Below are 56,578 nucleotides of genomic sequence, written 5' to 3' on the forward strand. Positions count from 1 at the left end.
GACCGCGCCAACACCACCTTCTCGAACTCACCGGACCGCATCCGCGCCACCGCCCGCGCCACCGCCGACAGATGTGCCTCCGGCTCCGGCACCGGTCGAACGTCGAAGTCCAACGCCGGAGCGCGATCGTCCACAATGGACATGTTGACGGAGATCGGTTCGGTGCGGCGGAAACGGTGTGGCACCACGAGATGAGCCGGCTGGCCGTGGTCGAACGGCACGGCGCCGATGACGACCGGGCTTTCGTGGCCGGCCTCCGCCGCCGCGCGCAGCGCGGCGACGACGCGAACCGGGAGGTCGGCCAGCTCGTCCGCGCCGCTGGCCGGCGCAACCGTGGTCACCGCGCCCTCCGCGAGGAGGGTGTGACGCGGCGAGGCGAAGAACGCTGTTCCCGTCCGGTACTCGGCGAGAAGGTCTCGCTCGGTCGGGATGGCGGCGACATCAAGGGACACGACGTTGCTGCTCCGTTCTGCGGGACATCCGCACCGGTGGTGACCACGGCGGGGAAGCGCCAGGAAGCACCACGAACACCTGCTGGTCCTCGTCGCGTGCGAGCGCACGCGAGTCCTGTGATCGGTCCTCGTGTCCGCGCGGTGCGACGTCGTGCGCACGGCGGACCGCTCCTCGGTCGCGTGTCGTCGTACGGCGGAGGAGAAGCGCCTGGTCGGCGTCGTTCGGGTGTCGGGGTGGACCGGGACGGGCCCCGGCCCACCCCGGTCGGGTCAGACCCGCGCGGGCACGAGGTCCGCGCTGTGCCTCCTGGCGCGTGCGGCCTCGGCCAACGTGCGGAGCACGTCGACGGACACGTCCCAGCCCATGCAGGCGTCGGTGACGCTCTGGCCGAACGTCAGCGCGCGGCCGGGCGCGATGTCCTGGCGGCCCGGCTCCAGGAAGCTCTCCAGCGCCACGCCCCGGATCGCGAGCTGGCCCTCCGCGATCTGCTCGGCGAGTTCCTCGGCCACCACGCGCTGCCGTTCGTGGCACTTCCCGCTGTTGCCGTGGCTGGCGTCCACCACCAGCCGTTCCGGCAGGCCCGCCGCGCGGAGGCGGCGCACCACGTCGTGCACGTGCTCCGCGCCGTAGTTCGGACCGTCCGCGCCGCCCCGCAGCACGACGTGGCAGTGCTCGTTGCCGCTGGTGCGCAGCACCGCGACCGCGCCGCCGTCCTCGACGCCCAGGTAGGCGTGCGATGCGGCGGCGGACCGCACGGCGTCCACGGCCACCTGGACCGAGCCGCTCGTGCCGTTCTTCATGCCCACCGGCATCGGCAGGCCGCTGGCGAGCTGCCGGTGCACCTGGCTCTCCACGGTGCGCGCGCCGATCGCCGCCCAGGACACCAGGTCCCCCAGGTAGCCGGGGCTGATCGGGCTGAGCCACTCGCACGCCGTGGGCAGGCCGAGCTCGGAGATCTCCACCAGCAGCGCCCGCGCCCGGCGCAGGCCGTCCTCGACGGCGTACCCGCCGTCCAGACCGGGGTCGACGAGCAGCCCCGGCCAGCCGAGCACGGTCCTCGGCTTCTCGAAGTAGGTCCGCATGACCACGACGAGGTCGTCGGCGAGCTCGTCGGCGGCGCCGCGCAACACCTTCGCGTAGGCCAGGGCGGAGTCGACGTCGTGGACCGAGCACGGCCCCACGAAGACGAGCAGCCGCTCGTCGACGCCGTCCAGCACCTGGCGCACGGCCTCCCGCCCGGCGAGGACCGTCGCCGCCGCGGTGTCGGTCACCGGCAGCAGCTCGGCCAGCGACGTCGGGGCGGGCAACCGCTCCGCCACCGTCGTGCCGCCCGCGCCGACCGCCGGTGGTCCCTGATCCACGTCCTCGGAACGTAAGTTGACCATGTCTTTGCCCCCTCCAGTTCCCGCCGGGGATCAGTCCCCCGGCAGGGGTTCGGCGCTGGGCGGTGCGAACCGGCCCCGGATCACCGCTCCACGCCGTTGTCGTCGGACTCCTCGGCGAGCAGCGCCGCCAGTTCCTCGGGGGACAGCCGCTCGATTTCCTGGTGGTACCGCGCGATCTCCTCAAGGCCGCCCCGCTCGGACTCGGCCTCGGTCATGGCCGCCGCCATCCCGGCGACCGTCGGCGAGCCGAACACCATGCGCAGCGAGATCTCCGCGTCCTCGAAGATCTCCCGGAGCGCCTTGACGATCCCGGTCGCGGCGATCGAGTCGCCGCCGATGGCGAAGAACTCCTCGTGCACGCCGACGTGGTCCAGGCCGAGCCGCTCGGCCCAGACCGAGGCGACGACCTCCTCCAGCGCCGAGCGGGGTTCGCCGTCTCCGTCCACAGTGGACTGATCACCCCAGGTGGACGTGCCCACCCCCGGGTCGGGCAGCGCCGACCGGTCCACCTTTCCGTTGGGGGTCAACGGCATCCGGTCGAGCACGGTCACCGACGCCGGCACCATGTGCTCCGGCAGCAGCGCCCGCACGTGCTCGCGCAGCTCGGTCGCGTCGGGCGCGTCGTGGCCGGCGGCCGCCGTCACGTACGCGACCAGCGCCTGGTAGCCCTTCCGGTCCCCGTGCTCGACGGCCCGCGCGACCGCGATGCCCACCGCGGGGTGGCTGCCCAACGCGGTCTCGACCTCGCCCAGCTCGATCCGCTGGCCGCGGATCTTGACCTGGAAGTCCGCGCGGCCGACGAACTCGATCGTCCCGTCGGGCCGGTACCGGCCGAGGTCGCCGGTGCGGTACAGCCGCTCCCCGGTCCCCGGGTGCGTCAGGAACGCCGCCGCCGTCCGCTCCTCGTCCCCCCAGTAGCCCCTCGCCACACCGGGACCGGCGCAGTACATCGTCCCGGTGACCCAGTCCGGACACGCCTCCAGCCGCTCGTTGAGGACGTAATAGCTGGTGTTGGCGATCGGCTTGCCGTAGGGCACGCTGCGCCACTCCGGGTCGATCTCCCCGATCCGGTGCCAGATGTTCCACAACGTGGTCTCGGTCGGCCCGCCGACGCTGACCACCTCGATCCCGGTCCCGAGCCGGGTCAACGTCCTCGGCACGGCCAGCGGGATCCAGTCGCCGCCCAGCAGCGCCAGGCGCAGCGAGGAGATCAGCTCCGCCCGGTCGCCCAGGTCGGTGAGCAGCATCTCCATCATGGCCGGCACCGAGTTCCACACGGTCACGCCGTGCCGGTGGATCAGCTCCGCCCAGTGCGTGGCGTCGCGCGTGCCGTCGGCGTCCGGCACGACCACGGTTCCCCCGGCGCCGAGCACGCCGAACAGGTCGAACAACGACATGTCGTGGTGCAGCGCGGTGAGCGCGACGCACCGGTCCTCCGGTCCGATCCCGAACTCGCGGATCGTCTCCACCAGGCAGTTCACCAGGCCGCGGTGCTCGATCATCACGCCCTTGGGGCGGCCGGTGGAGCCGGAGGTGAACAACACGTAGGCCAGGTCGCCCGGCTCGGCGGTGGCCGGCAGCGGCTCGGCGGGCAGCTCCGCCGGCAGCGGCTGGTCCACGTCGAGGAAGGTCAGCCCGTCCGGCCAGTCCAGCCGCTCGCGAACCCGGGTCTGGGTCAGCACCAGGTCGACCCGGCCCTGCTCCAGGATGTCGCGGACCCGGGCCGACGGCGCGGCCGCGTCGATCGGCAGGTAGGCGGCGCCGGCGAACAGCACGCCGTAGGCCGCGACGGCCTGCTCCCAGCCCTTCTCCATGACGATCGCGACCAGCCGGTCGCGGCCGGCGCCGTGCCCATGTCCGTGCCCGTGCCCGTGCCCGTGCCCGTGCAGCCAGTGGCCCACGCGCATCGCCGTGTCGTGAAGCTCCCGGAAGGTGAGCGTGCGGTCGGCGGCGATGACGGCCGGGTGGTCCGGCCGCCGCTCGACCTGCTCCTGGAACAGGCTCTGCACGAGCACGTCGGGGATCTCCCGCCGCACCCCGTTGTCCCCGGCCCACCGCCGCGCCTGCTCGGGCGGCAGCAGTTCCAGGTCCGACGCCGCCCACGCGGCCTCGTCGGTGGCCAGCCGGGACAGCAGACCGCGGAACGCCGCGAACATGTCGTCGACGACGCCGTCGGGGAACAGCTCCGCGACGACGTCCCAGTTGAGGTGCAGTTCGCCCTGCCGCTCGTCGACCTGGACGTCGAAGTACACCTGCGGGGTCTGCGAGACACCGAAGACCTGCGGGAGCTGCCGGTCCAGGAAGGTGGGCTCGCCCCCGGCGAAGGCCAGCGTGCTGGTGAGCACGACGGGCATCCGCGCGCCCTCGGTCGCGCCGTGTAGCCGGCTCAGCTCGCGCAGCAGCCGCACCCCGCTGACCTGCTGGTGCTGGAGGTCCCGCCAGAGCTGGCGCTGGACGCGCCGCGCGCGGTCCTCGAACGAGCCCGGCTCCCGGTTGTCGACCTCGACCAGGGTGAACGACGCGAACTCGCCGACCACCTCGTCCACCTGCGGGTGCACCGGGAACCGGTTCATCCGCGGGACGTTGATCGTGAAGTGCGCCCCGCGGCTCCACCGGGTCAGGACCTCGGCGAACGCGGCGATCAGCAGACCGGTCGGGGTGAGCCGGGCCTGCGCCGCCCTGGCTTTCAGCGCCGACCATCGATCCTTGTCCACAGTGGTGTCCCACCGGACGAACCTCGGGTGCGTCACCGAACCCGGGTCCTTCGCCAGCGGCAGCCGCGGCGCGTCCGGCAGCTCGGGCAGCCGGGCCGCCCAGTACTCCTCGGCCCTGCGGTGCGCGGCGGAGTCGCGGGCGGCCTCCTCCGCGAGCACGTAGTCGCGGAAGGTCAGCTCCAGCGGCGGGAGCTCGACGTCCGGGTCCTCGTAGTACCGGGACAGGTCGGTCATCATCAGCCGGAAGCTCGCGGCGTCGGTGACCAGCGCGTCGAAGCTCAGGTACACCCGGCAGCGCCGGTCGTCGAGGCGGGCGGCCACCACCGAGAACAGCGGCCACCGGTCCACCGGCCGAACCTCGTGCGACAGCCGCTCGCGCAGCGCGTCCAGGCCGGCCCGCACCTCCTCGGGCGGCCGTCCGCGCAGGTCGACCACCTCCACCGAGAACGGTGGCACGTCCGCCAGCACCCGCTGTTGGTGGGTGTCGGGCAGCACGACGGCGCGCAGCATGTCGTGCCGGTCGATCACTCGCCGCCACGCGGCGTCGAACCGGGCGAGATCCAGCTCGCCCTCCAGCTCCACGTACTCGTGCGTGGAGACGTTGCCCAGCTCGAAGACGTCCGTCCGCCCCAGGACGTACGCCTGCTGGGTGTCGGTCAGCGGGAACGGCGCGAACCGCTCACCACCGACACCGGTCCCAGTCGGTCCGGCATGGACCATGAATCGTCACTCTCCCCAGAAATCGACGATCCGCGAACACGCGCACGGGCCGCGTCGACCCGAGCGGGGTCGCGCCACGCGGGCGACGCGCACCGATTCACGGTGCCGGGACCCGGTGTGGCGACCGCGCGAAGAGATGAATTGGCGAAGTCCCACGGCGCGCGACGGCGACGGAAAACCACCCCACGACGTCGTGGAAACAAATTGCTGCGTGAAGCACGCGGAGCGGCGCCCCAAGAAATAACCGCCCGCGACGGCGTCGTCCCCACACCGCCGTCATTCAGTCATGCGCTCGTCAGTGCCGTTCACTGGTGCCGTTCATTAGGCCGTCAGTCGGCGTCGGGCGTGCGGCGGCCGCGCGAAACCAACGCGCGAAACCGGCGGCGCATCACCCGGCTGAATCCCCGGTGCCGCGGACCGTTCCCGCCCCAGGAACCGGTCCGGGTCCCATCCCGGTGGTCGTTCTCCGGACGGCCCTCAGCCGTCCGCGCGCGGCGCCCCTTCGACGAGCCGCCACCACTCGGCGAGCGTCGGCCGCTCGGCGAGCTCCACGAACTGCAGTTCGACCCCGTGTTGTTGGAGCCCGTTCACCAGAACCATCATCCGGACCGAGTCCAGTCCGAGTTCGAAGAGGTTGTCGTCGTCGGCGATCTCCTCCCGAGCCACTCCCAGAAGTTCCGCGACCGCGGAACGGAGCCCTTCCGACGTGAGCCCCTCGGCCAGCCCCTCAAGCACGTCCATGCCATCTGTATACCACCGGCGAGCGAGCCGGAGCCAGATTCCGAAATCACTCTTCCAGGGGTTCGCCCAAACGGGCGACAGCGACCATCGTTCGCTTGTCGGCAATAGGTTCCACCGCCCTGACGGGCCGCGGACGAAAGCATGAAAAAGCAACTACGACGACACCGGACGGCCGCCCGACGAATAGGCGCGCGGGAAAGTGATCAGGCACACCGGTAAATAATCCTGTCAAAAAACTTTCGTATTTGTGCGAAGTTTTTCCTCACCCCGCTTCCGGTTCGTCGGTCGCTTTCGCCTCGACCCGGAGGCGGCAGCCGTCCACGGCGAGCTCCAGCTTGCGGAGGAACCACTCCCTCGGCCCGGCGAGGGCGTGGCGCACCGGCTCCCGCAGCCGGGGGTCCAACCGGTCCACCCAGGACTCCGGGTCGGCGCCGGCGGCCCGGCGCCGCGCGCTGACCGCCATCTCCGTGGCCAGGTCCCAGACCAGGTCGACGGCGAGCACCGCCTCGTGCGGGTCGAACCCCATGCCGAGCAGGTCCACCGCCATCCGGTCGAACCGCCGGACGGTGGCGGTCAGCGGGACCCGCGCGGTCATGACCTCCTCGGCGAGGCCGGGGTGCGCGGCGAACAGCCGCCACAACGCGTCGCCCGCCGCGAGCAGGTAGGCCCGCCAGTCGTCGCCGGCCACCGGCCAGCACGCCTTCTCCACGACCCGGTCGACCGCGGCGGCCACCAGCTCGTCCCTCGTCGCCACGTGCCGGTACAGCGTGGACTGCCGCACGCCCAGCCGCTCCGCCACCGCCACCGAGGTGATGCGGTCGAACCCGACGGCGATCGCGGCGTCGATGATCGCGTCCCGGTCGACGAGCGGAGGACGCCCGGCCCGGGGCGTGGGGGCGGCACGCCCCGGGCGGGCAGGACGCCGCCTGGGGGACGGCGTGGACGGAGGGACTGCCTCGCGCTCGCTCATGACGCGATCCTCCGACGTCGACTACGCGACCGGTGTCACCGACCCGCCGCCGACGGGGCTGGGGCTCCGGTCGCCGCGCAACCGCCAGGTGCCGGCCCGGGAGCGCTCGCGCCAGAACGCCGCGTACTGCCCGTCCCTGGCCAGCAGCTCGTCGTGGGTGCCCACCTCGGCGACCCGCCCCCGGCTGTCGAGCACGACGATCTGGTCGGCGGCGACCACCGTCTGCAACCGGTGCGCGATCACCAGCATCGTGCGGTCAGCCATCCGGCCCAACGCCTGCTGCACCGCCGCCTCGTTCTGCGGGTCCAGCGCGGCGGTGGCCTCGTCGAGCAGGACGATCGGGGCGTCCTTGAGGATCGCCCTGGCCAGCGACACCCGCTGCCGCTCGCCGCCGGACAGCGCCGCGCCGCCCTCGCCGACCCGGGTGTCCCAGCCCTGGGGCAGCCGATGCACGATCTCGTCCACGCCGGCCAGCCGCGCGGCCTCGCGCACCTCGTCGTCGGTCGCGGCGGGCCGGCCGACCCGGATGTTCTCCGCGATCGTGGCGTCGAACAGGTAGACGTCCTGGAACACCATCGCGAGCTGGGCCACCAGGCTCTCCGAGCCCAGCTCGCGGACGTCCACCCCGCCGACCCGCACGCTGCCGGAGTCGACGTCCCAGAACCGGGCGATCAGCCGGGTGACCGTGGTCTTGCCGGAGCCGGACGGGCCGACCAGCGCGGTCATCGTGCCGGCCGGGACGCGGAAGCTGACCCCGTCCAGCACCGGCCGGCCGGCCGCGCCCTCGTAGGAGAACCGCACGTCGGCCAGCTCGATGTCCGAGCCCTTCGGCTGGAGCGGCTGGGCGGGCTCGGGCAACGGCGGCGTGGACAGCACCTCGTCCATCCGCTCCAGGCTGGCGCGGGTCGACCGCAGCACGCTACCCAGCTCACCGACCTCCACGATCGGCTCGGCGAACCGCACGACCAGCACCAGCAGCGCGATCAGCTCGGCGACGTCGACCGCGCCGCCCAGGGCGAGGTCCGCGCCGAACACGACGGCCACCGCGACCGCGAGCTGCACGGCCACGGTGAAGACCGCCTTGCCGGGCGCCATGCGCCGGGCGTACCGCCGGGCGACGCGGTCCTGCGTCCGCATCGCCTCCTCCAGCGCGGCGTGGTCGGCGCCCACCCGGCCGAACGCCCGCAGGGTCGGCTGGAACCGGGCGAACTCCACGATGCGGTCGTTGGCCTCGGCGACGGCCTCGTCCATCGCCTGGTCCGCCCGCGCCACCATGCCGACGGACCAGCGGTGCACCAGGTACAGCACCGGGGCCGCGACGAGCATCGCCGTCGCCAGCCGCCAGTCGAACAGGAACATCGCGAGCACCACGGTCAGCGGGGTGACGATCCCGCTGAGCAGGGGCTGGAGCTGGTGGGCGAACAGACCGGTGATCTCCCGGACGCCACTGCTGGCCAGCTTGGCCATCCGCCCGACCCGGCCGCCGGAGAACCAGCCCAGCGGCAGCGTGGCCAGGTGGTCGCCGATGCGGTGGTAGAGCTGGTTCGCGGCCTCCAGGCCGACCCGGAACCCCTGGAGGGACTGCACGTAGTACGCGACCACGGTGGCCGCCGTCGCGACGGCGAGCGCGCCGAGCCAGGGCCACGCCCCGGCGACGTCACCGCGCAGCAACGGACGCAGCACCGGCACGAGCAGGACGAAGGTCACGCCCTGCAAGACCGCGTAGCAGACCACGGAGGTGAGGAAACGGTGGATCGGCGCGCGGTAGTCGTCGCCCACCACCCGCAGGAGCTGACGGATCATCACTGCACCTCTCCGTGGCCGTGCGGCACGAGCACGCGCGCCGAGGTCTCGTCCGTCCCGCCGGGGACCGCGCTCTGGTACGCCCGCCACATCTGGTGGTAGCGGCCCTCCGCCGCGATCAGCTCCTCGTGGCGACCGCGCTCCACCACCCGGCCGCCGTCGAGCACCACGATCTGGTCGGCGTCGACGATCGTGGACAGCCGGTGCGCGATCACCAGCACCGTGCGGCCGGCCACCAGCTCCGACAACGCGTCCTGGATCGCCGCCTCCGACTCGGGGTCGGCGTACGCGGTGGCCTCGTCGAGCACGAGGACCGGGGTGTCGGCGAGCAGCGCCCGCGCGATGGACACCCGCTGCGCCTCGCCGCCGGACAGGTGCGCGTCCTCGCCGACCACCGAGTCGTAACCCCTCGGCAGGGCCGTCAGCCGGGCGTCGATCTGGGCGGCGCGGGCGACCGCGCGCACCTCGTCGAGCGTGGCCCCGGGCCGGCCGAGCCGGATGTTGTCGAGCAGGCTGGCCCGCAGGAGCTGCACGTCCTGGAGGACGAAGCCGACCTGCCGGTAGAGCTGGTCGGCGGGCACCTCGCGCACGTCCACGCCGCCGATGCGGACGCTTCCCCCGGTGACGTCGTAGAACCGGGGCAGCAGTTTGGCCAGTGTGGACTTCCCGGAGCCGGACGGGCCGACGACGGCCGTGACCGTGCCCGGCTCCAGGGTCGCGGTCACGCCGTCGAGCACCTGGTTCTCGCCGTCGTAGCTGAAGGCGACGTCGACGAACTCGACGCGGTGCCCGTCCGGCAGGCCGGGCTTCTCCGGCGCGGCCAGCGGCGGGGTGTCCAGCACCTCGTGGATGCTCTTCGCCGCCGCCACCGCGGACATGAAGTTCTGCACGAAGTAGGCCAGGTGCCCGAGCGGCGCGGTCAGACCGAGGCCCAGCAACAGGAACGGCAGCACGTCCACCGGCTGGACCCAGCCCAGCCCGGCGAACACGGCGCCCTCGACGGCGACGACGAGCAGCATGACCGCCGGCGCGACGATCGCGGAGCTGACCGCCTCCAGCCGCAGGATCGGCCGCACCACCCGGCCGAAGGTGTTCATGTAGTCGTCGGCGGCCTGGGCGAAGGTGTCGTGCGCCCGGCGGGCCTGACCGAAGGTCTTCACCACCGCGATGCCCTGGACGAACTCCACGACGGCGGAGTTGATCCGGCCCATCGCCCCGCCCAGCTCGCCCATGTGCTCGCCGGCCGTGCGTTCCTTGGCGCGGTGGAACATCGCGTAGACCGGCAGCGTGATGAGGGTCAGCAGGGCCAGCCGCCAGTCGACCGTGACGAGGTAGACCAACGCGGCGATCGGGGCGGCGATCGCCCCGGCGAGGTCGAGCACGGCGTGCGCGACGGCGTAGTGCAGGGCCTCCACGTCGTCCTGGAGCGCCTTCTTCACCTGGCCGCTGTTGTTGTCGGTGAACCAGCCCAACGGGACCGCGCCCAGGTGCTCGGTCATCCGCCGCCGAAGGCGGAGCTGGATGTCCATGTCCACGGCGTGCGTGACGTTCGCGGCGAGGTCCTGGAAGAGGAAGCGGACCAGCACGGCGCCCACGGCCACACCCGCGACCGTCCACACGCGACTGTTGTCCGGAGCCCCACCGACAAGTTCCCTGGCCAGCTCGTAAATCGCCACGAACGGGACGAGGGACGCGACCGAGGCGACGACCCGCAACGCCACCGCCAGCAGGAGCCGGGGCCGTTCCGGCGCGAGGATCGCGGCCAACGGCCCCATGCCACCACCGGCCGTCGCGGCCTGCTCCGAGGGTCCGGCCATCTCTTCTCCTCCCGCCGGGCCGTGGACCCGACGTCGTCTCGGAGCGACCGCCAGCCACCGCCCCGTTTTGCGATACCCTATCGCGAACTAGCAAGGCGAGCCTAACTTCTGTCATCTTCCCACGGTTTTCCCAGCTCACCGCGCCCGTCGACGCGAGGACGCCCAGGAGTCGACACCGGGTTCGCCACAGGGAGACGAGAAGAGGTTGCCCCGCAAGGGATCGCGGCAGGGGCGGAGAAGGCCCAAGAAGTTGCCGCAGGCGGGATCGAGATCAGTCAGTCTGCCGACTGATGCGGAGTGGCGTCCTGCTCGCCCTCACCGTGCCCGCCGGGCAGGCCAGCAGCAGAGCGAGCAGGGCACGCAACCGCAGGTGGACCGAAGACGCGGCTAGATGTCGAGTGCGCCGGACTTCACGCGCGCGATAAACGAGACGAACACGGAGCGGTCGACCATCAGAACAGCCCGAGCCGCACCAAGGTGCGCCTGCTTGGTGTCACGCACCCCGACGCACTCCGCCGCTCCGACCTCGACACACTCGCCTCCATTGGCGCTGTAGCTCGACTTCCGCCAGGTTCCGACCTCGACGCAGTCACCGCCGTTGCCACTGTGGCTGGACTTCCGCCAAGCCCCGACCTCGACACACTGGCCACCGTTGCCGCTGTAGCTCGACTTCCGCCAAAGAGCAGCCTGGTTGAAGCTCATGGTGACGCGACCTCCTCTCGAAGCCGCTTGATGATCTCACGGCTGCCCTCTGGTGGAGCCGCCAACGTCCGCAACTGGTTCATGATCTCCGTGTACCAGCGGATCACTTCCGGGTCGTCGTAGCAACGACCCGCCACCTGGTTCTCGACGTAGGCAACCCTCGGCGCGCTCAGCTCCGCGAACCCGAGAATCGTGAAGGGACCATGCAGAGCTGGGTGCGCACCTGCTGATGGCGGCAGCACCTGAATCTCGACGTGCGGCTCCTCCGCCATCTTGAGCAGGTGCCCCAGTTGGTTGGCCATCACCGCAGGGCCACCAACCATCCTGCGGAGCGCACTCTCATCGAGGATCGACCAGAGCCGGGGTGGCTCAGCCTCGGCGAGGAACTCCTGCCGTGCCATCCGCAATTCGATCTCCCGGAAGAGGTCGCCATCGACCAACTTCGGGACCGAGGATTTCAGGACCTCGGTGGCATACGCGCGTGTCTGAAGCAAGCCAGGGACCGTGGACACGGTGAAGGTCTCGATGGTGCTCGCGCCCTGTTCCAGGCCCACGAACAGCTCGAAGTCCTGCACCAAGCTCTTCGCGTCGGCCCACGGGTTCGGTTTCTTGGCCTGTGCGAGGAGATCGCGGAACTGCTCGACCAGGTCCTCGCGCTGGTACAGGCGCAGCATCGTCTCCACGACCGGCCAGCGCGGCAGCGAGTGCATGGTCTCGTAGTGGCCGACCCGGGACTCGACGCAGTCCAGGTGCTTGGCGACATCCCGCTGCGTGTAGCCGGCCTCCTCACGCAGCTTCTTCAGTCGGTAGGCGACATACCGGCGATGCACGGCGCTGTTCCCGCGTGGAGTCATGGCCCGGAAGCCTGCCGCCCGGCTGCCGGCAGATCAGCCGACATCACCACGGACCACCCGATCGGGTCACTAGTGAGCTAGCCCGTAGCTCCCTATGGTCTACAAGCACGAAGAGTGACGAGTGCCCAGCGGGCACGTCCACTTCGTCGCAATGTCTGTCAGGGAGCCGAAAGCCCTGGAAAAGGGAGGAACCACCGTGCGCTACAGGCAATCTTCGGTCGACATCGGGGCCTGGGTGTCCGTGGAGAGCGGGACCGAGGTCCGCTGCAACCCCTGCAACGACGGTGAGTCGGTCATCGTGTCGTTCAACAGCTCCGAGTTCGAACTGGTCCTCGACCACGACGTGCTCAAGAAGTGCGTCACCACGTTCACCGAGGCGCTGAACAAGATGGCCAAGGCCAAGGAGACCGAGGAAACCACCCAGGCCTGAGCCGGCCTCGTGCACCTCGGACCGGGCACATCTCGTCGGGGACGTGCCCGGTCCCGGCTGCACGAACCCCTTGTGGCCAACAGGTCCCGTGCACCTCGATCCCGGGCGGCGCGCAACCCCAACACATCAACACCGCGCGCCGCCCGTCCCAGGTGGTGGGGTGGCGGAGGGTCCTACCCCCTCCGCCACCCCACCACCCTCTCCTGTACCTCTGGCGCGACATCGCCAACGTTCTCGTCGCCTACTCGCGTGTGAGGCCAAGCTGTGCGTCGACTCGTCCTTGTCCCGTTAGCCTTCGCCGTCTCGTTGGCCGTGCCCTCCTGCGTGAAGACCGTCTCCGGCACGCCACTTCCCGCCGTCATCACCTCAGACACGTCCGCACGGCTCTCCCCTCCCCTGACCCAGCCTCCCCTCGACACCGCACGCTTCGAAGCCGACCCCTGCCAGGCCCTCCGACCAGAGCAGCTTGCTCAATTCGGCAAACACGAACCGCCGAAGAACCTAGAACCGATCGCTGGACCCAACTGCTCATGGGCAGGCACCGACGCGCTGATCGACACCACAGTGGCGATCACTATCAACACCAAGTCCGGCGGCCTGGAAGGCATCTACCTCCGCCGCGACAAATTCGGCCACTTCCAACCCACCACCGTCGCCAGCTACCCCGCCGTCCAAGCCGTCGACTACCGCGACGCACCCAAACAAGGCAACTGCGTCACACTGGTCGGGGTGAACGAGGACCGCCTCGTCGTTGCTTACACCACGATTCGAGACCGCAAACACCCGGACTACAGCTCAGCCTGCAAGGTCAGCGACCAGGCTGCAGCCCTGGTGATCGAGAACCTCAAGGCGGCGAAGTAGAGACGGTGCCCCAGGGCCACCTACCCCCGTGGCCCATGCCCCTCACCACGATCTTCGACACAACATCATCAACTTGCCCTCACTCTCCGCGCACACCCGCTAACATCCCGCGTTGTTGGGGTACTTGCACGTTGGTGTGCGCGCCATCGTGCCCACGGCGCTGCCGTGGGCACGATGCTGCGCTCGATGCAGGGGGTGTTGAGGCGATGTCGGCCGACAGCGGCGTCCCGAAGCTGGTCGTGGCACCAGCGAACGTCGAAGGCATGATCAAGGACCTGACCGAGGTCCTGAAGGAATTGGAAGAGGTCGACCAGGAAGCTCAGGAGTTGAAAGAAATGGAGGCTCCGGGTTCGGGAGACCCCCATACCGCCTTCGCTGTAAGAGAGATCAGCCGGCTCGCCTCGGATGAGGATGGCTGCCACGGCCAAGCCAACAGGGCGTACCGTCAGGCGATTCAGAGTGTGATCGACAACCTGCAAGCGTCCCTGGCCACTTACCGGCAGGCCGAGCAAGCCAACACGATGCGGACGTGAGGACAGGCTGTGCGACGACTCATCCTTGTCCCCGTGGCCTGCGCCATGGTGCTTTTCACCGCCTCGTGTGGCGGAAGCACAGCCGGCACACCCCGGGCTACCGGTAGCAGCGCTTCTACTGCGGCCACGACCTCGCGTCTTGCTCCACTGCTTGCCCAGCCTCCCCTGGACACCTCACGCTTCGAGGCCGATCCCTGCCAGGCCCTCCGACCCGAGCAGCTTGCTCAATTCGGCAAACACGACCCGTCGAAGAAACGTGACCCAGTGACCGGACCCAATTGCGCGTGGTCAGGCGCAGACGCGCTGACGGACACCACGGTGGCGATCATCATCAACACGAAATCTGGTGGCCTGGAAGGCATCTACCAGCGCCGCGAGGGCTATGGCCACTTCCAACCCACCACCATCGCAGGCTACCCCGCCGTCCAGGCCATTGACTCCCGAGACGCACCCAAACAAGGCGACTGTCGCACCTTGGTTGGGGTTGCAGAGGAACGTCTCATCATTGCTCACACCAACATTCGGGACCGTAAGAATCCCGACTACACCTCAGCCTGCAAGGTCAGCGACCAGGTGGCAGCGCTGGTGGTCGAGAACCTCAAGGGGGCCAAGTAGAGACGGTGCCCCAGGGCCCCTGCCCCCGTGGCCCACGCCCCTCACCACGATCTTCGACACAACATCATCAACTTGCCCTCACTCTCCGCGCACACCCGCTAACATCCCGCGTTGTTGGGGTACTTGCACGTTGGTGTACGCGCCATCGTGCCCACGGCGCTGCCGTGGGCACGATGCTGCGCCCGATGCAGGGGGTGTTGAGGCGATGACGGCCGACAGCGGCGTCCCGAAGCTGGTCGTGGCACCAGAGAACGTCGAAGGCATGATTCGGGACCTGACCGAGATTCTCGCCAGGCTGATGGAGGTCAACCTCGAAGCCCAGCGGTTGACAAACGTTGAAGCACCCGGTTCTGGTGATCCCCACACCGCGTTCGCGATCCGGGAGATCAGCCGACTGGCCTCCGACGAGGACGGCTGCCACGGCCAAGCCAACAAGGCGTACCGGCAGGCGATCCAGAACGTAATCGATAACCTTCAGGCGTCGCTGGACACCTACCGGCAGGCCGAGCAAGCCAACACGATGCGGGCGTGAGGACAGACTGTGCGTCGTTTCATCCTCGTCCCGGTGGCTTGCACCATGCTGCTTGCAGCGGTCTCATGCAGTGGAAGCACGGCGGGTACGCCACACCCCACCGTCAGCTCCTCCGCCGCGACTGCGTCTTCCCGTCTTGCCCCGCCACTAGGTCAACCTCCCCTGGACACCTCACGGTTCGAGGCCGACCCCTGCCAGGCACTCCGACCTGAACAACTCGCCCAGTTCGGCAACCACCGCCAGCCGAAGAAGCAGGACCCAATCGCCGGACCGAACTGCGCGTGGGTGGCCGCAAACCCCATGGTTGACACCACGGTGGGGATTGATATCAACACCAAATCAGGCGGCCTGGAGGGCATCTACCAGCGTCGGGACAAATTCGGGCACTTCCAGCCCACCACTATCGCCGGCTATCCCGCCGTCCAAGCCATCGACTACCGGGACGCCCCCAAGCAGGGCGACTGCGTGACTCTGGTTGGGGTCGCCGAGGAACGCCTCATCACCGCCTCCATCGCAATCGGCGACCGCAAACACCCGGACTACAGCTCAGCCTGCAAGATCAGCGACCAAGCCGCAGCGCTGGTGATCGAGAACCTCAAGGGGGCGAAGTAGCGATGGCCGAGAAGATCGCGGGGACGCCGAGACCTGCGGGGTGGGACGCGGCCACGATCTACCGCTGGTTCCACGAGGGCAAGGACGTCAGCCAGACGACCCATCCCACCTCGGAGCAGTGGCGCAAGATCGGCGAGAAGTACGACGCCATCAAGCAGATGGTCGATGGCTCAGTGCGCAAGCACCAGGGCTCCTGGGAGGGCCGAGCGGCCGATGCGGCAGGGGCGGCCATGTCTCCGCTGGCAGCCTGGGCGGAGGAAGCCAAGCGGGTCACGGAAGGCGTCGCCAGCAGGGTCGGGGACCAGGGGTCGGCGTTCGTCGACACCAAGCACAGGGTCGAGAAGCCGCAGGATCTTCCGGACAAGCCGTTTCTGAACGACTACAAGCCGTGGACGACCGACTACGACAAGGCGGTCAGCGCGAGCAAGGCGGTCGAGGCCAAGAACCGGCAGGCTGTCGAGACTTACGGGACGGTCACTCAGCACAACGTCAGCACGCTGCCGACGTTCACTCCGCCGCCCTCGATCAACTCCAACGTGAGCACGTCGGACTTGAGGCAGGTGGACCCCGGATATCGGGACCACAACGTGGATTCCACGCGCGACGTCACTCGGACCACCTCGGTGGATCGGCAGTCCTCCGACCGTTTCGCCCCAGTCGACCCGAGGTCCGTGCGGCCGATTGGTCCCCCGCCGCCTGGCCCGGCCGTGGTGGACCCGCCGCCCGCGCGGACCGATCCGTCCTGGGGGAAACCAGGGCAGGGTGGCACTGATCCGGGGTGGCGCCCGGGCGACCACGGCGGCGTTCGGCCGCCCTACCCGGGGCCGACTCCGCCGACCCCGGTTCTTCCCCCTGGCGGTGGCCTGCGGAACCCCGGTGGGATTCCTCCTCGCACGCCGATCCGAGGCGGTCTGCCCGGTCAGAACCCACAGGGATACCCCGGGGGTCCTGGCGGTGGCGGACGTGGGCTTCCCGGCGGTGGACCTGGTGCCGGCTTCGGGCCTCGGGGTTCCGCCGGGTTCGGGCCAGGGGGCCTCGGTGGTCCTGGCCAGGCCGGACCGCTTGGTCCCGGTGGCAGCACCGGCGCTGGCAACTTCCCTTCCACAGCGCGCCCTCTCGGCATGCCGGAGGGAAACCCGGCGAACCGAGGTGGCCCCGGGATGGCTGGAGCGCCCGGTGCCGGTGCGGGGCGCAAGGAAGAGGACAAGGAACACCAGCGTCCGGACTACTTGCTGGAGGACCCTGACGTCTACGGCGATGACCGGAAGGTCGCGCCCCCGGTGATCGGCGAGTTCCCGCCCAGGAACTGATCTGCCCACCGCCACTCGGCACCACCACGACCTAGCCCGAGAGGATCACTTGATGCTGCGCGCGAGCGTGGCCCTGTCCGTGCTGGCCTACGACGTGCTCTGGCAGCACCACGGTCTTGACGAGAAACCCAACGCACTGCACACCCCCTCTCCCGGCGCGACCGAGGAGGAGCGGGCGGTTCTGGAACACCAGGCGTGGCAGGAACTCGACCGGAGCGGTCTGGTCCACAATGGACGGATCGACGAGGACCTGGTCGAGGCCCTGTCCCTGCTCGCCCGGCCCGCCGAGGAGGTCTACGCCTGGGTCAACCAGACCGAGGGGCCGGACTACACGGTGCTTGCCGCGCTCCGCGGTGGTGACGCGGTTCTGGCCGTCCTCACCAGGGAGGAGTTGCGGCTGCATCCGGTTCGGCCCACCGCCCTGGTGGAGACCCTGGTCTCCGCGCTGCCCGACGTGCCGGCCGCGCGGGGCCGCTCCCTGAGCACGCCCGCCGACCAGCTCTCCCAGCCGCCGGCCGACCCGGACAACTGGCTGGAGGAGGTCCGACCGATCGACTCCGACGGAAACGGACAGGCGCACAACGTGCTGGCCCTGCCCCGCACCGGTGGCGGACAACTCCACGTCGCGGTCCGGGACCGGCTCGGGCAGCGTCGCCGCGCCCCGCATCCGGTCACGTTCATCGACACCACCGAAGGTCGCTGGCTGACCCAACTCCGTCCCGATCCCCACCGGCAGCCCTGGGTGGTGCTCACGCCCGCCGACTCCCGTCTTCTCACCGCCCGTCTCCACGAGATGCGCGCCGAGCTGACCCGCGCCTGACCAGGTGTCCGAAATCCCTCCGGGACTAGGCCGTTCGGGCGAGTTCTGTCGGCGGGATGGGGCAAGCTTGCGGACATGCCAAACCTCGTCGGCCCTGTCCCGGACGAGCGCAGCGCGCTCCTGGCCTTCCTCGACCGGCAGCGGGTCGCGCTGCGCGCGACGCTGGACGGCCTGACCGAGGAGCAGGCGCGGGCCACGCCCAGCGCCAGCTCGCTGTCCCTGGCCGGTCTGCTCCGGCACGTCATCCGCACCGAGCGGCGCTGGGTCGTCGCGGGGCTGGCCGGGCGGCCGTTGCCCGGGCTGTGGCCGATCGAGGGCTGGGGCGAGGTGGAGTTCGCCCCCACCGAGGCGGACACCGTGCCGGCGCTGCTCGACGCCTACGAGGCGGCGGCCAAGGAGACCGCCGAGATCGTGGCCGGCGTCGAGGACCTGGGTCAGGCGTGCGCGGCTCCGGAGTGCGCGCACTGGTCGGCGCGGTGGGTGCTCCACCACCTGATCGAGGAGACCGCCCGGCACGCGGGCCACGCGGACATCATCCGCGAGTCGCTGGACGGCGCGACCGGGCTCGACCAGCGCGCCTGAGCCGCCCGCGCTCCGACGACCATCCTCAGTGGACGGTCACGGCGCGAGGCGGGAGAACGAAGTGGCGCCGGAGTTCCCCTCCCCCCAGGGAACTCCGGCGCCACAACAGGTTCCAGGGTCAGGCGCCCGAGGGCACTGCCTCCCTGGCGTCGGTCACGGTCTCCTCCGCCGGCGGCTGGTTCCGCCGGTCGCGGCGGCGACGGGACCGCTCCTTGGCGCCCTCCACGAGCGAGTACAGCACCGGCACCACGACCAGCGTGAGCAGCGTGGAGCTGACCAGACCGCCGATGACCACCACGGCCAGCGGCTGCGAGATGAAGCCGCCGCCCCCGGTCAGACCCAGGGACATCGGCACCAGCGCGCAGATCGTGGCCACCGCGGTCATCAGGATCGGCCGCAGCCGGTGCCGGCCGCCCTCGATCACCGACTCGGCGACGCCCATCCCGCTGGCGCGGTAGGTGTTGACCAGGTCGATCAGGACGATCGCGTTGGTCACGACGATGCCGATGAGCATCAGCAACCCGATCAGCGCCGGCACGCCCAGCGGCGTCCCGGTGACCAGCAGCAGCCCGAGGGCGCCGGTCGCGGCGAACGGGATGGACACCAGCAGGATCAACGGCTGCACCAGGCTGCGGAACGTCGCGACCATGATCACGAACACCAGGGCGATCGCGACGACCAGGGCGAGGCCGAGGTCGGCGAAGGCGTTCTGCTGGTCGGACGAGGCCCCGCCGAGCGAGTAGCTCGCGCCCGCCGGGAGGGTCAGCGCCTGCAACCGCCGCTGGAGCTCGGCGGTGACCGAACCGAGGTCCTTGTCGCCCGCGCTGGCGCTGATCGTCACGCTGCGCGCGCCGTCGATCCGGTTGATCTGCGTGGGCCCGGCGGTCGGCTTCACCTGGGCGACCGCGTCCAGGCGCACCGGGCCGGCCGCGGAGCGCAGCGGGAGGGCCCGCAGGGCGTCGAGGTTGGCCGGGGCCGTCCCCGCCCGCAGCACCACGTCCTGCTGGACGCCGTCGAGCACGGCCCTGCTCACGGTGGCGCCGCGGAAGGCCTCGCCGACCGCCTGGCCGATCTGCGCCTCGGTCAGCCCGTTCCTGGCCGCCGCCTGCCGGTCCACCTTCACGTCGACCATCGGCGCGTTGTCGGCCATGTTGCTGGTGACGTCCGCCGTGCCCGGGGTCTCGGCCACCACGGCCCGCACCTGCTCGGCCGCCGAACGCAGCACCGCCTCGTCCCTGGCCTGGACGACGACCTCCAGCTTGGAGCCGCCACCCCCGCCGCCACCGCCCACGGTGACCTTGCCGACGTCCTGGAGCTTGCCGATCCGGTCCCGCACGGCGCGTTCGATCGCCTTCTGGTCGCGGTCGGGGTCGGTGGTGATGGAGAAGCTGGCCTTCGCGGCGTCGCCGCCGCCAGGGCCGAAGCCGCCGCCACCGCCCACGGTGACCTGGTAGGACCGCACACCGTCCACCTTGGACACCGCCTCCTCGACCCGCTTCGCCGCGGCGTCGGTGCCCTCCAGGCTGGTCCCCACCGGCATGCGCTGGCTGATCGTGAGGGTGTTGCCCCCGGCGTCGTCCAGGAAGTTGGTCTTCAGGCCGGGCACCAGCGCGAGCGTGCCGACGAAGATGCCGCCGGCGATGGCCAGGGTGGCCACGCGGTGCCGCAGCGACCAGCGGAGGACGGGGACATAGGAGCGCTGCAGCAGGCCGCGCCGCTCCCGCTCGTCGGCCTCGGTCCGCACCCGCTCGGGGTCCTCGCCGGGGCGGGCGGACGGCTTGAGGAACCAGTACGCGAGCACCGGGATGACGGTCAGCGACACGACCAGCGACGCCAGCAGCGCCACGGTCACGGTCAGCGCGAAGGGTCGGAACAACGCGCCGACCATGCCGCCGACCACCGCGATCGGGGCGAACACCGCGACCGTGGTGAGCGTCGAGGACGTGACCGCGCCGGCCACCTCGCGCACGGCGGTGAGGATGCCGCGCCGCTTGTCCTCCCCGTAGCCCAGGTGCCGCTTGATGTTCTCCAGCACCACGATCGAGTCGTCGACCACCCGGCCGACGGCGATCGTCAACGCGCCGAGCGTGAGCATGTTCAGCGAGAAGTCGCCGATCCACAGCGAGATCAGCGCGACCAGCACCGAGAGCGGGATGGACACCGCGGTGACCAGCGTGGACCGCACGGACATCAGGAACACCAGGATGACCAGCACCGCGAAGGCCAGGCCGAGCAGGCCCTCGGTGGTCAGGCCCTCGACCGAGCGCTCCACGAACGGCGCCTGGTCGAAGACCACCGTCAGCTTCGCGCCGTCGCCCAGGGCGGTCCGCAGCTTGGGCAGCAGGTCGTTGACGGCGTGCGAGATCCGCACCGCGTTGCCGTCCGGCGTCGCGGTCACCGCGATCCCCAGGCTCGGCTGGCCGTCGGTCCTGGTCAGCGTGGTCGACTCGGCCGCGCTCGCCGAGACGGTCGCGACGTCGCCGAGCCGCACCGGGGCCGGAGCCGCGCCGCCGCGCTGACCCCCGGCGCCGGGGACACCGGCGACCGGCGCGAGGTAGATGTCGCGGATCTCGTCGAGCGAGGCGAACGTGCCGCCGACGGACACGGTCGAGGACTTGCCGTCCTGGGTCAGCGTGCCGCCGGGCAGCGGCAGGCCGCTGGCCTTCAGCAACGCGCCCAGCGACGTGGTGTCCAACCCGGCCTGGGCCAGCTTGGCCGTGTCGGGCGTGATCGTCACGACCGGGTCGGGAGCGCCGGTCAGGCTCGCCTCGCGCACGCCGGCGACGGCCTGGATGTCCGGCAGCGCGACCTGGCGCAGCTTCCGCGCGAACTGCTGCTGGTCGCCCGGACCGCTGGCGGCGAGCTGGATGACCGGCAGGTCGGAGGTGCTGCCGGTGAACAGGTGCGGGTCGACGCCGGTGGGCAGTTTGCCCCGGACCTGGCTGATCGCCCGCTCGACGTGGCCGCTGGCGTCGGCGATCTTCGTGCCGTAGTCGAACGCCACCTGCACGGTGGACGAGCCGGCGCGGGAGAACGAGGTGACCTTCTTCACCCCGGCCACCCCGCGCACCGCCTGCTCGATCGGCAGGGTCACCTGTTGCTCGGCCGTGGCCGGGCTGGAGCCCGGGTAGGCGGAGCTGACGAACACCGCCGGGAACTCCAGGTCCGGCAGCATCTGTTGTTTCAACGACGGGATGGCCCAGGCCCCGAAACCGGTGATCGCGACCGCGACCAACGCGATCAGGCCGCGGTGGGCGAGGCTGAGTCTCGCCAAGAAAGACATCGCTGGTTCTCTCCCCCTCGAAAAGCAAGCCGCACGACGGGTGGCGGCCCTGCCCCGACCAGCCCAACACGCCCGCCCGAACACCAGCTCCAACGAACCTGAAAGACAGCTGAAAATCACGCCGCGCCGAGCACGTGCGGCTTCAGGGGACTTTCAGCTCCACAGTGCACGCTGGTGCGGCACACGCCGAGCGCGAGGAGGGGACGGCGATGGCGACGCCGGAGGCGGAGCGGGACGGCGACCGGAGGACCCGGCTGCTGGTGGTGGACGACGAGCCCACGATCCTGGAGCTGCTCGCCGCCAGCCTGCGCTTCGTCGGGTTCGAGGTGCGGACCGCCGAGTCCGGGACCGAGGCGCTCGCGGTGGCCGCCCAGTTCCAGCCGGACCTGCTGGTCCTCGACGTCATGCTGCCCGACCTCGACGGCTTCACGGTGACCCGGCGGCTGCGCTCCGGCGGCACGCGGGTGCCCGTGGTGTTCCTGACCGCTCGGGACGCCACCGAGGACAAGATCACCGGGCTGACCATCGGCGGCGACGACTACGTCACCAAGCCGTTCAGCCTGGAGGAGGTCGTCGCCCGCATCCGCGCGGTGCTGCGCCGCGCGCGCCCCGAACTGGCCGGGCCGGAGGAGGGCGGGGACGACGGCGTGCTGCGGTTCGCCGACCTGGAGCTGGACGAGGACACGCACGACGTGCGCCGGGCGGGCCGGCTGGTCCGGCTGTCGCCCACCGAGTACAAGCTGCTGCACTACCTGCTGCTCAACGCCGACAAGGTGCTCAGCAAGGCGCAGATCCTCGACCACGTCTGGCGGTACGACTTCGCCGGCGACGCGCGAATCGTGGAGTCCTACATCAGCCTGCTCCGCCGGAAGATCGACACGGTGGACCCGCCGCTCATCCACACGCTGCGCGGCTTCGGCTACAGCCTGCGGCTCCCCCGCGGATGAGCCGGCGACCCCTGCGCGCCAGGACCGGCGGCGCGTCGTTGCGGGCCCGGCTGCTGGTGGGCCTGCTCGTGCTGGCCGGTTTCGGGCTGCTCGGCGCCCACGCCGCCTCCGCCGCGTTGCTGCGCGGTTACCTGACCTCCCAGATCGACGACGGGCTCAACGCCACGCACGGCCAGCTCGCCACGCTGGAGCAGCAGCAGGGCATCGACCTGCTCACCCGCGGCGACGCGACCGTGAGCGACGAGGTGCGCGGCGAGATCCCCCGGGAGCTGGTGATCGAGTACCACGCCCCCGACGGGGTGCTCTGGCTCCGGCTGTCCGGCGCCCGCGACGCCGCGCCGCCCGCCCTGCCGAAGCTCGACCTCGCCGCCGCCAGGGAGCTGGCGGGTCAACCGTTCGAGGTCGGTTCGACCAACGGCGACCGCCGGCCGCACTACCGCGTGCTCGTCCGGGTCATTCCCGGTGACAAGGGGGTGGCGGTCGTCGCGGTGGACACCGCGCCCCGGCACGCCACCGTGCGCCGGCTGGTGCTGATCGAGCTGGTGGTCACGCTCGTCGTGCTCGTGGTGCTGGTCCTGCTGGGCAGGGGGGTGGTCCGGCTGGCGCTGCGCCCGCTCGACGACGTGGAGGACACCGCAGAGTCGATCATCAGCGGGGGCGACCTGTCCCGCAGGGTGCCGGTGACCGGCTCCCAGCCGTCCGAGATCGGCCGGCTCGCCACGACGCTCAACACCATGCTCGGCCAGATCGAACGGGCCTTCCGCCAGCGGGCCGACTCGGAGGCCCGGCTGCGGCGGTTCGTCGCCGACGCCAGCCACGAGCTGCGCACGCCGCTGGCCGGCATCCGGGGCCTGGCCGAGCTGCACCGGCAGGGCGCGGTGCGGGACGAGGCGGAGACCCGCCGGCTGGTCGGCCGGATCGAGGCCGAGGCGACCAGGATGAGCCTGCTCGTCGACGACCTGCTGCTGCTGGCCAGGATGGACGAGGAGCGGCGGTGGCGGCGCGAGCCGGTGGACCTCGTGCCGGTCGCGGTGGAGGCGATGGAGTCGGCCAGGGCGGTGGACCCGCACCGCCCGCTGAGCCTGGTGATCCTGCCGGAGTCCGGCGGGGACGACGTCCCGCCGGCGACCGTGCTCGGCGACGAGGTCCGGCTCCACCAGGTGGCCGCCAACCTGCTGGGCAACGCGTTGACCCACACGCCGCCCGGCACGCCGATCGTCGTGCGGGTGGGCGTGGACGACGGGCTGCGGCACGGCCTGCTGGAGGTCGTCGACCGGGGTCCCGGGCTGACGCCCGAGCAGGTCGAGCGGGTCTTCGAGCGCTTCTACCGGGGCGACCCCGCGCGCACCAGGCCGCACAGCCGCACCGGGTACAGCGGGACCGGACTCGGACTGTCCATTGTGGACGCCATCGTGACGGCCCACCGGGGCCGGGTGGAGTACCGGCCGACGCCGGGCGGCGGGGCCACCTTCCGGGTCACGCTGCCCCTGGCCGGCCACGGGGAGGACGGCGACACCCCCTGACCCGAACGGAGCAACGCCCCGCCCGACCCGTCCGGCCGGCCCGCTCGACGGACCCGTCCGGGACCGTTCCGCCGCTCGCGCGGCGGCGAACAGCGGGGCGCCGGACCGTCGAACCCGGTACGGCGGAAGAAAACCCCATCGCGCGACGGGGTGGGCGCGGCCAATAGGGTGAGCGTGACCGACCGGCCGCCGGACGCCAACGCCGTCCACACCGGACACACGGATCTTGTGTCGAACGGGTGTTCTAGCATGCGCTCTGCGTGTCGGTCGGCCCGCCGCCCGGCACGTCGTCAGTCACCCCAGTCGACCTGGTCGAGAGGAAACAACCATCGTGGTCTCGGACTCCCCTGTTCAGCACGACATCGAGGGCCAGCAGGACCACGGCGCGAGCGACAGCCCGGCGCCGGTGACCAGCGACCAGCCCGGCGAGACGGCCACCCCGGCGACCCCGGTCACCCCGGCCGCCGAGGCCCCCGCCGCCGCTCCGGCCACCAGCGAGGGCGCGTCCGAGGGGCGCTCGCGCAAGAAGAGCACCGCGCGCAAGACCCGCACGGTGGCGCTCACCCTGACCGTCACCGGCACCGAGGACGGCGACTGGCAGGCCGACCTGGTCCACGGCACCACGCGCGTGGTCCGCGGCCTGGCGGTGCCGGCGGCCTCGGTGGCGCGGGCGGCCAGGGAGCTGCACCCGGACATCTCCGAGGGCATCGAGACGGTCCTGTCCACCGCCAGGGAGCAGCACCGCGCCCGCATGGAGCAGTTGGAGGCCGAGCTCCAGCGCGTCAAGCAGGCCCTGGCCGAGCTGGGCGAGTGATCGCCGCGTCCGGCGGCGCATGACGCCGGACGCCACCAGAAGAGCGACGACGTGGGCGCGTGCGGTTTGTCCGCACGCGCCCACGCCCGTCACCGGCACCGCCCACCGTGGGTCGGTCGCTGACAGCCACACCGAATAAGGCCAGAGTGTGTGTCGGGGCACCGGCTGGCACGGCCCTCCGCTATCAGCCATCCCTCCCCTTACGGGCAAGGGAGGTTTCCACCCCTCTGGCCCGACCGCTAACGCGAGTCTCCGCGCGTCACGAGGTCTCTGCTTCGGGCTTGGCGGTGTCCCTGGCGCGTGCGCCGCCTCCGGTGAGCTGGCGCACGGCGTAGGTCGCCGGCGGCACGATCATGAACCACAGCCACGAGCCGGTCACGAAGAAGAGGGTGAGCGCGAGGACTCCGGCCATGGGGTACAGGGCGGCGGCGACCGCGCCCGCGGACCTCCCCACCCTGGCCACCGTGCCGCCGGTGGCGCGCACGGCGAGCTCCCGGCCGCCGCCGTCGAACGCGGGGTGCGGCGCGGGCAGGTCGTCGAACAACGCCGTCAGCTCGGCCCTGGTGCGCGCGGCGGTGGCGGCGGCGACCCGGGTGTCGAACTCCGCGAGGTCGATCCGCTGGAGCCGGACGTGCTCGCCCAACGCCTCGATCGCCCGCTCGCGTTCCTGGGCACTGGCCCGAACATCAGATGCCTTCTCCACCGCCGCGTCCCCTTCGCCCCTTTTCCGCGGGCGTTCCCGTTTCCGACCGCCCGCGGGCACGCCAGCCCGTGACAGGCATCGTCGCAGATCGAAGCACCCGGGGCAGGAAAACAAGAAGCGGCGCGCATTACATCTCGCGATATTCGGATCGGGAGAAGAAGGCAATTCGGAAACATCGGTCGCCGGCGGGCGTCGGGGTGGGAGTGGCCGCGCGGGGGTTGGCATCGGTCACAGTCACCGCCGAGCGGGAAGACGCAGGGCCTTGTTCGTTGTTCTTCGAAGTCGTGACGTCCTCAACCGGTGTTCCGCTGTCCGTCCTCGACCTCGCGCCCGTGTCCAGCGGCTCGACCGCGCGCCAGGCGCTGCGGGACAGCACGGAACTCGCCCGGCGCGTGGAGCGGCTCGGCTACTCGCGGTACTGGGTGGCCGAGCACCACAACATGCCGGGCATCGCCAGCTCCTCCCCGGCCGTGCTCATCGCCCACCTCGCGGCGGTCACCAGCACCCTGCGCGTCGGGTCCGGCGGCGTGATGCTGCCCAACCACCCGCCGCTCGTGGTGGCCGAGCAGTTCGGGATGCTGGAGGCGCTGCACCCCGGGCGGATCGACCTGGGCATCGGCCGGGCGCCGGGCACCGACGAGCGGACCGCGCGCGCCCTGCGGCGCAGCACCGGCCCGCTGTCGGCCGAGAACTTCCCGCACGAGTTCGGCGAGCTGCTGCGGCACTTCGGCGAGGGCGACGAGACCCCGGTGACGGCCGTGCCCGCGCCCGGCAACCGGCCGGAGGTCTGGCTGCTCGGCTCGTCCGGCTACAGCGCGCAGCTCGCCGGCCTGCTCGGGCTCCCCTTCGCGTTCGCCCACCACTTCAGCGCGGACAACACGCTGCCCGCGCTGCGGCTCTACCGCGACAACTTCCGCCCGTCGGCCGTGCTCTCCGAACCGCACGCCATGGTGGCGGCGTCGGTGATCTGCGCGGAGACCGACGAGCACGCGCGGTGGATCGCCGGCCCCGGCGGGCTGTCGTTCCTGCGGCTGCGCCAGAACCGGCCGGGTCCGCTGCCGAGCCCGGAGGAGGCGGCCGAGTACCCCTACTCGGACCTGGAGCGGTTGGTCGTGGACGACCGGTTGGCGTCGCAGATCATCGGCGGCCCCGACACCGTCCGCGCGGGCGTCGAGCGGCTCCTGGCGGAAACCTCGGCCAACGAGCTGATGATCACGACGATGGTGCACGACCCCGCCGACCGGCTCCGCTCCTACGAGCTGGTCGCCGAGCTGTTCGGCCTCCAGTCGCGCTGAGCCCGACCGCCCCCACGGCGTCCCCCCGGGAACGCCGTGGGGGTGTTGCCGTCCTCCTTGGTCACGGGGGCCGCGTCTCGTGGGCCGCGTCCCCGAGAGCTTCCACAGCGGCCGCGAGCTGGGCGTCCGAGAGGTAGGGCGCGGGTCCGAAGCGGAGGTACTCGCCCCGGCTGTCGGTGAGCACCCCGCGCTCCGCCAGCGCCTCGCGCAACGCCCCGGCCCGGGGTGACCGCAGGGCGAGGAACCCGCCGAAGCGCTCGCGAGGCGTGTCGCGGTCCCGCGTGGCGATCTCGGCCGGGAGGTCGAGGGCGTCGAAGCACCGGGCGAGCAGCGACACCTGGTGCAGCGAGACCGCGCGCAGGAACTCCGGGGTGAGGCCCTGCTCCGCGAAGAAGCGGAGGACCCTGGCCGCGCGGTAGTGGCTGGTCGGGTCGTAGGTCGAGCCGGCGAACCGGGCCGCGCCCCGGCCGTAGGGCACCAGGTCCGGGCGCGCGGTGTCGGCGAGCGCGCCGAACTCGGCGAACCAGCCGGTGACCACCGGCCGCATCCGGTCGGCGTGCGGCGGGAGCCGCAGGAAGCAGTTGCCCTCGCCGAGCTGGAGGTACTTGTAGCCGCCGCCGGTGACCCACGCCGTCTCCAGGCCCCACTCGGGCAACCGCACGGGCAGCGCGCCGAGGCCGTGGTAGACGTCGACCAGCAGCTCGACGCCCCGGCGCTCGCACGCCCGCGCGAGGTCGCCGAGCCCCGGCACGATCCGCGACGTCGCGAACAGCACCGCCGAGACGAGCACCGCGCCGGTGCGGTCGTCGAGCTCACCGGCCAACCGCTCGGCGAGGGTGTCGGCCGGCTCGGCGGGCAGCCGCACCACCTCGACGCCCTCCTCGGCCAGCCGGGCGAGCTGCCGGCGCAGCGTGTGGAACTCGCCGTCGGTGGTGAGCAGGCGGGGTCGGCCGGCCAGGTCGAGCCCGGAGAGGAACCGGACCACGAGGTCGTGCGTGCTCGCGGCGAGGGCGATCTCCCCTCGGGGGTCGTCGAGCAGCGCGCGGTAGCCGGCCCGCACGTCCTCCGCCCTGGCGAACGCGCGTTCCCACTTGTCGTCGACGTGCCGCGCCGCGTCCTCGAACGCCTCGACCTGGCCCGCCAGCGCCACGTCCGGCCACGCCTGGTGCGAGTGCCCGGAGAGCAGGAGCCGGTCCGCGACGCGGAACCGGGTGTAGTGGGCGGCGAGCGCGTTCGGGGAGCGCCGCAGGTCGCGCAGCCTGTCCCGCGTCCTGTCCTGGGTCGTCACAGCTCGCTCCGCACGGCCCAGAGGTCGGGGAAAGCCGGTTGGAACAGGGTGCCGCGCAGGTAGGCGGCGCCGCTGGACCCGCCCGTCCCGGTCTTCGCGCCGATCGTCCGCTCCACCATCTTCACGTGGCGGTAGCGCCACTCCTGGAGCCCCTCGTCCAGGTCGATCAGGTGCTCGGCGACCTGCGCCGGCGCGTTGTCGTCCCGGTAGACGGCCAGGAGCACCCGTTGCACGGCCGGCGACGGCGCGTTCGGCGCGCCCACGTCGCGGGACAGGACCTCCACCGGCACGCGGTAGCCGTGGGCGGTGAGGTAGCGCAGGAACGAGTCGAACAGCGACGGACGGGACATCGCCGCGGCGATCCGGGCGCGGGCGGGGCTGTCCTCCGGGTAGGGGCGGAGCATGCCGGGGTCCCGCCGGCCGAGCACCGCCTCCAGCTCCCGGAACTGCGCCGACTGGAAGCCGCTGGACGCCTCCAACCGGGCCCGGAAGCTGAGGAACTGCCGGGGTGTCATGGTCTCCAGCACGTCGATCTGGGTCACGGCCACCTTGAGGATGCGCAGCACCCGGCGCAGCGTGTGCGCGGCGTGGGTGGTGTCGCCCGCCTCCAGCCGGCGTTGCAGGTGCCCCAGCTCGTGCAGGACCTGCTTGAACCACAGCTCGTAGACCTGGTGGATGACGATGAACAGCATCTCGTCGTGTTCCTCGGAGCGCGGGCGCTGCGCGCCGAGCACCTCGTCCAGAGCCAGGTAGGACGTGTAGGTCAACGCGGCGGAGTGCTCGCTCATGGGGTCACCGTCCGGTCGAAGTGGCGTTGCGCTCCGGGGGCCAGCGCCGTGTAGAGATCGTGGAAGAGCCGCACCGCCAGCGCTCGGTGGGCGGGCGGCGGAGCGAGGTCCTCGGGCAGTTCCGGGTCGAGGAAGGCGAACTGGCGGAAGGTGTGCACGAGCCGGGTGCGCAGGACGAACGCCTCCCGGTCGCCGGACTCGCTCCTGGCAGGCACGCTCCGGACAGGCGCCGGCCCGGCGTGCGCGGTCCCGGCGTGCGGGCCGAACTCGGCCACGAAGTCGCGGTAGCGGCCGGCGAGGTCGTCGAGGTCCCAGACCCGGGCCACCAGGGCGCGGAAGCCGGCCGAGACCGCCGGCCGGCCTAGCATCACCCCGGCGTGGGCGGTCACACCCAGCTCGTCGAGCAGCGCGGCGACCTCCCGCTCCCGGTCGTGCGGGGCGAGCCACGCGCCGTCCTGCACCGGGCCGAAGCCCAGGAACCGCAGTCGGCGCACCAGGCGGGCCCTGGCCAGCCGCTGGTCCTCGGGGATGGCGTGCCACAGCGTCGTCCAGGTCGACCCGCTGGACCCGCTCGCCCCGGCCGCCCCGGTGGTCCCCCTGCCGAGGGAGAAGATCCGCCGGTCGCCCTCGTCGAGCACGGCCAGCGTGCGCGGGGTCAGGGCGTAGTGCACGAGCCGGCCCTCGCGAACCCGGGTGAGCAGCTCGCGGTGCACCAGGCGGGTGAGGGCCACCCGGGCCGCGCCGGCGGAGAAGCCGAACTCGCCCAGCAAGGCGACCAGCCCGCCGGACCAGACGTCGGCCCGGTCCCTGGGGTGCACGTGGGCGCCGAGCACCGTCATCACCAGGTCCTGCGGTTGCGCCGCGAACCCGCCGTCGGGTTCGCCCACCGGGGCGGGCGCGGACGCCGTTCCTGCGACCATGGGGTGATTGTTGGTTGACACCTCAGCCCAGTCAACTGTAAACCGTTGACGCGACCGGCGGAGGTGGTCGGGTGAGGATCGGCATCGGACTTCCCAACACGACGCCAGGGACCGACGGCCCGCTGGTGCTGGACTGGGCCCGCAGGGCCGACGACGGCCCGTTCTCGTCCCTCGCGGTGCTGGACCGGCTCGTCTACGACAGCCTGGAACCCTTCACCACGCTGGCCGCGGCGGCCGCGGTGACCACCAGGGTCCGGCTGGCCACGATGATCGCGATCGGCCCGCTGCGCGCCGCCGCGCTGCTGGCGAAGCAGGCCGCCTCGGTGAACGCGCTGGCCTCCGGCCGGCTCACCCTCGGCCTGGCGGTCGGCGCGCGGCTCGACGACTACGCGGCGGCCGGCGTCGAGCACCGCGGGCGCGGGGAACGGCTGTCCGAGCAACTGGCCTACCTGCGGGGCGCCGGCGACGACCAGGTCTCCCCGCCGACCGACGGCATCGAGATCCTGGTGGGCGGAGCGAGCGGACAGGCGTACACCCGCATGGCGCGGTACGCCGACGGGTACGCGCACGGCGGCGGCCCGCCCCGGGCGTTCGCCTCCGCCGCCACCCGGGCCGTCGCGGCGTGGCGGCACCTGGGCCGCCCCGGCCGTCCCCGGCTGTGGGGGCAGGGCTACTTCGCGCTGGGTGACCCGGAGCGCGGAGCGGCCTACCTCCGCGACTACTACGCCTTCACCGGGCCGTTCGCGGAGCGGATCGCGGCCGGGCTCCTGACCGACGCCCGCCAGGTCAGGGACTTCGTGCGCGGCTACGCGGCCGCGGGCTGCGACGAGCTGGTGCTGCTGCCCGCGGTGTCCGACCCCGCCGAGGTGGACCGGCTGGCCGAGGTGGTGGCGGCATGAGGACCACGGTCGTCGGGGCCGGCCCGGCCGGCCTGTACCTGGCGATCCTGTTGCGGAAGGCCGACCGGGGGCACGAGGTCACCGTCCTGGAGCGCAACGCGCCGGACGCGACCTTCGGCTGGGGCGTGGTGTTCTCCGAGGAGACGCTGGGCGCGTTGCGCGACGCCGACCCGCGCACGGCCGTCGAGATCGGCGACACCTTCGCGCGGTGGGACACAGTGGACATCCGCTACCGGGGGCGGCTGCTGCACTCGCGCGGGCACTCCTTCTCCGCGATCTCCCGGAAGGTCCTGCTCGACATCCTCCAGCGCCGGTGCCGGGAGCTGGGCGTGGACCTGCGGTTCGGCGTCCAGGTCGAGGACGCCGCGAGCGTCGCGGAGCTGGCGGCCTCGGCCGACCTGCTCGTGGGCGCCGACGGCGTGCACAGCGTCGTGCGGCGGACCTACGCGGACGCGTTCGGCAGCACGGTCGAGCCGCAGGGCTGCAAGTACGTCTGGTTCGGCACCGACCTCGTGCTCGACGCGTTCACCTTCGTCTTCCGGGACACCGAGCACGGCCTGTTCCAGGTGCACTCCTACCCCTTCGACGAGCGCACCAGCACGTTCATCGTCGAGTGCCCGGAGGCGACCTGGCGGCGCGCCGGGCTGGACCGGATGACCGAGCGGGAGAGCATCGCGTTCTGCGAGAAGCTGTTCGCCGCCGACCTCGACGGCCGCCGCCTGCTGTCCAACCGTTCACTGTGGACGAGCTTCCCCCTGGTGCGGAACCGGAGCTGGCACCACGAGAACGCGGTGCTGCTGGGGGACGCCGCGCACACCGCGCACTTCTCCATCGGCTCGGGAACCAAGCTGGCGATGGAGGACGCGGTCGCGTTGGCCGGCGCCTTCGTCCGGCACGGGGACGTCGAGGCGGCGCTGGTCGACTACGAGCTGCGCCGCCAGCCGGTGGTGGAGCGGTTCCAGCAGGCGGCCACGGAGAGCGCGGCCTACTTCGGCCGGGTGGAGCGGTACACCCACCTCGCGCCGCTGCAGTTCGCGTTCAACCTCCTGACCAGGAGCGGCCGGATCAGCCACGCCAACCTGGAGGTCCGCGACCCGGACTTCGTGCGGGTGCTGGACTCCTGGTTCGCCCACGACGCCGCCGGCGACCCACCACCCCGCCTCTCGGTCTCGCCACCTCCGATGTTCGCCCCGCTGCGCCTCGCCGGCCGCACCGTTCGCGACCGGATCGCCCGCTCCGTTCCCGCCGTGTCCACAGTAGACGGTCACCCGGTCGCCGACACGGGGCGAGAGATGGCCGAGGCCGCGACCGGCGGAGCCGGCCTCGTGCTCGTCGGCCCGGTCGCGGTGACTCCCGACGGGCGCACGACACCCGCCTGTCCCACGCTGCACACCGACGCGCACGGCGCCGAGTGGCGTCCCCACGTCGACGCGGTCCACGCGAGTGGCGCGCTGGTCGGGCTCCAGCTCAGCCACGCCGGACGCCGGGGTTCGACACGCCCTCCCGACCGGGGTGTCGACCTCCCGCTGCGCGAGGGCGGTTGGCCGTTGCTGGCCGCGTCAGCACTGCCCTACGGCCCGTTCCACCCGACCCCGCGCGCCGCCACCGAAGAGGAGTTGGCCGACCTCGTCGTCGCGTTCGCGGACGCCGCCGGCAGAGCCGCCGACGCCGGCTTCGACCTCCTCGAACTCGACGTCGCCCACGGCCACCTCCTCGCCGGTTTCCTGTCCCCGCTGACCAACCGGCGCGACGACGCCCACGGCGGGGCGCTGGAGAACCGGCTCCGCTTCCCGCTCGACGTGCTCGGCGCGGTCCGCGCTCGGTGGCCCGCTGAACGCCCGCTCGCCGTCCGGCTGACCGTGACCGACTGGGCGCGGGGCGGACTGACCGTCGAGGAGGGCATCGCGGCGGCCAGAGCGCTCGTCGACGGCGGCGTCGACCTCGTGCACGTCGAGGCCGGGCAGACCGTCCCGCACGACGATCCCCCGTACCGGCGCGGTTTCCTGACCGCCCTGAGCGACCGGGTGCGCAACGAGGTGCGGGTGCCGACGCTCGTCGGCGGGCACCTCACCACGCCCGACGAGATCAACACGGCGGTGGCGGCCGGCCGGGCCGACCTCTGCCTGCTCGACCTGGCGCCGACCCCGCTCGACCAGGAGTTGGTCGCGGCAGGGGAGGTGGACTGAGTGTTCTTCGCCGATCTCACCTCGCCCCAGGTGGCCGCGCTCCTGAACGCGGATCGCGCGCCGGTCCTGCTGCTGCCGGTCGGGGTCACCGAGCCGCACGGCCCGCACGCCCCGCTGGCCACGGATTCCCTGATCTCGCAAGGAATGTGCGAGCGCGCGGCGCGCCGGCTCGCCGACGACGCGGAGGTGCGGGTCCTCGTCCTCCCACCGCTCCCCTACGGCGTCACGCGGTACGGCGCGGCGTTCCCGGGCGCGGTGTCGGTCAGCGAGGAGACGCTGCACGCGGTGGTGGTGGACCTCTGCGACTCCTTGCTGGACCAGGGTTTCCCGCATCTCGTCGTGGTGAACAACCACTTCGAGCCCGAGCACGTCGCCACCCTGCACCGCGCCCTCGACACGGTCCTGCGCCGGCGGCAGGTCCTCGTCGGCTACCTCGACCTGACCCGACGCCACCGGGCGAACCGGCTCACCCGGGAGTTCCGCTCCGGCTCGTGCCACGCGGGGCGGTACGAGACCTCGCTGGTGCTGGCGGACCGCCCCGACCTCGTCGACCAGGAGCGGATGCGGGCGTTGCCGGAGGTGCCCGTCGACATGCCGAGGGCGATGGCCGACGGGCGGCGGGACTTCCTCGCGATGGGCATGAGCGAGGCCTACTGCGGTGCGCCCGCCGAGGCGAGCGCCGAAGAGGGCGAGGACACGTTCGCGGTGCTCACCGACATGCTGGTGGAGGTGATCCGCGACCTCGTGCGCGGCTCCGGCGGTCGGGACACGCCACGAGCCGCACGGGACAGTGCCGCATGGGACCGTGCCGCACGGGACCGTGGCTGACGGGAGGGGGCGCGGGCGATGGTGCTGCGGGACGAGGACGTTCCCCGGTTCTTCAACGTCACGAGCTGGTTCCTCGACCGCAACGTGGAGGAGGGCCGCGGCGCGGACACCGCCCTGATCACCGACAGCATCGACAGCGCCGCCAGCCCTACCAACTCCGCCAGTGCCAACGCCACCGACGCGAACGGCCCGCGCCGAACCTCCTACGCGGAACTGGCCGCGCTCACCAACCAGGTCGGCCACGTGCTCCGGGACCTCGGGGTGCGGCGCGGCGACCGGGTGCTGATCGCGCTGAGCGACGGCGTGGAGTTCGTCGCCACCTGGCACGCCGCGCTGAAGATCGGCGCGGTCACCGCCGAGGTCTACACGTACCTGCACCCCAAGGACTACCGGTACTTCCTCGACTACACGGAGGCGGAGGTCGTCGTCGTCGACCCCGTGACGCTGGGCCGGGTGCGCGAGGCCGCCCGGCTGGGCCGGAGCCCGCGTTGCCTGCTCGTCGTGGACGCCCACCGCGAGGACCTGCGGGCGAACGAACGGGACTTCGCCGCCCTAGTCGCCACCGCGCCCACCGAACTCGACGCGGCGCCGACGACCCGGGACGACATGGCCATCTGGAAGTTCACCACGGGGAGCACCGGCGCGCCCAAGGCGTGCGTGCACCCCCACCTCAGCCCGAGGCTGAGTTTCGACTGGTACGCCAGGGGCGTGCTCGGCATGACCGCCGACGACCTGGTGCTGCCGGTGCCGAAGCTGTTCTTCGGCTACGCCAGGGACCTGGCCGCGCTGTTCCCCTTCGGCGCGGGCGCGGCCGGGGTGGTGTTCCCGGAGCGGTCCACCCCGGAGCGGCTCTTCGCGCTGCTCGCCCGACACCGGCCCACGATCCTGGTGAACGTGCCCACCATGATGAACTCGATGGTCGCCCATCCCGGCGCCGCCGAGCAGGACCTGAGCTGCCTGCGGGCGTGCACGTCGGCCGGCGAGGCGCTGCCGGAGGAGCTGCGCCGCCGCTGGCTCGCCGCCTTCGGCGTGGAGGTGCTCGACGGCATCGGCTCCTCCGAGGCCTACCACGTCTACGTCGCCAACCGGCCGGGCCGGGTCCGGCCGGGCAGCCTGGGCCAGGTCGTGCCCGGCTACCGGGCCGAGGTGACCGACGGCGAGGGCCGCCCGGTGCCCGACGGCGAGGTCGGGGTGCTGGAGGTGACCGGCGGCACGGTCGCCAGGGGGTACTGGAACGCGCCCGAGCGGACGGCCGAGACCTTCCACGGCTCGACGGTGCGCAGCGGGGACCTGTTCGTCCGCGACGGCGAGGGCTTCTTCTGGTACCAGGGGCGCGCCGACGACATGCTCAAGGTCGGCGGGCAGTGGATCGCGCCGCGCGAGGTGGAGGACTGCCTGCTCCGCCACCCCGACGTCCTGGACTGCGCGGTGACCGGCTACCAGGAGGCCGGCCTGGTGCGCCCCCGGGCCCACGTCGTGGTGCGGCCCGGCGTGCCGCCGACGCCGGAACTGGCCGCCGCGCTCCAGCAGTTCGCCCGGTCGCACCTGTCGCCGCACAAGTACCCGCGGGACGTGCGGTTCGTGGTCGAGCTGCCGCGCACCGCGTCCGGGAAGCTCGACCGGCGCGCGCTGCGCGAGGCGGACCGGAAGCTCCAGTGACGTGGCCCGGGACGAGTCCACAGTGGACACGAGAACCGAGGTGGACACCGAACCCGCAGTGGATACCGGAACGGACCGGGATTGTCTGGGAGGACCGATGAGCGCCGCAGCACCCGAGCAGACCGCCGCGCGGGCGGTCGACATCCTCGACGTCGACCGGCTGCTCGGCGACGAGGAACGCTTGATCGCCGGAACGGTGCGGCGGTTCGTCGGCGACCGGGTGTTGCCGGAGATCGAGTCCTGGTACGAGGACGCGGTCCTCCCGCGCGAGCTGGCGCCCGAACTGGGCCGGCTCGGCCTGTTGGGGATGCACCTGAGCGGCTACGGGTGCGCGGGGACCACGGCGACCGGCTACGGCGTGGCGTGCCGCGAGCTGGAGGCGGCGGACAGCGGACTGCGCAGCTTCGTGTCCGTGCAGGGCTCCCTGGCGATGTTCCCGATCTGGGAGTACGGCTCCGAGGAGCAGAAGCGGCGGTGGCTGCCGGGAATGGCCGCCGGCGAGCTGGTGGGCTGCTTCGGCCTCACCGAGCCGGACTCGGGCAGCGACCCGGGCAGCATGCGGACCTCGGCGCGGCGGGACGGCCGGGACTGGGTGCTCGACGGCCGCAAGATGTGGATCACCAACGGCGGGCTCGCGGACGTCGCGGTGGTCTGGGCGCGCACCGACGAGGGTGTCCGGGGTTTCCTGGTGCCCAGGGGAACCCCGGGCTTCACCACCCGGGACATCCACCACAAGATGTCCATGCGGGCCTCGGTGACCTCCGAGCTGGTGCTGGACGACGTGCGGCTACCGGAGGACGCGGCGCTGCCCGGCGTGGTCGGCATGCGGGGGCCGTTGTCCTGCCTGAACGAGGCGCGGTTCGGGATCGTGTGGGGCGCGGTGGGCGCGGCGCGGACCTGCTTCGAGACCGCGTTGTCCTACGCAAGGACCCGGAAGCAGTTCGGCCGGCCCATCGGCGGTTTCCAGCTCACGCAACAGAAACTCGTGGACATGCTGGTGGAGCTGAACAAGGCCGCGCTGCTCGCCTTCCACCTGGGTCAGCTCAAGGACGCCGGCGCGCTCACGCCGGAGCAGGTCAGCCTCGGGAAGCTGAACAACGTGCGGGAGGCGCTGACCATCGCCCGCACCGCGCGCACGATCCTGGGCGCGAACGGCGTCAGCGGGGAGTACCCCGTGATGCGGCACGCCAACAACCTGGAGTCCGTGCTCACCTACGAGGGCACGAGCGAGGTGCACACGCTCGTGCTCGGCCACGCCGTCACCGGCCTGAGGGCGTTCCGGTGAGCCGGCGTCTGGTCGTGGTGACCGGCGGGAGCCGGGGTGTGGGGCGGGCCGTGGTCGCGCGGTTCGCCGCGCACGGCGACGAGGTCGTGGCCGTCGGCCGGGACCGCACCGCCCTCGACGCCACGGCCGCCGAGGTGGGCGCCGGTGTCCGGGCGGAGGTCTGCGACGTCACCGACGAAGCCGCGGTGTCCGCGCTCTTCGACCGGATCGGGCCAGTGGACGTGCTGGTGAACAACGCCGGCGTGTCCGCCAGCGCTCCCCTGGCGCGCACCGCGCTGGCCGACTGGCACGGGCAGATGGAGGTCAACGCCACCGGGGCGTTCCTGTGCACCCGGGCCGCGCTCCCCGCGATGATGGAGCGCGACCGGGGGCGGATCGTGGTCGTGGCGTCCACCGCCGGTCGCGTCGGCACCCGCTACACCACCGCCTACACGGCGTCGAAGCACGCGGCCGTCGGGCTGGTGCGCGCGGCCGCGGCGGAGGTCGCGGGCAGCGGCGTCACCGTCAACGCGGTGTGCCCGACCTTCGTGCGCACGGACATGACGCGCCGCGCCGTGCGCCGGATCGTGGAGACGACCGGCCGGGGCGAGGCCGCCGCCGAGGAGGCGTTGGCCCGCATGTCACCGCTGGGCCGGCTGGTGGAGCCGGCGGAGGTGGCGTTCTGCGTGGCGTTCCTCGCGGCGCCGGAGTCCGCCGCGATCAACGGACAGACACTCGTCCTCGACGGAGGGGGGATCCAGGCGTGAGCCCGTTCCGCGCGTCGCCCGGCTTCACCGACCAGTGGCGGCACTTCGACCTCACGATCGCGTCCGGCGTGGCGACGGTGACGTTGTCCCGACCGGAGAAGCTGAACGCGCTCACCTTCGACACGTACGCCGACCTGCGCGACCTGCTCGGCGAGCTGCCGCACCGGGGGGACGTGCGCACGATCGTCCTCACCGGACGCGGGCGCGGGTTCTGCGCCGGCGGCGACGTGGAGGAGATCATCGGCGCGCTGCAACGCATGGCGCCGGACGAACTGCTCGACTTCACGCGGATGACCGGCGCGGTGGTCAAGGCGTTGCGGGAGTGCCCGCTGCCGGTCGTCGCGGCCGTCAACGGGGTCGCGGCCGGGGCGGGCTCGGTCCTGGCGCTGGCCAGCGACTTCCGGCTGCTCGCCCGGTCGGCGTCGTTCGCCTTCCTGTTCACCAGGGTCGGACTGGCCGGCGCGGACATGGGCGCCGCCTACCTCCTGCCCCGCATCGTCGGCCTCGGCCGCGCCACCGAGCTCCTCGTCCTCGGCGACTCCATCGACGCCGAGCGGGCGCACGCGCTCGGCCTGGCCACCGCCGTCGTCGACGACGACGCGCTCGCCGACGAGGCGGCGACGCTGGCCAGGAGGCTGGCCGAAGGACCCGCTTTCGCCTACGCCACCACGAAATCCCTGCTGACCAGGGAGTTGGACATGAGCCTCGGCAGCGCGATCGAGATGGAGGCGGTGACCCAGGCCCTGCTGATGCGGAGCCGGGACCACGCCGAGTTCTACGCGGCGTGGTCCGAGGGCCGCCGTCCACAGTGGACCGGGCGGTGAGGGATGGCGCACCGGATCGTCAATCCCGATGACCTGGCCGAGCCGAGCGGCTTCGCCCACGCGGTCGTCGCCGCTCCCGGAACCACCGTGCACCTGGGCGGCCAGACCGCCCAGGGCCGGGACGGCGCCATCGTCGGGGACACCGTCGTCGAGCAGTTCGACGTGGCCGCCGGCAACGTGGTCCGCGCGCTGGCCGCCGCCGGCGCCCGCCCGGACCACCTCGTCTCCCTGATCATCTACGTCACCGACGTGGCGGAGTACCGGGCGACGCTGCGCGAGCTCGGCCCGGTCTACCGGCGGCACTTCGGCCGGCACTACCCGGCGGTCGCCCTGCTCGGCGTCGCCGCCCTGTTCGACCCGGCGGCGCGGGTCGAGCTCGTCGGCACCGCCGTCATCCCCCACCCGACGCCCGGTGAGGCGAGACCATGAGCGACCCGACGACCTACGCGCACCTGACGGAATCCCAGCGCGCGCTGCTCGCGCGGGTGCGGCGGCTCGCGGCGGAGGTCTTCGCCCCGCTGGCGTCCGCCGGCACGCCGGGAACGATCAACCGGCCGCTCCTCGCCGCGCTCGGCGACCCCGACCTGATCGACGACGGGCTGCTCGGCCGGCTCTTCCGGCGCGACGCCGAGGGCCGGTACGCGCCCACCGTCACCGCGACGGACCTCTGCCTGGTCCGGGAGGGGCTGGCCCGGCACACGACCGAGGCGGAGACCGCGTTCGCCCTCCAGGGACTGGGCGGCCACCCCATCCTGAGCGCCGGGCGGCCCGAGGTCGTCGACGCCTGGATCCCGCGGATCGCCAGCGGGAGGGCGGTCGCCGCCTTCGCGCTCACCGAGCCGGAGGCGGGGTCCGACGCCGCCGCGCTGGAGCTGACCGCCCGCCGCGAGGGCGACGGGTTCCGGCTCACCGGCGAGAAGGTCTACATCTCGAACGCCCCGGACGCCGACGTCTACTCGGTCTTCGCGCGCACCTCGCCGGCCGGCGGCACGCGCGGCATCACCGCGTTCGCCGTGCCCGCCGACAGCGCCGGGCTGTCCGGCGAGCGGCTGCGCCTGCTCGCCCCGCACCCGATCGGCCGCCTCCGGTTCGACGACGTCCCGGTCCCGGACAGCCACGTCCTCGGCGAGGTGGGCGGCGGCTGGGGCGTCGCGATGGCCACGCTCACCCTGTTCCGGCCCAGCGTCGGCGCCTTCGCCGTCGGCATGGCGCAGGCCGCGCTCGACGCGGCGCTGGCGCACGCCCGCAGCCGCACCGCCTTCGGCCGGCCGCTCCGGGACTTCCAGGCCGTCTCGCACCAGCTCGCCGAGGTCGCGACCCGGGTGCACGCGGCCCGCCTGCTCGTCCACAACGCCGCGACGGCGTACGACAACGCGGGGCACGGCGGCCGGGGCGACAGCGGTCGCGACGGCGGCCGGGGCGACAGCGGCGAGGGCGAGGTGCGACACCTGGCCGCCATGGCCAAGCTCCTCGCCACCGAGACCGCGCAGACGGCGGTGGACGTGGCCGTCCAGGTGCACGGCGCCCGCGCCCTGGAGGAGGGCCACCTGTTGGAACACCTCTACCGCGAGGTCCGAGCGCCACGAATCTACGAGGGCGCCTCGGAGATCCAACGCGAGATCATCGCCCGCCACCTGCTCGGCCGCTGAGCGCCCGCGTCCCCGCCGGCTCCCCCTACCTCAGGTCAGCCCCCACCCGCCCTGGGGGGCGAGCCCTGCTCCAGCCTATCGGCCCAGCACAGCCCGGCCAACCACCCGGCATCCCGCTGTGGACAACCAAACCCCCTGTGGACAACTCCGAAAGTGTCCACAGTAGACAAAGCGATTACCCCGGCCCCGACCTGCGCGAACACCAACCAAAACCAGGTCAACTACACGATCTAGTGAAGCGCACGAAGCACCGGAGCTGAGCGACATCCACACACCGAACGCGGTTACCCCGCGAACACCCCGGTGCCCGAACGAGTGGACACCGGAGCGTCACGGAGATCATCAGCCCGACGCAGGCGCAGGCGCAGGCGCAGGCGCAGGCGCAGGCGCAGGCGCAGGAAGAATCTGGCGCAGGGTCCCCCGTCGCAGGTTGTGCTTCTTCCACTCCCGCGGATAACCGATGGAGACCTCCTCGAACCGCACACCGTCGTACCACGTGGTCCGCGGAATGTGCAGGTGCCCGTAAACCACGGCCGCCGCCCGGAACCGGACGTGCCAGTCGGCGGTGCGCTCGCTCCCGCACCAGAGCGCGAACTCCGGGTACCGCAACACCCTCGTCGGCTCCCGCACCAGCGGCCAGTGGTTGATCAGCACGGTCGGCAGCTCGGGGTCGCACAGGGCCAACCGCCGCTCGGTCTCCTCGATCCGCGCCCACGACCACAAATCCCGCGACGGGTACGGGTCGGGGTGCAGCAGGAACTCGTCGGTGCAGACCACACCGGCGTCCCTGGCCACCGCCAGCGCCTCGTCCCTGCTCGTCGTCCCGTCCGGGCGGAACGTGTAGTCGTAGAGCAGGAACAACGGCGCGATCGTCACCGGCCCGCCCGGCCCGTCCCACACCGGGTACGGGTCCTCGGGCGTGAGCACCCCGAGGCCCCGACACAGCTCCACCAGGTGGTCGTAGCGCTGGACTCCCCGCAGCTCCACCGGGTCGTTCGTCGGCGTCCACAGCTCGTGGTTGCCCGGCGCCCACACCACCTGGGCGAAGCGGCCGGCGAGCAGCTCCAACGCCCAGTGGATGTCCTCGACGCGCTCTCCCACGTCACCGGCGACCAGCAGCCAGTCCTCGTCGGAGCCCGGGCGCAGGTCCGCCACGAGCCGCCGGTTCTCCTCGTACGCGACATGCAGGTCACTGGTGGCGAGCAGCCTTCCGGCCCGCCCACTGACGGCAGTCATCCAGTAGTTCTACCGGGCGCCGACCGGACGACGCCGCCCGTGTGATCGCCGTCGCCCCGTCGGGGGACCTCAGCCGCCGGCCACCGACGGGATGATCTGGATCTCGACGCCCGGACCCACCGGGGTTTCCGCCCCGTCCAGCCGCCGGCACTCCTCGCCGTCCACGTAGAAGTTGACGTACCGCCGCAGTCCCCCGTGCTCGTCCCTGAGCCGGCGGTCCAACGCGGGATAGCGCTCGGCGAGCCGGTCGAGCACCGCGCCCAGGGTCGCACCGGCCGCGAAGTCGACCTCCAGCCGGGACTTCCCGTCCGCGCTGGGACGCAGCACTCCCGCGAGCAACACGACGACGCGCACCGCCCTCACCCCGGAACGGTCGCCGCGCGCACGCACAACACGTCGGGCAGGTGTTCCACGATCCGGCACCAGCTCTCGCCCTCGTCTGGACTCGCGTAGACCTCGCCGCTGCGCGAGCCGAAGTAGACCCCGGCGGGCTCGGCGTCGTCGACGCACATCGCGTCGCGCAGCACGGCCGACCAGAACCCGTTCTGCGGCAGGCCACGCGACAGCGGCGTCCAGGACTCGCCGGCGTCCTCGCTCCGGTACACCCGACAGGACCCGTCGGGCGGGAAACGCTCCAGGTCGGCGGCGAGCGGGAACGCGTAGACGACGTCCTGCCGATGGGGGTGCACCACCATGGGAAACCCGAAGTCGCTCGGCAGGCCCCCGGCGATTGACCGCCACCGGGCGCCGCCGTCGTCGCTGCGGTAGACGCCGGGGTGGTTCTGGAGGAACAACCGGTCGGGCCGGGCCGGGTGCCGCGCGACCTTGTGCACGCACTGGCCGTACTCCGGGTACTCATTCGGCAGGAACGGCGCGCGGATTCCGGTGTTGCTGGCCCGCCACGTGCCGCCACCGTCCTCGGTGCGGTAGACGCCGCCGGTGGACATCGCGACGGTGATCTGCCGTGCGTCGGTGGGGTGGGGAAGCACGGTGTGCAGAGCCATCCCACCGCCGCCGGGAGTCCACTCGGCCCGGTGCGGGTGGTCCCACAGGCCGCGCACCAGCTCGTAGTTCCGCCCACCGTCGGCCGAGCGGAACAACGCGGTGGGCTCGGTGCCCGCGTAGACGACGTCGGGTTCGTCGGGTGACGCGGGCGCGATCTGCCACACCCGCGACACCACGGCGTCCGCCCCGTCGGGGAATGCGATCACCCGGTGGTCCGGCTCGTCCCAGGTCGTGCCGAGGTCGTCGCTGACGGCCACCACCGGGCCGAAGTGCTCGCTGGTGAACCCGGCCAGCAGCCGGGGTGGGCTGCGCCGGGTGTCGATCGCGACCGCGTACACGCTGTCGACGGGCTGGTGCGGCCCGGAGAGCCGCCAGCTCGCCCGGCCGTCCGCACTGGTCGCCACCCACAGCCCCTTGCGGGTGCCGATCGCCAACAGGGTCAGAGATGCCATGTCGCCCTCCCCACCGGAACGCCGGGTGGGCCGTCACCCCGGGCACTTCGACCCCGACGCCGTCCGACTACCGAACTCGCGGGGTTCTCCCCGGGACCGCTCCCGACGAAAAGGTCGTCATCCACATTGGTGGCGCGTGACCACGTTATTACACCGTTCGGCGCATCCCGGGAAATCCGCGGGCGCAGAGGTTATCAAATCAGCGCTCCCCGCCTTCCGGGAACCGGACGGCGCCGGAGGCGGTGTCACCCGACGGGACCAGCGGGAACGGCCAGGCCCTCCCCTTCGGGCCAACAAATAGTCCATCCGCCGGGAAGGACGGCCAGCAGGCCGTGACGAGAAAGGACCGCCGGGCCCACCAATGGCGGCAACCCTCATTCGTCCGGACGTACGCTTGCCCCGAATGGGTTTCCTTGATTAGTTGGCAGGACGAGCGACCACCACCAGCGGAAACGAGGTGAGTCCGATGTTCGAGATCGAGATCGTCGAGGACGACGTGACGTTGCTGAACCACCCGACGCTCTGATCGGGTGACGGGTCCAGCCGCGGCCCGGCGCCGCGGCTGGACCCCCGGCGTCATTGAGCACGGGTCATCCCGCACGAGTCGTCCCGCACGAGTCGTCCCGCGCGATCGCCCCGGCACGAGAGGACGCGATGAGACTGCGCCGCCGGCAGCACCTGGTCTGCCACTGGACGACCGACGGGTTCCTCGTGGGCGTGCCGGGGCACAACCGCTGGGTCAGGATTCCGCACGCCGTGGTCGGCCTGCTGGACCGGGCGCGGGACTGGATCGACCTCACCGACCTGGTCGCGGCCGTCGACCCGGAACGGCCTGAGGAGATCGGCCGCGCGGTGCGCGGCCTGGCCGAGGTCGGGGTGCTGGTGACGGACGAGACCGGCGCGGACAGCACGGACGGCACGGACGGCGCTCCCGCCACCGCCGACGCCCAGGACCGGATTCCCCCGCTGTGGCAACACTGGGGCAGCGTCACTCAGCGGTTCCACCTGTCCACGCGCGACGCCAACTACCTGGTGGACACCCCGGAGCGAGCCCGGGTGGCGGAGGCGATCGTCGCCGAGGGCGGTGCGCCGCCGATCTTCAAGGAGTACCCGGACCACCCGGTGGTGATGTTGCCGCGCCGACCGCTGCCGCTGCGCGCTCCCGTCGAGGACGTGTTCGCGGCGCGGCGCACGCACCGGGTCTTCGCCGACACCCCGGTCACCCTGGACCAGCTCGCCACGGTGCTGTTCCACACCTTCGCGCCCCAACGGTTCCTCGACGGCCGCCTCTTCGGCGTGCAGCAGGGCAGGGTGAGCGCGTCGGCCGGCGGACGGCACGAGGTCGAGTGCTACCTCGTGGCCCACCAGGTGGAGGGCGTCCCGCCTGGGCTCTACCACTACGCGCCCCGACAGCACGCCCTGGAGCTGCTGCGCGAGGACGTGGACCGGGCGCACGTCGCCGACCTCAGCTACCACCAGGGTCCCTCGTACCAGGGCGCGTTCACGATCTTCACGACCGCGGTGGCGCGCCGGCTGTCCTGGAAGTACCGGCATCCCCGCGCCTACCGGCTGTGGATGTACGACGCGGGGCACTACGGGCAGACCTACGCCCTGACCTGCACCGCGCTCGGCCTCGGGCCGTTCCAGACGGTCGCGTTCCGGGACAGCGCCGTGGAGCGGCTGCTCGGGGTCGACCCCGACGAGGAGTTCGCGGTGTACCTGCTGGCCGCGGGGGTGCCGGCGCACGGTCCCGCCCCGGTTCCGGCCGACCTCGACCACCCGCCGCCCGCGCACGTGCGGTGAGCCCGGCGTCCCCGACCCCGAGCGAGGAGCTGTCGCGATGGCACTCGACCGCCTCGTCCCGTCCGTCGAGGCGTTCCGGCGGGAGGTCTTCGGCGTCCGGCACGCGCACCACCGCGCCGACGAGCTGGGCGCCGACTTCGCCGACCTGTTCTCGCCCGACGTCCTGGAGCGGCTGCTGGGCGAGACGGGCCTGCGCGCGACGTCGGTCCGGCTGGTGCGGTCGGGCGAGGAGCTGAGCCTGTCCGGCTCGGGCGTGGCCGACTCCGGGGACGACCCGGACAGCCCGCGGTTCGTCGACACCGACTGGGTGCGGCGGGCGATCTCCCGCGGGCACACGCTGATCCTGCGGTCGTTGCACCGCTACCACCCGCCGGTGCGGGTCTTCGCCCACCAGCTCTCGGCGGAGCTGGGCCACCCGGTGCGGGTCAATGCGTTCATCACCCCGCCGAACTCCCGGGGGGTGAACCCGCACTACGACGTCCAGGACGTGTTCGTCCTCCAGATCGCCGGCGTGAAGCTGTGGGAGCTCCGGAGTCCGCCGCTGCCCGACCCGCTGCCGAGCCAGGCGTGGTTCGACCTGCCGGAGCGGAGCCGCGAGCAGCTCCGGGAGCTCGCGGCTCCGCTCGGCGAGCTGACCCTGCGGCCCGGCGACGTCCTGTACTTCCCGCGCGGCACGATGCACGCGCCCAGGACCGGCGACAGCCTGTCGGTGCACCTCACCGTGGCGGTGCCCAAGGTGTCGCGCCACGACCTGCTCCGCCGGCTGGTGGACGCGGCCGTCTCCGATCCCTGGTTCCGCGCCAGCGTCTCCCTTCCCGATCTGGAGAGCGCGGCCGAGGACCCGGCGGGGGCGCTGCGGGAGATCGCGGCGCGGCTGGCGCGGGTCGCCGACCAGGTCGAGCCGGAGGACCTGCTGTGGGCCGCGCGGGAGGACGCTTTCCGGGAACTGCCACCGGAACCGGTCCCGGTGCTGCCTCCCGTGACGCCGCCGGTGGCCTACCGGCCCCGGTTCGGCGTCCGGTTCCGGTTCACGATGGACGGCGAGTACGTCTCGGTCTCGGCCCAGCGGCGGCGGATGCGGCTGCCGGCGACGGCCGCGCCGGTGATCGAGAGCCTGCGGCAGGGCGAGGTCCTGCGGGTGGCCGGGCTCGTCGCCGAGCTGGGCGAGGACCAGGCGCGCGAGCTGTGCCAGGCGCTGGTCGAGTTCGGCCTCGTCGTCCCGGTGCACGACACCGGGGACGTCAGGGGGGACGTCAGGGGGGACGTCACCCGAGGAGCGGGCGAGCCGACCGGGCCGCGGGACCTAGGGTGATCGACAGCGGTTCCCACGACGGCGGAGGGGGTTCCGGGATGAGCGCGCCGTCCGGTCCCGAACGCGACAGTCCACTTCGGACGGACGACGTCGCGGGCCCGCCGCGCCCGCGGGTGCGGAGCCACCCGCGGTTCGTGCGCGTCTGGGCCGGACAGGTGGCCGGCGCGGTCGGCGACCAGTTGATCCCGGTGGCGCTGAGCCTGCACGTGGCGCGACAGGGCGGCGGCGCGGGCGCGGTCGGCGTCCTCCTGGGCGGGCGCGTGCTCGCGCTCGTGCTGTGCCTGCTGGCCGGCGGGGTCCTCGCCGACCGGGTGCGCCGCTCCCGGCTGCTGGTGGGGGTGGACGTCTACCGGGCGACGATCCTCGTGCTGACCGCCCTGGTCCTGGACGCGCTGCCGCTGACCGCGCTGGCACTGGTGACCCTGATGGTGGGCGCCGGCGAAGCCATGGCGCGGCCGGCGTACCGGTCGCTCGTGCCGTCCCTGCTGCCCAACACCCTGCTGGAACGCGGCAACGCGATGGTGTCGGCCGGCCTGCGGGGCTCGGCGGTGCTGGGCAGCCTGGCCGGGGCGACCGTGGTGTCGTTGACCGGCGCCAGGGCCGCGCTGCTGCTCGCGGCCGCGACCTTCCTGGCCGCCGCGCTGACCGTCCTCGGACTCGACGACACCACGCCCAGGAAGACGACGACGAGCGTGCTGGGCGACGCCGTCGCCGGGCTGCGGGCGGTGCGCGACCGGCCGTGGGTGCTCGCGGTGATGGTCGCGGTGGGCCTGCAGATCCTCGCGGGAACGGCGACCGCGTTGACCCTGCTCCCGATCGTCGCGCAACGCGGCCTGGGCGGTGAGATCGCCTACGGCACCGTGCTGGCCGCGATGGCGCTCGGCGCGCTGCCCGGCGTCGCGCTGGCCGGGCGCTGGCAGCCGACCCGGCGGGGGACGATGTCGATGCTCGCGCTCGTGGGCTACGCGGCGCTGCCGTGGAGCCTGGTCGGCCCGCTTCCCCTGCCGCTGACCATCGCGGCGTTCGCGTTCGGCGGGTTCGTCGTCGAGTTCTACTTCGTGTACTGGTTGTCCGCGTTGCAGCGCGCGGTGCCGTCCGAGGTGCTCGGCAAGGTGCTCGCGCTCGACCAGCTCGGCTCGTTCGCCCTGCTGCCGCTGGGGTACCTCGCGGTGGGCCCGGCCGTGGCGGCCTTCGGCGAGAGCGACACCCTGGTCGTCGCCGGCCTCGTCGTCGCGGTGTCCAGCCTGACGGCCCTGCTCGTGCCGGGCGTGGCGACGTTCCAGGACCCACCGCGCCGTCGACTCCGACCCGATCCCCCGCGAACCGAGTGAGCGCGCTCAGTTTCCCTGCGCCGAGCGCCGGTGGCGGACCGTGTCTTCGTGCTGCGCGTCCTCACCGACTGAGCGACACCCGACCGGGCACGCGGTCACGGCCGCCCGCGCGATGGCTTTTCGCCGGGGCAATCCCGCGCCCGTCGTCACGCACCATGGCTGCGGATTCACACCACCAGCCCGCAGATCCGGCTACCCCAGGGCTCCGATTCGTCCATAACACCGTTACCTGGGGGAACCCCTGATTTCGACGTTCGCTGAGAACGGGCGGCGAGGGCAAGACGCTGGTTCGGGTGGTCCTGCCCTCGCCCAGAGCGGTGAGGGGCCGCTCGCACGGCCCGTTGATCACCTCCAGCCGGAAGCGCGGCCGCGCAAGCACGTCAACGGCAGCGCCGACGCCGGCTCCGCGATCCCGCCGTCCCGGCGGCTCCTCCGCCGTTCCCCTCGTGCCAGCCGCTCATTCGACAGAACGGCCCTCGACGGCGCCACTGTCCTTTGTGGACGCCTCCACCGCGTCCCGCAGGGCGACGCAGACGGCCTCGGCGAGAGCCCGGTACTCGACCATCTCGCGTCCCACCAGCCGGGGATCGGGTTCGAAGGCGTCCCGCAGCCCCTTCGCCAGGTCCTCGACCCTGGCGGCATGACTCACGCGCCGCCCGTGCCGACGGGAGAAGCTGCGCCACCGCCGCCACGCCCGGTCGGACAGCATGTCGAGATCCCACAACTGCACGGGAACAACTTCGTGGTACTCCCGCACCGCGCGCGAGACGATCGCGCGCCCCTCGTCGTCGTGCACTCGTCCTCCCCTCCAGGAGGTCGTTGGCCCACCGGTCGCCCGCCCCGGATCAGGCCGGGATGTTCCTTTCAGCGCCTCATGATCACGCACGAGGGCACGTCGCTGTCGACAGGTTTTCGCGGACCGACGCCGCCCGGCCACGCCCGGAAACCGATGGTGGAATTGGGAATCCGCCGAACAGCGGTCCATGATGCCCCTGCCGACGGAGGCAGAACGCCAACAACGACTGCCGAAAGGCGCAGTCAGGCACAGGGCGAGGAGGCTCGATGGGAGAGGACACCGGGAGAACCCTGGTCGCCGGGATCGACTCGTCGACCCAGTCGACCAAGGTCGTGGTGTGCGACGCGGCGACGGGACGCGTCGTCCGCCAGGGCCACGCGCCCCACCCGGACGCCACCGAGATCCACCCCGACCGGTGGTGGGAGGCGCTGACGACGGCCACCGGCGGCGGGCTGCTCGACGGCGTCGCCGCGGTCGGCGTCGCGGCGCAACAACACGGCCTCGTGCCGCTGGACGACGCCGGCTCGGTCGTCCGACCCGCGCTGCTGTGGAACGACACGCGGTCGGCGCGGGCCGCCGCCGACCTCGTCGCCGAGCTGGGCCCGCGCGCCTGGGCGGAGGCGGTCGGCTCGGTTCCGGTGGCCAGCCTCACCGTCGCCAAGCTGCGCTGGGTGGCCGAGCACGAGCCGGACCTGGCGGACCGGGTGGCCAGCGTTCTGCTGCCGCACGACTGGGTGACGTGGCGGCTCACCGGGCGGCCCGCACTGGCGGTGACGGACCGGGGCGACGCCTCGGGGACCGGCTACTGGTCGCCGGCGGGCGGGGCGTACCGGCACGACCTGCTCCGCCACGCGTTCGGTGGCCGCGCCCCGGCGTTGCCGCGGGTCCTGGGGCCGGCCGCCATCGCGGGCGAGACCCCGAGCGGGGCCGTGGTGTCGGCGGGCACCGGCGACAATATGGCCGCGGCGCTCGCGCTCGACGCGGGCCCCGGCGACGTGGTGGTGTCCCTCGGCACCAGCGGCACCGTCTTCGCCGTCTCCCCGACGCCGACGGCCGACGCGAGTGGCGCGGTGGCCGGCTTCGCCGACGCCACGGGCCGCTTCCTCCCGCTGGTCTGCACGCTCAACGCCGCCCGCGTGCTCGGCGCGGCGGCCCGCATGCTCGACGTCGACCTCGACGCGTTCGACCGCCTCGCCCTCGCTGCGCGGCCCGGCGCCGACGGCCTGGTCCTGCTGCCCTACCTGGACGGCGAGCGAACCCCGAACCTGCCCGAGGCCAGCGGAGCCCTGGTCGGCCTGCGGCGGGCCAACATGACGCCGGAGAACCTCGCCCGCGCCGCCGTCGAGGGGATGCTCTGCGGTCTCGCCGCCGGACTCGACGCGGTTCGCGCGCACGGCGTCGAGGTGCGGCGTGTGCTGCTCGTCGGCGGGGCGGCCCGTTCGCAGGCGGTGCGCGCCGCCGCCCCCTCGGTCTTCGGGGTCCCCGTCGTCATCCCGCCCTCCGCGGAGTACGTGGCCCTCGGCGCGGCACGCCAAGCCGCCTGGGCACTCGACGGCTCCGACGAGCCGCCCGCGTGGTCGCTCGGCGCGGGCGAGCGGCTCGACCCCGCCGACGACGAGACCGGGCAGCGGATCCTGCGCGCCTACACAGCCGCGCACGAGTCCCTGCACGGCGCCTGAGCACCCACACCGAGAGAAGTCCTTTGTGGACGTCCACTATGGACTTTCTCTGGAAGCCCCCGGGTAACGAGAACGGCCCGCCGCCCCGGCCGAACCGGGAACGACGGGCCGTCGCCGACGACCGACTCAGAAGTTGATCATGTGCCCGGCCAGGCCGTGCACGGCCTCCTTGACCGCCTCGCCCAGCGTGGGGTGCGCGTGGACGTTGCGGGCGACCTCGTGCACGGTGAGGTCCCACTGCTGGGCCAGGGTCAGCTCCGGCAGCAGCTCGGTGACGTCCGGGCCGATGAGGTGGCCGCCGAGCAGCTCGCCGTACTTCGCGTCGCTGATCAGCTTGACGAAGCCGACGGTGTCACCGAGGCCGTGCGCCTTGCCGTTGGCCGTGAAGGGGAACTTCGCCACCCGCACGTCAAAGCCCTCGGCGCGGGCCTGCGCCTCGGTGTAGCCGAAGCTGGCGATCTGCGGCTGGCAGTAGGTCGCCCTCGGGATCATGACGTAGTCCAGCTCCATGGTCTCCGCGTCGGCGATGGTCTCCGCCGCCACGATGCCCATCGACTCGGCCGCGTGGGCGAGCATCAGCTTGGCGGTGACGTCGCCGATGGCGAAGATGTGCGGCACGCTGGTCCGGCAGCGCCCGTCCACGTCGATCGCCCCGCGCTCGGTCAGCCGGACGCCGGTGTTCTCCAGCCCGTAGCCGGTGACCCTCGGCTGGAAGCCGATGGCCTGGAGCACCTTGTCGGCCTCCAGCACCTGCTGCTCGCCGTTCCTGGTGACCGTGACCCGGACCTTCTCGCCGGAGTCGTCGATGCTCTCCACCCTGGTCGAGGTGAGGACCTCGATGCCCAGGCGCTTGTACCGCTTGGCCAGCTCGGCCGAGACCTCCTCGTCCTCCAGCGGGACCATCCGGTCCATGAACTCGACGATGGTCACCTTGACGCCGTAGTTGCGCAGGACGTAGGCGAACTCGACGCCGATCGCGCCCGCGCCGGCGATGATGATGCTCTCCGGGAGCGTGTCGCTGAGGATCTGCTCCTCGTAGGTCACCACGCGCTCGCTCAGCGAGGTGCCGGGCAGCAGCCGCGTGGTCGCACCGGCCGCGATGATGCAGTGGTCGAAGGTCACCGTCTCGGCGCCGCCGTCGTTGAGCTCGACCCGGAGGGTGTTCGGGTCGGTGAAGGAGCCGCGACCCTGGAACTGGGTGATCGCGTTCTTCTTCATCAGGAAGTGCACGCCCTTGACGCGCCCCTCGGCGACCTTGCGGCTGCGCCGGAACGCCTCGCCGTAGTCGAAGCTGACCTGGCCCTCCACCCGGATGCCGTAGGTCTTCGCCTCGTGCGTGAACAGGTGCGCGAGCTCGGCGTTGCGCAGCAGGGCCTTGGACGGAATGCAGCCCACGTTGAGGCAGACGCCACCCCAGTAGCGCTCCTCGATGATCGCCGTCTTGAGCCCGAGCTGCGCGGACCGGATCGCGGCGACGTAACCACCCGGACCGGCGCCCAGGACCACGACGTCAAAGTGTGTGCTCATGGGTCAACGATATGGGGAGCACGGCCCCGGTGTTCGCCCGGCGACGCCCACGCCACACCCCCGCTGGTTCACCCGGTCGGCTTACTCCTGCCCCACGGCCACCCCCCACCGCCGTAGTCCCAGCTCAGCCCACCGACCGACCCGCCGTCACGAGCCCGCAAGCCCCCACCGCCAGCCGCCGTGTGCCCCAGGTCATGCCCCACCGGCCCCGTCTCGACCGGGCGGGGCCGCCGTGGCGGTGGAGGCGTTGCCGTCCGCCACCGAAGACCGGCGTCGGGGTCCGCCGACCGAACGGGGGTGTTCCTCCAGGCGTGGCGGCGGCGCTTCCCGCGCGGGCCGGACATCACGGACAAGTCGGGCGTCGCCGATACGGACGCACGCACATCTTCCGCACGACCGTCACAGGGCCACAAACGACCGGGGGAGCCGGGATGGGGTCCAACCGTCCACGGGCGACGACGCAGACGGTTCGCCCGATCACGATGTGGCGTCAGATCCGGTGACACCGCGGGGAAATCGTGTCGGGGGCGTGGCGCTGGGGTGACGCACCGGAGGTGACCATCGCGGCGCGGACGAGTCGTCCGCGGACTCCGGTGCCGCCGAGGAGGTCGAAGCCATGTCAGACATGCCCGCCATCCCCTCACCCCAGAACGAGGAGCCGTCGCACGACCTCCACGTCTCGCCGTCGCCGACGTTGGCCGCCGTGCTCTACCGCCGCTGGGGGTGGCCGGTGGCCGTCGACGGCGCCCACCTGCTCCTGACGACCGGGCCGGCGATGTGCGCGGTCGAGCTGCCGGACCTGGTCACCCGGTGGGTGCACCGGTTCCTGACGCTGCGGCTGCTGGCCGGGCCGGTGGTCGGGCTCCCCGGGCCGCGCCCCAGGTCCGCCCTGCTGGCCGGGTCCGCGGAGGACGCCGCGCCGGCCACGCTCGACCTGCTCGACCGCGGCGGAGCGGTGGTCCACCGGGCGGGCGCGGTGTTCCCCATGCCGCCGAGCCGCCTGGCGACGGGCAGGGTCTTCTGGCGGGTGGCGCCGGCGCCCAGCACCCCGTGGCTGCCGCCGTTCTCCGCCGTCGTGGCCGCCCTGCGCCACCTTCCCCGCCCCGGGTGAGGGGAACAGCCAACAAGTGTGTCCACTGTGGACAAATGCGGGGTGGCTACACGCCCGTCGGGTACGTCTCCTTCTCCCCCTCGGCGGGCTCCATCCCGTGCAGCGGGTGCAACGCGTTCGACCGATCACAGTGGACGAACGCGTCGTAGCGCTTCCCCAGCACAGTGGGAACGTAGTTGCGCACGAGTTCCCGCTCGGGGTCGTAGACCACCCCGATCGCCCGGTGGTCGAACAGGTCGCACAGCCAGTCGGTGGCCCAGGGGTTGTCCGGGAAGACGAAGAGGGCGTCGCTGTCGGGGTTCGCCTGGTGCAGGTGGGCCTCCAGGCTCCCGCGCCGGGCCTCGGGCACCCGCATCCGGCGCACCGGCCCGCCCCACCGCTCGGAGGCGATCACCGTGCCCGAGTAGGTGCCGAAGCCCACGATCACGACGTCTTCCGTGCTGTGGCTCTCCCGGACGAGTTGGCCCACGTTGACCATCCCGGCCGGCGCCATGTCCGTGGCTCGCGCGTCCCCGACGTGGGTGTTGTGCTCCCAGACGACGCCCTTCGCGGTGTCGCCGTAGTACTGGGCCAGGTGGTCGAGGGTGTCGACCATGTGGTGGTCACGCACGTTCCAGGACTCCGCCCCGCCGCGCATCATCGCCCGGTAGTACCGCTCCGCGCCCGCGACGATCCGCGCGTTCTGCTCCGCCACGAACCGCGCGCCCCACTCGCCGGTGTCGTCCCCCGCGCGGTGCGCGCGCAGATCCAGCAGCAGCTCGACGACCTGGCGCTCACACCGCGCCGGGGTGAAGCCGGCCGCTCTCGCGTACGCCTGCGGGTCCTCACCGTACGGCTCGAAACACCGGTAGGCGGCCATGGCCGCGTCGAGGTGCTCGGGAGCGTTGTCCCGCAGGTAGTCGAGAACGGCGTGCAGCGAGTCCCACAGGCTGTAGACGTCGAGCCCGTGGAAGCCGACGCGGTGCTCCGGCGGCCTCGTCTCGTTGTGCTGGCGCAGCCACCGCACGAACTCCACGACCTCCTCGTTGGCCCACATCCAGGTGGGCCACCGGGCGAAGGCGAGCAGCGGCTCGCGGGGGTCGTCAGGCGCGCCGGGAACGCCGACGACGCTGCGGTGCACGGCGTGGCAGTCGGGCCAGTCGCCCTCGACCGCGACGAACGAGAAGTCCCGCTCGGCGACGAGCCTCCTGGTCAGCTCCGCGCGCCAGCGGTAGAACTCCGACGTGCCGTGGGTGGCCTCGCCCAGGAGCACGAAGCGCGCCCGGCCGATCCGCTCGACCACCGGGTCGAGGTCCCCGGCCCCGCGCAGCGGCAGCGCGGCGGCCCTGATCTGGTCGATCGCACCCATCGCCCACCTCACGCCAGGCCGTGTCCGCCTCCCCGGCGCCGCTCCCGCGCCAGGCCCAGCAGGGCGAGCGCGCCGCCGACGGCGCAGGCGCCGCCGAGGACCGACAGCGCGTTGGCGGCGAGCACGCCCATCGCGAACAACAGCAGTCCCACGGCGAACAGGCAGCGCATCAACCACAGGCCGCCGCGCCCGCCCTCGGGGGGCAGCCCGTCCCGCAGACCCCGCGCCAGCACGGGATCGTCCTGCTCCAGCCACCGCTCGATCGCCGCCAACTGGCGTCGCTCCTCACGGCTCAGCATCTCGACCTCGCCAGCCCGTCGCCCTTCCCCGCCGACAGGGCGGCCGGGCGGGTCCACGGCGAGGCCGGGCCGGTCCCGGCGACCGGACCAGGCCGACGCCGTCCGCGCGCGCTCGGCCGAGCCGCCGGGGGCACGGGCGGTGGGTGGTCCTGCCACCGGCGCCGGTGTGCCCGGGTCTCGCTCGCCCTCTCCGCCGTCACGGCCTGCCGACAGGGCTCTCGGCCGGACTACCCGGCTGGGCGACGCCGAAACCGGGGTCAACGCACGCCGGCCGGGACGGACCGCAGCCGGGGCCGACGGAGCACCGGGTCGCGCCCGGCGGCGGCGCCGGCGAGCCAGCGCGGCCTGGGGAGGCGGTGCCGCTCGCACGCGTCCACCAGCGCGGCGGTCCACGCGAGCAGGGTCAGCAGGAGCACGTTGCGCTCCGCGGCGGAGACGCTGTCGAACACCCGCTCCAGCGTCGCCTCAGCGGCCGCCTGGTCGCCGTCGACCGTGGCCACCAGCGCGGCGAACAGGCTCCGCAGCGACGCTGACCCGTGCTGGGGGTCGACCTCGCGCCCCGCGGGGTCGCACAGCCGCACCCGCACCAGGCTCCGGGTGCCGCGGACCGAGGCCAACGTCAACATCATGACCGCGCAGCCCCGTAACACCGTCCGGGAGGCGGCGCGGACCGCCACCACCTCGTCGCCCCCGTGCGCCGCCCGCAGGGCGATCAACCCGTCGGCCACCCCGTCCGCGTCGCCCGTGCGCCACGAGGCGACCATCCGCGCCACGACGTCGGCCGAGATGTGCTCCATGACCCGCACCGTGTTCACCACGTCCCCCATCGCTTCCACGCCGCCGAACGCCGACGTCGGCGGACTGCCCGCAACTGAGAGCAATCAAACCCCTACTGTTCGTGTTCGGCGAGCGAGTCGCCCGGACGGCCCAACCGCGCGGCTGGTCAGAACTGGCGGGGGTCGGGCGGGATGTCCCGCTCGTGCTGGGCCACCCGCTTCGGACCGTGCCTGGCCTGCTCGGCCCGCTCGCTGGCGGTGCGCTCCGGCGCGGGGTCGAGCGGGACCGCGCCGATCACCTCGGTGAAGTTGGCGTAGTCGCCCAGGGGGCAGGCCCGGATCGCCGCGACGACGTCGTCGTCCGCGCGGCGGCGCTCGACGTGGGCGACCAGGTCCTCCTTCGAGATGGGGTAGTCCACCTCGTTCAACGCGTCCCGGATTCGTTCCCTCAGTCCCATCCCCCTGAGGTATCCCGGGACGCCCCCGGCTACGCCTGCCCACCCCGGCCGCACCAGGCGCGGTGGCCGGCGTTCACCCGGTCGGGAGCGGGTACCCGACCACCGGCACCGTGGGCCGCCCGGCCCGCCCAACGCCGGGCGGCGTCGAGCGACGACCTGGAGGCCGCCATGCCCGCCTTGGGTTGGGACCCGCTCCACAACTTCGACGAGATGCTCAGCCGCTTCTTCGGGGGACAGCCGAACGTCGTCCCGATGGACGTCTACCGCACGGAGGACGCCTTCTGCGTCGACCTCGACCTGCCGGGGATCGACCCCTCGGAGGTCGACGTCGAGATCGACCGGGGATCGCTGACCGTGCGCGCGAGCCGCCAACCGCGGTATGGCACGGAGGACAGCGTGCTCTCGGCGCAACGCCCCCAGGGGACGTTCACTCGCCAGATCGTGCTCGCCGAGACCCTGGACACCGACGCGATCGAGGCCGAGTACCGGGACGGGGTGCTGTCGCTGCGCATCCCGGTCAACCGGGACCGGCGGCCGCGCAAGGTCGAGATCGCCCACCGCGACCGCCCGGACCGGCTGGACGTGCCGGGCACGGACCAGACCCCGCCGACCGGCGCCGCGCCCACGCCTGGGCCGGCGGAGGGGCCCCGGTGACCGAGCCGGACGGCCAGCCCGGCCGGCCCGGTCCGACCGGTCGGACCGGTCGGGGCCAGCCGATTCGCCCGGCGGCGGCGCGACCGACGACGCTTGCGTCATCAACTTGGCAAGCTTGTTGCCTGTAGGGCAAGCTCCCCGGTCGTGGGGGACACACCGGAACAGCCAGTCGACGACCTCGCCGTCGCGTTGGGCCTGCGGCTGCGCGAGGCCCGGCTCGGCCGCGGCTGGACCCTGGAGGAGTTCGCCGACCGGACCGGGCTGTCGGTCCCCTACCTGTCCCGGCTGGAGTCCGGGCGGCGCCAGCCGTCGCTGGCCGCCCTGGTCACGCTCGCCACGACGGTCGGCGTGCCCGTCTCCACCCTGCTGGACAGCCCCGCGCCGCCCGGCGACGCCATCCGCGTCCACAAAGGACAGACGAGGGTGGTCGACGGGCTGCGCACCGCGAGCCTCACCCACGGGCTGAACCCGGACTGGCAGGTGTGGCGGGTCGAGGTGCCGTCCCGGCGAAGCCCGTCGCGGCCCCGGGCGCACGAGGGCGTCGAGTGGATCTACGTCCTGGACGGCTGGCTGCTGTTGACCGTGGGCGCGGAGCAGACCGAGCTGGCCAGCGGGGAGGCCGCGGAGTTCGACGCGCGTCAGCCGCACCGGCTCGTCGCCGCCCGCAGCGACAGCGCGCACATCCTCCTCGCGGTGTCCC

Annotated in this window: 52 protein-coding genes and 1 pseudogene (1 of these 53 cut by a window edge); 29 read left to right on the top strand and 24 right to left on the bottom strand. The window is 72.5% G+C overall.

All coding sequences use genetic code 11. From position 1 onward, the window contains the following. The 9 genes and pseudogenes from BUE43_RS26700 to BUE43_RS26740 form a co-directional block, all read right to left on the bottom strand. Positions 1–452, bottom strand: a pseudogene (locus BUE43_RS26700) (isochorismate synthase); the annotation flags it as partial. Between the two features lie 270 nt (positions 453–722). After that, a complete protein-coding gene (locus tag BUE43_RS26705; protein ID WP_073488728.1) occupies positions 723–1,814 on the bottom strand; it encodes a 3-deoxy-7-phosphoheptulonate synthase in 1,092 nt (363 codons plus the stop codon). A 104-nt stretch (positions 1,815–1,918) separates the two neighbouring features. Then, positions 1,919–5,272: a non-ribosomal peptide synthetase gene (locus tag BUE43_RS26710; RefSeq protein ID WP_073488535.1), complete on the bottom strand. Its 3,354-nt coding sequence runs from the start codon at positions 5,270–5,272 to the stop codon at positions 1,919–1,921. A 477-nt stretch (positions 5,273–5,749) separates the two neighbouring features. After that, positions 5,750–6,013, bottom strand: a complete 264-nt coding sequence (locus BUE43_RS26715) for a phosphopantetheine-binding protein (RefSeq protein WP_073488537.1) — start codon at positions 6,011–6,013, stop codon at positions 5,750–5,752. Between the two features lie 262 nt (positions 6,014–6,275). Further along, on the bottom strand, positions 6,276–6,983 hold the full coding sequence (locus BUE43_RS26720; RefSeq protein WP_083960199.1) for a TetR/AcrR family transcriptional regulator: 708 nt from the start codon (positions 6,981–6,983) through the stop codon (positions 6,276–6,278). A gap of 21 nt (positions 6,984–7,004) precedes the next feature. Then, on the bottom strand, positions 7,005–8,786 hold the full coding sequence (locus BUE43_RS26725; RefSeq protein WP_073488539.1) for an ABC transporter ATP-binding protein: 1,782 nt from the start codon (positions 8,784–8,786) through the stop codon (positions 7,005–7,007). Continuing rightward, positions 8,786–10,603, bottom strand: coding sequence for an ABC transporter ATP-binding protein (locus tag BUE43_RS26730; RefSeq protein ID WP_073488541.1), 1,818 nt, complete (start codon positions 10,601–10,603; stop codon positions 8,786–8,788). The genes BUE43_RS26725 and BUE43_RS26730 overlap by 1 nt, the downstream gene beginning before the upstream one ends. A 387-nt stretch (positions 10,604–10,990) precedes the next feature. Next, entirely contained in the window at positions 10,991–11,305 is a 315-nt protein-coding gene (locus tag BUE43_RS26735; protein WP_073488543.1) for a DUF397 domain-containing protein, read from the bottom strand. Beyond that, positions 11,302–12,159, bottom strand: coding sequence for a helix-turn-helix domain-containing protein (locus tag BUE43_RS26740; RefSeq protein WP_073488545.1), 858 nt, complete (start codon positions 12,157–12,159; stop codon positions 11,302–11,304). Before BUE43_RS26740 ends, BUE43_RS26735 begins: the two co-directional genes overlap by 4 nt. Before the next feature lie 196 nt (positions 12,160–12,355). Here BUE43_RS26740 and BUE43_RS26745 point away from each other — a divergent pair, with 196 nt between their 5' ends. The 6 genes from BUE43_RS26745 (at position 12,356) to BUE43_RS26770 (ending at position 15,742) form a co-directional block, all read left to right on the top strand. Then, the gene (locus BUE43_RS26745; RefSeq protein WP_073488548.1) at positions 12,356–12,589 is read left to right on the top strand and encodes a hypothetical protein; all 234 of its coding nucleotides are present in this window, start codon (positions 12,356–12,358) and stop codon (positions 12,587–12,589) included. A 312-nt stretch (positions 12,590–12,901) separates the two neighbouring features. Further along, entirely contained in the window at positions 12,902–13,450 is a 549-nt protein-coding gene (locus BUE43_RS26750) for a DUF3558 domain-containing protein (RefSeq protein ID WP_268844449.1), read from the top strand. A 206-nt stretch (positions 13,451–13,656) separates the two neighbouring features. Next, positions 13,657–13,983, top strand: a complete 327-nt coding sequence (locus BUE43_RS26755; RefSeq protein WP_073488553.1) for a hypothetical protein — start codon at positions 13,657–13,659, stop codon at positions 13,981–13,983. Between the two features lie 45 nt (positions 13,984–14,028). After that, positions 14,029–14,598, top strand: coding sequence for a DUF3558 domain-containing protein (locus tag BUE43_RS26760; RefSeq protein WP_234995958.1), 570 nt, complete (start codon positions 14,029–14,031; stop codon positions 14,596–14,598). Positions 14,599–14,803: 205 nt separating this feature from the next. Then, on the top strand, positions 14,804–15,130 hold the full coding sequence (locus tag BUE43_RS26765) for a hypothetical protein (protein ID WP_073488557.1): 327 nt from the start codon (positions 14,804–14,806) through the stop codon (positions 15,128–15,130). Between the two features lie 9 nt (positions 15,131–15,139). Further along, the gene (locus BUE43_RS26770; protein ID WP_073488559.1) at positions 15,140–15,742 is read left to right on the top strand and encodes a DUF3558 domain-containing protein; all 603 of its coding nucleotides are present in this window, start codon (positions 15,140–15,142) and stop codon (positions 15,740–15,742) included. A gap of 478 nt (positions 15,743–16,220) precedes the next feature. On the opposite strand, the gene BUE43_RS35685 is transcribed toward BUE43_RS26770, so the two are convergent. Beyond that, positions 16,221–16,352, bottom strand: a complete 132-nt coding sequence (locus tag BUE43_RS35685; protein ID WP_268844448.1) for a hypothetical protein — start codon at positions 16,350–16,352, stop codon at positions 16,221–16,223. A gap of 550 nt (positions 16,353–16,902) precedes the next feature. On the opposite strand from BUE43_RS35685, the gene BUE43_RS34395 reads away from it, so the two are divergent. The 3 genes from BUE43_RS34395 to BUE43_RS26785 all read left to right on the top strand — a co-directional run bounded on the left by BUE43_RS34395 (position 16,903) and on the right by BUE43_RS26785 (position 18,454). After that, positions 16,903–17,052, top strand: coding sequence for a hypothetical protein (locus tag BUE43_RS34395; RefSeq protein ID WP_159447791.1), 150 nt, complete (start codon positions 16,903–16,905; stop codon positions 17,050–17,052). A gap of 52 nt (positions 17,053–17,104) precedes the next feature. Then, complete coding sequence (locus tag BUE43_RS26780; RefSeq protein WP_073488563.1) at positions 17,105–17,872, top strand: ESX secretion-associated protein EspG; 768 nt, start codon at positions 17,105–17,107, stop codon at positions 17,870–17,872. Between the two features lie 75 nt (positions 17,873–17,947). After that, on the top strand, positions 17,948–18,454 hold the full coding sequence (locus tag BUE43_RS26785) for a DinB family protein (RefSeq protein WP_073488565.1): 507 nt from the start codon (positions 17,948–17,950) through the stop codon (positions 18,452–18,454). A 118-nt stretch (positions 18,455–18,572) separates the two neighbouring features. Here BUE43_RS26785 and BUE43_RS26790 read toward each other — a convergent pair whose 3' ends face one another. Further along, the gene (locus tag BUE43_RS26790; protein ID WP_073488568.1) at positions 18,573–21,737 is read right to left on the bottom strand and encodes an efflux RND transporter permease subunit; all 3,165 of its coding nucleotides are present in this window, start codon (positions 21,735–21,737) and stop codon (positions 18,573–18,575) included. 209 nt (positions 21,738–21,946) lie between these two features. On the opposite strand from BUE43_RS26790, the gene BUE43_RS26795 reads away from it, so the two are divergent. The 3 genes from BUE43_RS26795 (at position 21,947) to BUE43_RS26805 (ending at position 25,021) form a co-directional block, all read left to right on the top strand. Then, entirely contained in the window at positions 21,947–22,684 is a 738-nt protein-coding gene (locus BUE43_RS26795) for a response regulator transcription factor (RefSeq protein ID WP_073488570.1), read from the top strand. After that, a complete protein-coding gene (locus BUE43_RS26800) occupies positions 22,681–24,207 on the top strand; it encodes a sensor histidine kinase (protein ID WP_073488572.1) in 1,527 nt (508 codons plus the stop codon). The genes BUE43_RS26795 and BUE43_RS26800 overlap by 4 nt, the downstream gene beginning before the upstream one ends. A 331-nt stretch (positions 24,208–24,538) precedes the next feature. Then, positions 24,539–25,021 carry a DUF6319 family protein gene (locus tag BUE43_RS26805; protein ID WP_234995945.1) on the top strand — a complete coding sequence of 161 codons (483 nt, stop codon included), beginning with the start codon at positions 24,539–24,541 and terminating at the stop codon, positions 25,019–25,021. A gap of 259 nt (positions 25,022–25,280) precedes the next feature. On the opposite strand, the gene BUE43_RS26810 is transcribed toward BUE43_RS26805, so the two are convergent. Next, on the bottom strand, positions 25,281–25,724 hold the full coding sequence (locus tag BUE43_RS26810; RefSeq protein WP_073488574.1) for a DUF1707 SHOCT-like domain-containing protein: 444 nt from the start codon (positions 25,722–25,724) through the stop codon (positions 25,281–25,283). A 284-nt stretch (positions 25,725–26,008) separates the two neighbouring features. On the opposite strand from BUE43_RS26810, the gene BUE43_RS26815 reads away from it, so the two are divergent. Beyond that, entirely contained in the window at positions 26,009–27,019 is a 1,011-nt protein-coding gene (locus BUE43_RS26815) for an LLM class flavin-dependent oxidoreductase (protein WP_073488577.1), read from the top strand. 61 nt (positions 27,020–27,080) lie between these two features. Here BUE43_RS26815 and BUE43_RS26820 read toward each other — a convergent pair whose 3' ends face one another. From BUE43_RS26820 to BUE43_RS26830, 3 genes are read right to left on the bottom strand one after another with little or no spacing between them, the layout of a single operon-like run. Next, positions 27,081–28,307 (bottom strand): kynureninase/PvdN C-terminal domain-containing protein, encoded by a 1,227-nt coding sequence (locus BUE43_RS26820; protein ID WP_234995946.1) that lies wholly within the window; start codon positions 28,305–28,307, stop codon positions 27,081–27,083. Further along, entirely contained in the window at positions 28,304–29,095 is a 792-nt protein-coding gene (locus tag BUE43_RS26825; protein ID WP_073488579.1) for a tryptophan 2,3-dioxygenase, read from the bottom strand. Before BUE43_RS26825 ends, BUE43_RS26820 begins: the two co-directional genes overlap by 4 nt. Further along, positions 29,092–30,015, bottom strand: a complete 924-nt coding sequence (locus tag BUE43_RS26830; RefSeq protein WP_407697141.1) for a PaaX family transcriptional regulator — start codon at positions 30,013–30,015, stop codon at positions 29,092–29,094. The genes BUE43_RS26825 and BUE43_RS26830 overlap by 4 nt, the downstream gene beginning before the upstream one ends. Before the next feature lie 71 nt (positions 30,016–30,086). On the opposite strand from BUE43_RS26830, the gene BUE43_RS26835 reads away from it, so the two are divergent. The 9 genes from BUE43_RS26835 to BUE43_RS26875 all read left to right on the top strand — a co-directional run bounded on the left by BUE43_RS26835 (position 30,087) and on the right by BUE43_RS26875 (position 40,091). Further along, on the top strand, positions 30,087–30,914 hold the full coding sequence (locus tag BUE43_RS26835; protein ID WP_073488581.1) for an LLM class flavin-dependent oxidoreductase: 828 nt from the start codon (positions 30,087–30,089) through the stop codon (positions 30,912–30,914). Continuing rightward, entirely contained in the window at positions 30,911–33,100 is a 2,190-nt protein-coding gene (locus tag BUE43_RS26840) for an oxidoreductase (protein WP_073488583.1), read from the top strand. Before BUE43_RS26835 ends, BUE43_RS26840 begins: the two co-directional genes overlap by 4 nt. Beyond that, positions 33,101–33,928: a creatininase family protein gene (locus BUE43_RS26845; protein ID WP_073488585.1), complete on the top strand. Its 828-nt coding sequence runs from the start codon at positions 33,101–33,103 to the stop codon at positions 33,926–33,928. An 18-nt stretch (positions 33,929–33,946) separates the two neighbouring features. Then, positions 33,947–35,587, top strand: a complete 1,641-nt coding sequence (locus tag BUE43_RS26850) for a benzoate-CoA ligase family protein (RefSeq protein ID WP_073488587.1) — start codon at positions 33,947–33,949, stop codon at positions 35,585–35,587. A 97-nt stretch (positions 35,588–35,684) separates the two neighbouring features. Continuing rightward, positions 35,685–36,872 carry an acyl-CoA dehydrogenase family protein gene (locus BUE43_RS26855; RefSeq protein WP_073488589.1) on the top strand — a complete coding sequence of 396 codons (1,188 nt, stop codon included), beginning with the start codon at positions 35,685–35,687 and terminating at the stop codon, positions 36,870–36,872. After that, positions 36,869–37,618, top strand: a complete 750-nt coding sequence (locus BUE43_RS26860) for an SDR family NAD(P)-dependent oxidoreductase (protein ID WP_073488591.1) — start codon at positions 36,869–36,871, stop codon at positions 37,616–37,618. Before BUE43_RS26855 ends, BUE43_RS26860 begins: the two co-directional genes overlap by 4 nt. Continuing rightward, positions 37,615–38,442 (top strand): enoyl-CoA hydratase family protein, encoded by an 828-nt coding sequence (locus tag BUE43_RS26865; RefSeq protein ID WP_073488593.1) that lies wholly within the window; start codon positions 37,615–37,617, stop codon positions 38,440–38,442. The genes BUE43_RS26860 and BUE43_RS26865 overlap by 4 nt, the downstream gene beginning before the upstream one ends. A 3-nt stretch (positions 38,443–38,445) precedes the next feature. Continuing rightward, positions 38,446–38,871 (top strand): RidA family protein, encoded by a 426-nt coding sequence (locus BUE43_RS26870; protein WP_073488595.1) that lies wholly within the window; start codon positions 38,446–38,448, stop codon positions 38,869–38,871. Continuing rightward, a complete protein-coding gene (locus tag BUE43_RS26875; protein ID WP_073488597.1) occupies positions 38,868–40,091 on the top strand; it encodes an acyl-CoA dehydrogenase family protein in 1,224 nt (407 codons plus the stop codon). The genes BUE43_RS26870 and BUE43_RS26875 overlap by 4 nt, the downstream gene beginning before the upstream one ends. 342 nt (positions 40,092–40,433) lie before the next feature. Here BUE43_RS26875 and BUE43_RS26880 read toward each other — a convergent pair whose 3' ends face one another. From BUE43_RS26880 to BUE43_RS26890, 3 genes are all read right to left on the bottom strand, one after another. Next, the gene (locus BUE43_RS26880) at positions 40,434–41,327 is read right to left on the bottom strand and encodes a metallophosphoesterase family protein (RefSeq protein WP_073488600.1); all 894 of its coding nucleotides are present in this window, start codon (positions 41,325–41,327) and stop codon (positions 40,434–40,436) included. Between the two features lie 69 nt (positions 41,328–41,396). Then, positions 41,397–41,681: a ubiquitin-like small modifier protein 1 gene (locus tag BUE43_RS26885; RefSeq protein WP_073488739.1), complete on the bottom strand. Its 285-nt coding sequence runs from the start codon at positions 41,679–41,681 to the stop codon at positions 41,397–41,399. A 5-nt stretch (positions 41,682–41,686) separates the two neighbouring features. Then, on the bottom strand, positions 41,687–42,784 hold the full coding sequence (locus BUE43_RS26890; RefSeq protein ID WP_073488602.1) for a WD40/YVTN/BNR-like repeat-containing protein: 1,098 nt from the start codon (positions 42,782–42,784) through the stop codon (positions 41,687–41,689). A gap of 654 nt (positions 42,785–43,438) precedes the next feature. Between BUE43_RS26890 and BUE43_RS26895 the strand changes: the two genes are divergently transcribed. The 3 genes from BUE43_RS26895 to BUE43_RS26905 are packed head-to-tail and all read left to right on the top strand — an operon-like array spanning position 43,439 to position 47,230. Beyond that, positions 43,439–44,587 carry a SagB/ThcOx family dehydrogenase gene (locus tag BUE43_RS26895; RefSeq protein ID WP_073488604.1) on the top strand — a complete coding sequence of 383 codons (1,149 nt, stop codon included), beginning with the start codon at positions 43,439–43,441 and terminating at the stop codon, positions 44,585–44,587. Between the two features lie 37 nt (positions 44,588–44,624). Continuing rightward, entirely contained in the window at positions 44,625–45,899 is a 1,275-nt protein-coding gene (locus BUE43_RS26900) for a JmjC domain-containing protein (RefSeq protein ID WP_073488606.1), read from the top strand. Positions 45,900–45,937: 38 nt separating this feature from the next. After that, the gene (locus BUE43_RS26905; RefSeq protein ID WP_143174407.1) at positions 45,938–47,230 is read left to right on the top strand and encodes an MFS transporter; all 1,293 of its coding nucleotides are present in this window, start codon (positions 45,938–45,940) and stop codon (positions 47,228–47,230) included. 457 nt (positions 47,231–47,687) lie between these two features. Here BUE43_RS26905 and BUE43_RS26910 read toward each other — a convergent pair whose 3' ends face one another. Next, a complete protein-coding gene (locus tag BUE43_RS26910; protein WP_083960202.1) occupies positions 47,688–48,026 on the bottom strand; it encodes a hypothetical protein in 339 nt (112 codons plus the stop codon). A 266-nt stretch (positions 48,027–48,292) separates the two neighbouring features. Between BUE43_RS26910 and xylB the strand changes: the two genes are divergently transcribed. Further along, the gene (gene xylB / locus BUE43_RS26915; RefSeq protein WP_073488610.1) at positions 48,293–49,705 is read left to right on the top strand and encodes a xylulokinase; all 1,413 of its coding nucleotides are present in this window, start codon (positions 48,293–48,295) and stop codon (positions 49,703–49,705) included. Between the two features lie 126 nt (positions 49,706–49,831). Here the strand turns inward: xylB and lpdA are convergent, their stop codons facing one another. Further along, positions 49,832–51,232, bottom strand: coding sequence for a dihydrolipoyl dehydrogenase (gene lpdA, locus BUE43_RS26920; RefSeq protein ID WP_073488612.1), 1,401 nt, complete (start codon positions 51,230–51,232; stop codon positions 49,832–49,834). A 616-nt stretch (positions 51,233–51,848) separates the two neighbouring features. Between lpdA and BUE43_RS26925 the strand changes: the two genes are divergently transcribed. After that, positions 51,849–52,343 carry a hypothetical protein gene (locus BUE43_RS26925; RefSeq protein ID WP_143174408.1) on the top strand — a complete coding sequence of 165 codons (495 nt, stop codon included), beginning with the start codon at positions 51,849–51,851 and terminating at the stop codon, positions 52,341–52,343. Between the two features lie 46 nt (positions 52,344–52,389). On the opposite strand, the gene BUE43_RS26930 is transcribed toward BUE43_RS26925, so the two are convergent. The 4 genes from BUE43_RS26930 to BUE43_RS26945 form a co-directional block, all read right to left on the bottom strand. Continuing rightward, a complete protein-coding gene (locus BUE43_RS26930; RefSeq protein WP_073488615.1) occupies positions 52,390–53,691 on the bottom strand; it encodes an erythromycin esterase family protein in 1,302 nt (433 codons plus the stop codon). Positions 53,692–53,699: 8 nt separating this feature from the next. Next, the gene (locus BUE43_RS26935; RefSeq protein WP_143174409.1) at positions 53,700–54,146 is read right to left on the bottom strand and encodes a DUF3040 domain-containing protein; all 447 of its coding nucleotides are present in this window, start codon (positions 54,144–54,146) and stop codon (positions 53,700–53,702) included. A gap of 101 nt (positions 54,147–54,247) precedes the next feature. Then, positions 54,248–54,817 carry a hypothetical protein gene (locus tag BUE43_RS26940; RefSeq protein WP_073488630.1) on the bottom strand — a complete coding sequence of 190 codons (570 nt, stop codon included), beginning with the start codon at positions 54,815–54,817 and terminating at the stop codon, positions 54,248–54,250. A gap of 116 nt (positions 54,818–54,933) precedes the next feature. Beyond that, positions 54,934–55,224 (bottom strand): DUF2795 domain-containing protein, encoded by a 291-nt coding sequence (locus tag BUE43_RS26945; protein WP_073488632.1) that lies wholly within the window; start codon positions 55,222–55,224, stop codon positions 54,934–54,936. A gap of 168 nt (positions 55,225–55,392) precedes the next feature. Here BUE43_RS26945 and BUE43_RS26950 point away from each other — a divergent pair, with 168 nt between their 5' ends. Further along, the gene (locus BUE43_RS26950; protein ID WP_073488634.1) at positions 55,393–55,878 is read left to right on the top strand and encodes an Hsp20/alpha crystallin family protein; all 486 of its coding nucleotides are present in this window, start codon (positions 55,393–55,395) and stop codon (positions 55,876–55,878) included. 144 nt (positions 55,879–56,022) lie between these two features. After that, positions 56,023–56,578, top strand: the 5' portion of a protein-coding gene (locus BUE43_RS26955) for a helix-turn-helix domain-containing protein (RefSeq protein WP_073488636.1). Its footprint extends 35 nt past the window's final position; only the first 556 of its 591 coding nucleotides appear in the window; the start codon lies at positions 56,023–56,025; its stop codon lies beyond the right edge, outside the window.

The sequence above is a fragment of the Streptoalloteichus hindustanus genome (assembly GCF_900129375.1).
In the GTDB taxonomy this organism is placed as follows: Bacteria; Actinomycetota; Actinomycetes; order Mycobacteriales; family Pseudonocardiaceae; genus Streptoalloteichus; species Streptoalloteichus hindustanus.

Excerpts from the sequence above, each read along its gene's own strand:
- BUE43_RS26710 (WP_073488535.1), bottom strand. The coding sequence starts at position 5,272 with ATGGTCCATGCCGGACCGACTGGGACCGGTGTCGGTGGTGAGCGGTTC.
- BUE43_RS26715 (WP_073488537.1), bottom strand. The coding sequence starts at position 6,013 with ATGGACGTGCTTGAGGGGCTGGCCGAGGGGCTCACGTCGGAAGGGCTC.
- BUE43_RS26720 (WP_083960199.1), bottom strand. The coding sequence starts at position 6,983 with ATGAGCGAGCGCGAGGCAGTCCCTCCGTCCACGCCGTCCCCCAGGCGG.
- BUE43_RS26725 (WP_073488539.1), bottom strand. The coding sequence starts at position 8,786 with ATGATCCGTCAGCTCCTGCGGGTGGTGGGCGACGACTACCGCGCGCCG.
- BUE43_RS26730 (WP_073488541.1), bottom strand. The coding sequence starts at position 10,603 with ATGGCCGGACCCTCGGAGCAGGCCGCGACGGCCGGTGGTGGCATGGGG.
- BUE43_RS26735 (WP_073488543.1), bottom strand. The coding sequence starts at position 11,305 with ATGAGCTTCAACCAGGCTGCTCTTTGGCGGAAGTCGAGCTACAGCGGC.
- BUE43_RS26740 (WP_073488545.1), bottom strand. The coding sequence starts at position 12,159 with ATGACTCCACGCGGGAACAGCGCCGTGCATCGCCGGTATGTCGCCTAC.
- BUE43_RS26755 (WP_073488553.1), top strand. The coding sequence starts at position 13,657 with ATGTCGGCCGACAGCGGCGTCCCGAAGCTGGTCGTGGCACCAGCGAAC.
- BUE43_RS26760 (WP_234995958.1), top strand. The coding sequence starts at position 14,029 with ATGGTGCTTTTCACCGCCTCGTGTGGCGGAAGCACAGCCGGCACACCC.
- BUE43_RS26765 (WP_073488557.1), top strand. The coding sequence starts at position 14,804 with ATGACGGCCGACAGCGGCGTCCCGAAGCTGGTCGTGGCACCAGAGAAC.
- BUE43_RS34395 (WP_159447791.1), top strand. The coding sequence starts at position 16,903 with ATGGCTGGAGCGCCCGGTGCCGGTGCGGGGCGCAAGGAAGAGGACAAG.
- BUE43_RS26780 (WP_073488563.1), top strand. The coding sequence starts at position 17,105 with ATGCTGCGCGCGAGCGTGGCCCTGTCCGTGCTGGCCTACGACGTGCTC.
- BUE43_RS26785 (WP_073488565.1), top strand. The coding sequence starts at position 17,948 with ATGCCAAACCTCGTCGGCCCTGTCCCGGACGAGCGCAGCGCGCTCCTG.
- BUE43_RS26790 (WP_073488568.1), bottom strand. The coding sequence starts at position 21,737 with ATGTCTTTCTTGGCGAGACTCAGCCTCGCCCACCGCGGCCTGATCGCG.
- BUE43_RS26795 (WP_073488570.1), top strand. The coding sequence starts at position 21,947 with ATGGCGACGCCGGAGGCGGAGCGGGACGGCGACCGGAGGACCCGGCTG.
- BUE43_RS26800 (WP_073488572.1), top strand. The coding sequence starts at position 22,681 with ATGAGCCGGCGACCCCTGCGCGCCAGGACCGGCGGCGCGTCGTTGCGG.
- BUE43_RS26825 (WP_073488579.1), bottom strand. The coding sequence starts at position 29,095 with ATGAGCGAGCACTCCGCCGCGTTGACCTACACGTCCTACCTGGCTCTG.
- BUE43_RS26830 (WP_407697141.1), bottom strand. The coding sequence starts at position 30,015 with ATGGTCGCAGGAACGGCGTCCGCGCCCGCCCCGGTGGGCGAACCCGAC.
- BUE43_RS26840 (WP_073488583.1), top strand. The coding sequence starts at position 30,911 with ATGAGGACCACGGTCGTCGGGGCCGGCCCGGCCGGCCTGTACCTGGCG.
- BUE43_RS26850 (WP_073488587.1), top strand. The coding sequence starts at position 33,947 with ATGGTGCTGCGGGACGAGGACGTTCCCCGGTTCTTCAACGTCACGAGC.
- BUE43_RS26855 (WP_073488589.1), top strand. The coding sequence starts at position 35,685 with ATGAGCGCCGCAGCACCCGAGCAGACCGCCGCGCGGGCGGTCGACATC.
- BUE43_RS26870 (WP_073488595.1), top strand. The coding sequence starts at position 38,446 with ATGGCGCACCGGATCGTCAATCCCGATGACCTGGCCGAGCCGAGCGGC.
- BUE43_RS26875 (WP_073488597.1), top strand. The coding sequence starts at position 38,868 with ATGAGCGACCCGACGACCTACGCGCACCTGACGGAATCCCAGCGCGCG.
- BUE43_RS26880 (WP_073488600.1), bottom strand. The coding sequence starts at position 41,327 with ATGACTGCCGTCAGTGGGCGGGCCGGAAGGCTGCTCGCCACCAGTGAC.
- BUE43_RS26890 (WP_073488602.1), bottom strand. The coding sequence starts at position 42,784 with ATGGCATCTCTGACCCTGTTGGCGATCGGCACCCGCAAGGGGCTGTGG.
- BUE43_RS26895 (WP_073488604.1), top strand. The coding sequence starts at position 43,439 with ATGAGACTGCGCCGCCGGCAGCACCTGGTCTGCCACTGGACGACCGAC.
- BUE43_RS26900 (WP_073488606.1), top strand. The coding sequence starts at position 44,625 with ATGGCACTCGACCGCCTCGTCCCGTCCGTCGAGGCGTTCCGGCGGGAG.
- BUE43_RS26905 (WP_143174407.1), top strand. The coding sequence starts at position 45,938 with ATGAGCGCGCCGTCCGGTCCCGAACGCGACAGTCCACTTCGGACGGAC.
- xylB (WP_073488610.1), top strand. The coding sequence starts at position 48,293 with ATGGGAGAGGACACCGGGAGAACCCTGGTCGCCGGGATCGACTCGTCG.
- lpdA (WP_073488612.1), bottom strand. The coding sequence starts at position 51,232 with ATGAGCACACACTTTGACGTCGTGGTCCTGGGCGCCGGTCCGGGTGGT.
- BUE43_RS26925 (WP_143174408.1), top strand. The coding sequence starts at position 51,849 with ATGTCAGACATGCCCGCCATCCCCTCACCCCAGAACGAGGAGCCGTCG.
- BUE43_RS26930 (WP_073488615.1), bottom strand. The coding sequence starts at position 53,691 with ATGGGTGCGATCGACCAGATCAGGGCCGCCGCGCTGCCGCTGCGCGGG.
- BUE43_RS26940 (WP_073488630.1), bottom strand. The coding sequence starts at position 54,817 with ATGGGGGACGTGGTGAACACGGTGCGGGTCATGGAGCACATCTCGGCC.
- BUE43_RS26945 (WP_073488632.1), bottom strand. The coding sequence starts at position 55,224 with ATGGGACTGAGGGAACGAATCCGGGACGCGTTGAACGAGGTGGACTAC.
- BUE43_RS26950 (WP_073488634.1), top strand. The coding sequence starts at position 55,393 with ATGCCCGCCTTGGGTTGGGACCCGCTCCACAACTTCGACGAGATGCTC.